Origin of the sequence: Propioniciclava sp., from assembly GCF_047602245.1 — a bacterium.
In the GTDB taxonomy this organism is placed as follows: Bacteria; Actinomycetota; Actinomycetes; order Propionibacteriales; family Propionibacteriaceae; genus Propioniciclava.
The window spans coordinates 3,368,182-3,425,852 of the sequence record NZ_JASGHT010000001.1 but is presented as its reverse complement, the minus strand read 5'-3'; the positions used below and the strand labels follow the sequence as shown (position 1 = coordinate 3,425,852).

Annotated in this window: 48 protein-coding genes and 2 tRNA genes (2 of these 50 only partly in view); 25 read left to right on the top strand and 25 right to left on the bottom strand. The window is 69.8% G+C overall.

Translation table 11 applies throughout. The features are described 5' to 3' along the window. The 7 genes from prfA to lysA all read right to left on the bottom strand — a co-directional run. Window positions 1–951, bottom strand: partial view of a peptide chain release factor 1 gene (gene prfA / locus QM708_RS16150; RefSeq protein ID WP_415110898.1) — the 5' portion only. Its footprint begins 126 nt before the window's first position; only the first 951 of its 1,077 coding nucleotides appear in the window; the start codon lies at window positions 949–951; its stop codon lies off the left edge, out of view. Window positions 952–1,041: 90 nt separating this feature from the next. Continuing rightward, a complete protein-coding gene (gene rpmE, locus QM708_RS16145) occupies window positions 1,042–1,254 on the bottom strand; it encodes a 50S ribosomal protein L31 (RefSeq protein ID WP_415110895.1) in 213 nt (70 codons plus the stop codon). A gap of 146 nt (window positions 1,255–1,400) precedes the next feature. Further along, window positions 1,401–3,200, bottom strand: coding sequence for a transcription termination factor Rho (gene rho, locus QM708_RS16140; RefSeq protein ID WP_415110892.1), 1,800 nt, complete (start codon window positions 3,198–3,200; stop codon window positions 1,401–1,403). A 169-nt stretch (window positions 3,201–3,369) separates the two neighbouring features. Beyond that, complete coding sequence (locus QM708_RS16135; RefSeq protein ID WP_415110889.1) at window positions 3,370–4,590, bottom strand: glycosyltransferase 87 family protein; 1,221 nt, start codon at window positions 4,588–4,590, stop codon at window positions 3,370–3,372. Beyond that, complete coding sequence (gene thrH / locus QM708_RS16130; RefSeq protein ID WP_415110886.1) at window positions 4,580–5,188, bottom strand: bifunctional phosphoserine phosphatase/homoserine phosphotransferase ThrH; 609 nt, start codon at window positions 5,186–5,188, stop codon at window positions 4,580–4,582. The genes QM708_RS16135 and thrH overlap by 11 nt, the downstream gene beginning before the upstream one ends. A gap of 1 nt (window position 5,189) precedes the next feature. After that, window positions 5,190–6,485 carry a homoserine dehydrogenase gene (locus QM708_RS16125; protein WP_415111500.1) on the bottom strand — a complete coding sequence of 432 codons (1,296 nt, stop codon included), beginning with the start codon at window positions 6,483–6,485 and terminating at the stop codon, window positions 5,190–5,192. A 23-nt stretch (window positions 6,486–6,508) separates the two neighbouring features. Further along, complete coding sequence (gene lysA / locus QM708_RS16120; protein ID WP_415110883.1) at window positions 6,509–7,918, bottom strand: diaminopimelate decarboxylase; 1,410 nt, start codon at window positions 7,916–7,918, stop codon at window positions 6,509–6,511. Between the two features lie 114 nt (window positions 7,919–8,032). On the opposite strand from lysA, the gene QM708_RS16115 reads away from it, so the two are divergent. Both QM708_RS16115 and QM708_RS16110 read left to right on the top strand, forming a co-directional pair. Further along, window positions 8,033–8,107, top strand: a tRNA-Arg gene (locus QM708_RS16115). A 127-nt stretch (window positions 8,108–8,234) separates the two neighbouring features. Beyond that, window positions 8,235–12,062, top strand: coding sequence for a multifunctional oxoglutarate decarboxylase/oxoglutarate dehydrogenase thiamine pyrophosphate-binding subunit/dihydrolipoyllysine-residue succinyltransferase subunit (locus tag QM708_RS16110; RefSeq protein WP_415111497.1), 3,828 nt, complete (start codon window positions 8,235–8,237; stop codon window positions 12,060–12,062). An 82-nt stretch (window positions 12,063–12,144) separates the two neighbouring features. On the opposite strand, the gene QM708_RS16105 is transcribed toward QM708_RS16110, so the two are convergent. Then, window positions 12,145–12,525 carry a hypothetical protein gene (locus QM708_RS16105; RefSeq protein ID WP_415110880.1) on the bottom strand — a complete coding sequence of 127 codons (381 nt, stop codon included), beginning with the start codon at window positions 12,523–12,525 and terminating at the stop codon, window positions 12,145–12,147. A gap of 156 nt (window positions 12,526–12,681) precedes the next feature. Here QM708_RS16105 and QM708_RS16100 point away from each other — a divergent pair, with 156 nt between their 5' ends. Beyond that, on the top strand, window positions 12,682–12,930 hold the full coding sequence (locus QM708_RS16100; protein ID WP_415110877.1) for a WhiB family transcriptional regulator: 249 nt from the start codon (window positions 12,682–12,684) through the stop codon (window positions 12,928–12,930). A 109-nt stretch (window positions 12,931–13,039) separates the two neighbouring features. Here the strand turns inward: QM708_RS16100 and QM708_RS16095 are convergent, their stop codons facing one another. After that, on the bottom strand, window positions 13,040–14,500 hold the full coding sequence (locus QM708_RS16095; RefSeq protein ID WP_415110874.1) for a sensor histidine kinase: 1,461 nt from the start codon (window positions 14,498–14,500) through the stop codon (window positions 13,040–13,042). A gap of 124 nt (window positions 14,501–14,624) precedes the next feature. Between QM708_RS16095 and QM708_RS16090 the strand changes: the two genes are divergently transcribed. After that, complete coding sequence (locus tag QM708_RS16090) at window positions 14,625–14,699, top strand: 50S ribosomal protein bL37 (protein WP_372727394.1); 75 nt, start codon at window positions 14,625–14,627, stop codon at window positions 14,697–14,699. A 79-nt stretch (window positions 14,700–14,778) separates the two neighbouring features. Here the strand turns inward: QM708_RS16090 and rsrA are convergent, their stop codons facing one another. Then, complete coding sequence (gene rsrA / locus QM708_RS16085; protein WP_415110871.1) at window positions 14,779–15,048, bottom strand: mycothiol system anti-sigma-R factor; 270 nt, start codon at window positions 15,046–15,048, stop codon at window positions 14,779–14,781. Next, complete coding sequence (locus QM708_RS16080) at window positions 15,041–15,667, bottom strand: sigma-70 family RNA polymerase sigma factor (RefSeq protein ID WP_415111494.1); 627 nt, start codon at window positions 15,665–15,667, stop codon at window positions 15,041–15,043. Before QM708_RS16080 ends, rsrA begins: the two co-directional genes overlap by 8 nt. A gap of 141 nt (window positions 15,668–15,808) precedes the next feature. Here QM708_RS16080 and QM708_RS16075 point away from each other — a divergent pair, with 141 nt between their 5' ends. From QM708_RS16075 to QM708_RS16060, 4 genes are all read left to right on the top strand, one after another. Continuing rightward, window positions 15,809–16,408 (top strand): DoxX family protein, encoded by a 600-nt coding sequence (locus tag QM708_RS16075; protein WP_415110869.1) that lies wholly within the window; start codon window positions 15,809–15,811, stop codon window positions 16,406–16,408. Beyond that, window positions 16,405–17,664, top strand: coding sequence for a 3-phosphoshikimate 1-carboxyvinyltransferase (gene aroA / locus QM708_RS16070; protein WP_415110866.1), 1,260 nt, complete (start codon window positions 16,405–16,407; stop codon window positions 17,662–17,664). Before QM708_RS16075 ends, aroA begins: the two co-directional genes overlap by 4 nt. Continuing rightward, the gene (gene rsgA / locus QM708_RS16065) at window positions 17,661–18,668 is read left to right on the top strand and encodes a ribosome small subunit-dependent GTPase A (RefSeq protein ID WP_415110863.1); all 1,008 of its coding nucleotides are present in this window, start codon (window positions 17,661–17,663) and stop codon (window positions 18,666–18,668) included. Before aroA ends, rsgA begins: the two co-directional genes overlap by 4 nt. A 69-nt stretch (window positions 18,669–18,737) precedes the next feature. Then, a complete protein-coding gene (locus QM708_RS16060; protein WP_415110860.1) occupies window positions 18,738–19,559 on the top strand; it encodes an inositol monophosphatase family protein in 822 nt (273 codons plus the stop codon). 14 nt (window positions 19,560–19,573) lie between these two features. On the opposite strand, the gene QM708_RS16055 is transcribed toward QM708_RS16060, so the two are convergent. Genes QM708_RS16055 through QM708_RS16035 form a run of 5 tightly spaced genes read right to left on the bottom strand, consistent with a single transcriptional unit; the run spans window position 19,574 to window position 24,410 of the window. After that, window positions 19,574–20,377, bottom strand: coding sequence for an ABC transporter ATP-binding protein (locus tag QM708_RS16055; protein ID WP_415110857.1), 804 nt, complete (start codon window positions 20,375–20,377; stop codon window positions 19,574–19,576). Beyond that, window positions 20,374–21,195: an ABC transporter ATP-binding protein gene (locus QM708_RS16050; protein WP_415110854.1), complete on the bottom strand. Its 822-nt coding sequence runs from the start codon at window positions 21,193–21,195 to the stop codon at window positions 20,374–20,376. Before QM708_RS16050 ends, QM708_RS16055 begins: the two co-directional genes overlap by 4 nt. Next, entirely contained in the window at window positions 21,195–22,007 is an 813-nt protein-coding gene (locus QM708_RS16045; RefSeq protein WP_415110851.1) for an ABC transporter permease, read from the bottom strand. Before QM708_RS16045 ends, QM708_RS16050 begins: the two co-directional genes overlap by 1 nt. Further along, window positions 22,004–22,957, bottom strand: coding sequence for an ABC transporter permease (locus QM708_RS16040; protein ID WP_415110848.1), 954 nt, complete (start codon window positions 22,955–22,957; stop codon window positions 22,004–22,006). The genes QM708_RS16045 and QM708_RS16040 overlap by 4 nt, the downstream gene beginning before the upstream one ends. Window positions 22,958–22,964: 7 nt before the next feature. Then, window positions 22,965–24,410, bottom strand: coding sequence for an ABC transporter substrate-binding protein (locus QM708_RS16035; RefSeq protein ID WP_415110845.1), 1,446 nt, complete (start codon window positions 24,408–24,410; stop codon window positions 22,965–22,967). A gap of 282 nt (window positions 24,411–24,692) precedes the next feature. Between QM708_RS16035 and QM708_RS16030 the strand changes: the two genes are divergently transcribed. The 3 genes from QM708_RS16030 to QM708_RS16020 all read left to right on the top strand — a co-directional run bounded on the left by QM708_RS16030 (window position 24,693) and on the right by QM708_RS16020 (window position 25,564). After that, window positions 24,693–24,769 (top strand) — tRNA-Met (locus QM708_RS16030). Between the two features lie 205 nt (window positions 24,770–24,974). Then, window positions 24,975–25,475, top strand: coding sequence for a hypothetical protein (locus tag QM708_RS16025; RefSeq protein ID WP_415111528.1), 501 nt, complete (start codon window positions 24,975–24,977; stop codon window positions 25,473–25,475). Beyond that, complete coding sequence (locus QM708_RS16020; protein WP_415111491.1) at window positions 25,409–25,564, top strand: hypothetical protein; 156 nt, start codon at window positions 25,409–25,411, stop codon at window positions 25,562–25,564. The genes QM708_RS16025 and QM708_RS16020 overlap by 67 nt, the downstream gene beginning before the upstream one ends. 209 nt (window positions 25,565–25,773) lie before the next feature. On the opposite strand, the gene QM708_RS16015 is transcribed toward QM708_RS16020, so the two are convergent. Both QM708_RS16015 and QM708_RS16010 read right to left on the bottom strand, forming a co-directional pair. Beyond that, window positions 25,774–26,070, bottom strand: coding sequence for a helix-turn-helix domain-containing protein (locus QM708_RS16015; protein WP_415110842.1), 297 nt, complete (start codon window positions 26,068–26,070; stop codon window positions 25,774–25,776). 274 nt (window positions 26,071–26,344) lie between these two features. Continuing rightward, the gene (locus QM708_RS16010) at window positions 26,345–26,857 is read right to left on the bottom strand and encodes a GNAT family N-acetyltransferase (RefSeq protein ID WP_415110839.1); all 513 of its coding nucleotides are present in this window, start codon (window positions 26,855–26,857) and stop codon (window positions 26,345–26,347) included. 150 nt (window positions 26,858–27,007) lie between these two features. On the opposite strand from QM708_RS16010, the gene murJ reads away from it, so the two are divergent. From murJ to QM708_RS15995, 3 genes are read left to right on the top strand one after another with little or no spacing between them, the layout of a single operon-like run. Then, window positions 27,008–28,678, top strand: coding sequence for a murein biosynthesis integral membrane protein MurJ (gene murJ / locus QM708_RS16005; RefSeq protein WP_415110836.1), 1,671 nt, complete (start codon window positions 27,008–27,010; stop codon window positions 28,676–28,678). A gap of 31 nt (window positions 28,679–28,709) precedes the next feature. Beyond that, a complete protein-coding gene (locus QM708_RS16000) occupies window positions 28,710–29,999 on the top strand; it encodes a M16 family metallopeptidase (RefSeq protein ID WP_415110833.1) in 1,290 nt (429 codons plus the stop codon). Window positions 30,000–30,002: 3 nt separating this feature from the next. Further along, window positions 30,003–31,352, top strand: coding sequence for a M16 family metallopeptidase (locus tag QM708_RS15995; protein ID WP_415110832.1), 1,350 nt, complete (start codon window positions 30,003–30,005; stop codon window positions 31,350–31,352). A 100-nt stretch (window positions 31,353–31,452) separates the two neighbouring features. On the opposite strand, the gene QM708_RS15990 is transcribed toward QM708_RS15995, so the two are convergent. Genes QM708_RS15990 through QM708_RS15980 form a run of 3 tightly spaced genes read right to left on the bottom strand, consistent with a single transcriptional unit; the run spans window position 31,453 to window position 35,900 of the window. Beyond that, window positions 31,453–34,314, bottom strand: a complete 2,862-nt coding sequence (locus QM708_RS15990; RefSeq protein WP_415110829.1) for a UPF0182 family protein — start codon at window positions 34,312–34,314, stop codon at window positions 31,453–31,455. 24 nt (window positions 34,315–34,338) lie between these two features. Continuing rightward, window positions 34,339–34,854 (bottom strand): PPA1309 family protein, encoded by a 516-nt coding sequence (locus QM708_RS15985; RefSeq protein WP_415110826.1) that lies wholly within the window; start codon window positions 34,852–34,854, stop codon window positions 34,339–34,341. Continuing rightward, complete coding sequence (locus tag QM708_RS15980) at window positions 34,851–35,900, bottom strand: PDZ domain-containing protein (protein WP_415110823.1); 1,050 nt, start codon at window positions 35,898–35,900, stop codon at window positions 34,851–34,853. Before QM708_RS15980 ends, QM708_RS15985 begins: the two co-directional genes overlap by 4 nt. 94 nt (window positions 35,901–35,994) lie before the next feature. On the opposite strand from QM708_RS15980, the gene QM708_RS15975 reads away from it, so the two are divergent. Next, on the top strand, window positions 35,995–37,365 hold the full coding sequence (locus tag QM708_RS15975; protein WP_415110820.1) for a zinc-dependent metalloprotease: 1,371 nt from the start codon (window positions 35,995–35,997) through the stop codon (window positions 37,363–37,365). Here QM708_RS15975 and QM708_RS15970 read toward each other — a convergent pair whose 3' ends face one another. After that, window positions 37,366–37,893: a M48 family metallopeptidase gene (locus QM708_RS15970; RefSeq protein WP_415110817.1), complete on the bottom strand. Its 528-nt coding sequence runs from the start codon at window positions 37,891–37,893 to the stop codon at window positions 37,366–37,368. It abuts the gene before it with no gap. A gap of 297 nt (window positions 37,894–38,190) precedes the next feature. Here QM708_RS15970 and QM708_RS15965 point away from each other — a divergent pair, with 297 nt between their 5' ends. The 3 genes from QM708_RS15965 to QM708_RS15955 all read left to right on the top strand — a co-directional run bounded on the left by QM708_RS15965 (window position 38,191) and on the right by QM708_RS15955 (window position 40,871). After that, window positions 38,191–38,352, top strand: a complete 162-nt coding sequence (locus QM708_RS15965; RefSeq protein ID WP_415110814.1) for a DUF5679 domain-containing protein — start codon at window positions 38,191–38,193, stop codon at window positions 38,350–38,352. Window positions 38,353–38,501: 149 nt separating this feature from the next. Next, window positions 38,502–39,311, top strand: coding sequence for a hypothetical protein (locus QM708_RS15960; RefSeq protein WP_415110811.1), 810 nt, complete (start codon window positions 38,502–38,504; stop codon window positions 39,309–39,311). 123 nt (window positions 39,312–39,434) lie between these two features. Continuing rightward, the gene (locus QM708_RS15955; protein ID WP_415110808.1) at window positions 39,435–40,871 is read left to right on the top strand and encodes a 6-phospho-beta-glucosidase; all 1,437 of its coding nucleotides are present in this window, start codon (window positions 39,435–39,437) and stop codon (window positions 40,869–40,871) included. Between the two features lie 68 nt (window positions 40,872–40,939). On the opposite strand, the gene QM708_RS15950 is transcribed toward QM708_RS15955, so the two are convergent. Further along, window positions 40,940–42,997: an ATP-dependent DNA helicase UvrD2 gene (locus QM708_RS15950; protein WP_415110805.1), complete on the bottom strand. Its 2,058-nt coding sequence runs from the start codon at window positions 42,995–42,997 to the stop codon at window positions 40,940–40,942. Between the two features lie 65 nt (window positions 42,998–43,062). On the opposite strand from QM708_RS15950, the gene QM708_RS15945 reads away from it, so the two are divergent. The 4 genes from QM708_RS15945 (at window position 43,063) to QM708_RS15930 (ending at window position 52,411) form a co-directional block, all read left to right on the top strand. Beyond that, window positions 43,063–46,263 (top strand): exodeoxyribonuclease V subunit gamma, encoded by a 3,201-nt coding sequence (locus QM708_RS15945; RefSeq protein ID WP_415110802.1) that lies wholly within the window; start codon window positions 43,063–43,065, stop codon window positions 46,261–46,263. Then, window positions 46,260–49,736: a UvrD-helicase domain-containing protein gene (locus tag QM708_RS15940; protein WP_415110800.1), complete on the top strand. Its 3,477-nt coding sequence runs from the start codon at window positions 46,260–46,262 to the stop codon at window positions 49,734–49,736. The genes QM708_RS15945 and QM708_RS15940 overlap by 4 nt, the downstream gene beginning before the upstream one ends. Then, window positions 49,733–51,502: an exodeoxyribonuclease V subunit alpha gene (gene recD, locus QM708_RS15935; protein WP_415110797.1), complete on the top strand. Its 1,770-nt coding sequence runs from the start codon at window positions 49,733–49,735 to the stop codon at window positions 51,500–51,502. The genes QM708_RS15940 and recD overlap by 4 nt, the downstream gene beginning before the upstream one ends. Before the next feature lie 111 nt (window positions 51,503–51,613). Next, window positions 51,614–52,411: a carbonic anhydrase gene (locus QM708_RS15930; RefSeq protein ID WP_415110794.1), complete on the top strand. Its 798-nt coding sequence runs from the start codon at window positions 51,614–51,616 to the stop codon at window positions 52,409–52,411. Here the strand turns inward: QM708_RS15930 and QM708_RS15925 are convergent. Then, window positions 52,398–52,928, bottom strand: coding sequence for a GNAT family N-acetyltransferase (locus tag QM708_RS15925; protein WP_415110791.1), 531 nt, complete (start codon window positions 52,926–52,928; stop codon window positions 52,398–52,400). The genes QM708_RS15930 and QM708_RS15925 overlap by 14 nt on opposite strands. Window positions 52,929–53,210: 282 nt before the next feature. Here QM708_RS15925 and QM708_RS15920 point away from each other — a divergent pair, with 282 nt between their 5' ends. Together QM708_RS15920 and QM708_RS15915 are read left to right on the top strand one after the other, a co-directional pair. Further along, window positions 53,211–53,900, top strand: a complete 690-nt coding sequence (locus QM708_RS15920) for a HEAT repeat domain-containing protein (protein WP_415110788.1) — start codon at window positions 53,211–53,213, stop codon at window positions 53,898–53,900. 111 nt (window positions 53,901–54,011) lie between these two features. Then, the gene (locus tag QM708_RS15915; RefSeq protein WP_415110785.1) at window positions 54,012–55,019 is read left to right on the top strand and encodes a MerR family DNA-binding transcriptional regulator; all 1,008 of its coding nucleotides are present in this window, start codon (window positions 54,012–54,014) and stop codon (window positions 55,017–55,019) included. Between the two features lie 106 nt (window positions 55,020–55,125). Here the strand turns inward: QM708_RS15915 and QM708_RS15910 are convergent, their stop codons facing one another. Then, entirely contained in the window at window positions 55,126–57,480 is a 2,355-nt protein-coding gene (locus QM708_RS15910) for an ATP-binding cassette domain-containing protein (protein WP_415110782.1), read from the bottom strand. A gap of 148 nt (window positions 57,481–57,628) precedes the next feature. Here QM708_RS15910 and QM708_RS15905 point away from each other — a divergent pair, with 148 nt between their 5' ends. Next, a protein-coding gene (locus QM708_RS15905; protein ID WP_415110779.1) for a TraY domain-containing protein crosses the window boundary here: on the top strand, window positions 57,629–57,671 show its 5' portion. The gene runs 230 nt beyond the window's last position; only the first 43 of its 273 coding nucleotides appear in the window; the start codon lies at window positions 57,629–57,631; its stop codon lies off the right edge, out of view.

Genomic DNA, 57,671 nt, shown 5'->3' with positions numbered 1-57,671 from the left:
GATCCGGTTCTCGGGAAAGTTGTAGGTGCGGATCCGCTCGGAGCGGTCGACGGTGCGCACCTGCGATTTGCGCGAAGCGGACGCCTGCACGGCGGCCTGCTCTTCGTTCAGCGCCACCAGGCGGGCGCGCAGGATGCGCAGCGCGGAAGCCTTGTTCTGCAACTGGCTGCGCTCGTTCTGGCAGGTGACCACCAGCCCGCTGGGCAGGTGGGTGATCCGGACGGCGGAGTCGGTGGTGTTGACGCCTTGGCCGCCCTTACCGGAGCTGCGGTAAACGTCGATACGCAGGTCGTCGGGGTCGATCTCGACCTCGGTCTCGTCCTCGACGTCGGGCATCACCAGCACGCCCGCTGCCGAGGTGTGGATGCGCCCCTGGGTCTCGGTGACGGGCACCCGCTGCACGCGGTGCACGCCGCCCTCGAACTTCAGTACGCCGTAGGGCATGTTCTCGGGCGCGGCCGTGCCGGACGCCTTGACCGCCATGGTGAGCGACTTCACCCCACCAAGATCGGTCTCGGCGGCGTCCAGCACCTCGACCTTCCAGCCGCGGGATTCGGCGTAGCGGGCGTACATCTTGAACAGGTCGCCGGCGAACAGCGCGGATTCTTCACCGCCCTCGCCGGATTTGATCTCGATCAGCGCGTCGGAGGAGTCGTGCGGGTCGCGCGGGGCGAGCAGTTCGGCCAGCTTCTCCGAGGCCGCCGCCAGCTGGATCTCCAGTTCGTCGGACTCGGGCCCGAAGGCCGGGTCGTCGACGGCGAGCTCGCGGGCGTCGGCCAGGTCGGCTGTGAGCCGCTCGTGTTCGGCGAGCGCCTTCACGATCGGGGTGAGTTCGGCGTACCGGCGGCCCACCTTGCGCGCGCGGGCGACGTCGGCGTGGGTGGCCGGATCGGCGAGCCGTTGCTCCAGCTCGGCGTATTCGGCGCGCAGTGAGGCGGCATTCGCGAACACGGCTCCCCTTCCTGTCTGGTCCGGTGCGTAGGTGAGTAACAAAGCAACGCCGGGTGCCAGCACACTGCTGGCACCCGGCGTCGGAAGGCGCTACTTGCTCTTGCTGCCGTACCGCTTCTGGAAGCGGGCGACCCGGCCGCCGGTGTCGAGGATCTTCTGCTTACCGGTGTAGAACGGGTGGCACGCCGCGCACACCTCGGCGCGCATCGAGCCCGACTTCGCGGTGGACCTCGTCGTGAACGTGTTGCCGCAGGTGCAGCTCACCTGGGTCTCCACGTAGTCGGGGTGAATACCCTGCTTCATGAAACGTCTCCTTGAGAAATGTGATGCGCCGGGTCGCCCGAGGATTCGGTGGGCCATGGGGCCCGATGCGTGAACCGGCACCGACGAACTATTGTGCCGCACCGCCCCCGCTTGACCCAAATGGACACGCCTGGGCGGCTGCCGGATCAGTCCTGCGACGGCGTCGTCCGGCTGATCACGTGCAGGAACTCCAGGTTCGTCTGGGTCTTCTTCAGCCGGTTGATCAGCATCTCCAGGGCCGCCTGGTCGTCGAGACCGGACAGCACCCGGCGCAGCTTCCAGATGATCGCGAGCTCCTCGCGGGTCATCAGTTGCTCCTCGCGGCGGGTGCCGGACGCGACCGCGTCGATCGCCGGGAAGATGCGCTTGTCGGCCATCTCGCGGCGCAGGCGCAGCTCCATATTGCCGGTGCCCTTGAACTCCTCGAAGATCACCTCGTCCATCTTCGAGCCGGTCTCGATCAGCGCGGTGGCCAGGATGGTCAGCGAGCCGCCGTTCTCGACGTTGCGGGCCGCACCGAAGAACTTCTTCGGCGGGTAGAGCGCCGCCGAGTCCACGCCACCGGACAGGATGCGGCCGGAGGCCGGCGCGGCCAGGTTGTAGGCGCGGGACAGGCGAGTGATGCCGTCGAGCAGCACGACCACGTCGTGGCCCAGTTCGACCAGGCGCTTGGCGCGCTCGATGGCCAACTCGGCGACCGTGGTGTGGTCGTCGGCGGGACGGTCGAAGGTGGACGCGATCACCTCGCCCTTGACCGAGCGCTGGAAGTCGGTGACCTCTTCGGGGCGCTCGTCGACGAGGACCACCATCAGGTGCACCTCGGGGTTGTTGTTGACGATGGAGTTCGCGATCGACTGCATCACCATCGTCTTGCCGGCCTTGGGCGGCGACACGATCAGGCCGCGCTGGCCCTTGCCGATCGGCGCGACCAGGTCGATGATGCGGCCGGTCATATTCGTCGGGGTGGTCTCCAGGCGGAACCGCTCCTGCGGGTAGAGCGGCGTCAGCTTGTTGAACTCGGGGCGTTCCTTCGCCTGGGCCGGGTCGGCGCCGTTGATGGTGTCGACGCGCACCAGCGGGCTGTACTTCTGCCGTTCGCCCTCGCGCTGGGCCCGCATGGTGCCGGTGACGATGTCACCCTTGCGCAGACCCCACTTCTTCACCATCGACAGCGACACGTAGGCATCGCCGGGGCCTGGCAGATAACCGGTCGTGCGGACGAAGGCGTAGTTGTCCAGGACGTCGAGGATGCCGCTGATCGGGGTGAGGACGTCGTCCTCGCTCACGGTGGGCTCGGCCTCCATCCGCGCGAGGTCGCCACCGCCGGCGCCACCGCGGTTGGTGCGGCGGTTGTTGCGGTCGCGGTTGCGCCGACGGCGATTGCGCCGGCCAGCGTTGGAGTCGTCATCGAAGGAGGGCACATCGTGGCGCGGGGCCGGTTCGGGGGCGGCCTCCGCCGCCGGCGCCGCGGCCCGCTCTCGGCCCTCGGCGGAGTCGCCGGAGCGGTTCCGGCCCCGGTTGCGGCGGGGCGCGTCGGCCTCCAGGGCGGCCAGGCGCGCTGCGACATCGTCGGCATTGTTCGACGGTGCGGCGTCCGCCTCGGCGCGTGCCGGACGGTCCTCGCGCGGGGCACGTTCGGCGCGCGGGCCGCGCTCCTCGCGTGCCGGGCGGTCGTCACGCGCCGGCCGCTCGTCGCGGACGGGCTGCTGCTCGCGAGCGGGCTGCTCCTCGCGGGGGGCACGCTGCTCGCCACGAGGCTCACGCGCCGGGCGCGTCGTGCGAGGGCGTTCCTCGCGCGCGCCGGACGCCGGCGCCTGCGGTCCGCCCGACTGGGCCGCGTTGATCGCGGCGATGAGATCGGCCTTGCGCAGGCCGGTGGACTTGACCCCGAGCGAACTGGCGACCTTCTTCAGGTCCGGCAGGAGCAACGAGTCGATGTTGGTCACGAGGATCCTCTCGGTCTCCCCACTGCGGCACGGTGCCGGGCGGGGCGGACTTGGCTGAACACACGCATGCGCGGCATGGCAAACAAGTCAAATGTGAAGGAGCAGACATTGCGCCGAGAACTCGGCCGCCTGGTCTACAACAGGCGTGGCACGTAGCTGCGTGCTTCCTTCAGCGTAGCACGCCGGTGGACAAGGCGGTCGAGTCACCGGCCCGGCGCGCTGCCAGCAGACCGCACCAGAGCACGAACGCGACCCCGAGCGCCACACCGCCGTTCGCGAGCAGGTGCTGCAGGGGCGTGTAGGTCAGCTCCTCGCCGTTGCCTCCGGGCAGCGAGCGGAACGGCGCCACCACCGTCCAGGCCACGTAGGCCAGGCCGAGGATGCGGGCCGATCGCGCCAGCTGGCGCTCGGTGAGCAGGACCATGGCCAGCGGCACCACCCACACGTAGTGGTGCGACCAGCTGATCGGCGAGGCCAGCAGACTGGTGTAGCCGGCCAGCACGATCGCCAGCCGCTCATGCCCGGCCCGGTGCACCAGCACCGCGCAGGCGATGCCCGCCACCGCCACCAGCACACTGGCGATCAGGCCGCCGCGGGACAGTTCGCCGAACAGGCGGGCCCACACGCCCATGACGGACTGGTTCGTCTTGAAGATGATCCCCGAGTTGATGCCCGAGTCACCCGAGATCAGGCCGCCCCAATAGTGCAGCGAGCCCTGCGGCAGTACCAGGAAGGCCAGGCCGGTCGCGCCCAGGAAGGTGAAGAAGGCCACCAGGCCGGGTTTGCGGCGTCCGGCGAAGAACTGGTAAGCGGCCACCGTCGCCGGGGTCAGTTTCACCGCGGTGGCCAGGCCGACCAGGGTGCCCTCGGGCAGCACGCGGCGCGGCAGCAGCCGGCGTCCGGGCATGGTGTCCAGCACGGCCAGCGAGACCAGCAGCACGCCGAGCTGGCCGAAGCCCATCGTCTCGCGCACCGGCTCGACCAGGCCGATGGTCGCGGCGGCGGCCAGGCTGAGCCGCCAGCCCGACAGGCCCAGCCGGTGCAGCATCGCCATCAGCAGCGCGACCGTGATCGCGATCCAGCACACCTGGGCCACCACCTGCGGCACCAGCGCCAACGGCACGGTGAACAGCGCGGCGAACGGCGGGTAGATCCAGGGCAGGCCCTCGGCGTCGTAGAAGTCACGGCCCTGCAGCAGCAGCGAACCGGTGCGCAGGTAGACGTCCAGATCGATCATGGCCGGACGCCACGGCAGCAGCGAACTGCCCGGGATCGTCACCCCGGCGATCACCAGGCCGGCCAGCATCGGCAGCCCGAACAGCAGCACGCCACCCAGCGCGCGCACCACCGGCCGGGGATCCCCCGCCCGCTGACGTGGGTCAGCCGACACGGGCGGCGGCCTCGGCGAACTCTGCGCGCAATTGGTCGTAGTCGCGCGCGACGGGGAACTGCGGGAACTCCGCGATCACGTTGGCGGGCGGGCTGAACAGGATGCCGGCCTCGGCCTGGGCGAGCATGCCGGTGTCGTTGTAGGAGTCACCGGTCGCCACCACCTTGAGGTTGAGCGACTGCAGCGCGGCGACGGCCTTCGTCTTCTGGTCGTGCTGGCGCAGGGTGTAGCCGACGATGCGGTCGTCGGCGATCTGCAGGGTGTGGCACAGCAGGGTCGGGTGCCCCAGGTGCGCCATCAGCGGCATGCCGAACTGGTAGAAGGTGTCGGACAGGATGATCACCTGGAACCGCTCGCGCAGCCAGTCGAGGAACTCCGCCGCGCCGGGCAGCGGGCCCATCGAGGCGATCACCTCCTGGATCTGCGACAGGGTGATGCCGTGGGCGTCCAGAACCCGCAGACGGTGCGCCATCAGCTCGTCGTAGTCGGCGATGTCGCGAGTGGTGAGGCGCAACTCGTCGATCCCGGTGCGCTCGGCGACATTGATCCAGATCTCGGGAACCAGGACGCCCTCGAGGTCGAGGCAGGCCACGAGCATGTCAGGCTCCTTCCACGCGCAGCACGCGCACCGGCCCGCACAGGTCGTCCCCGGCCCGCATCTGCTCCACGGCGGCGCGGACGCTGGCGTCCGCGGCCTCATGGGTGGTGATGCCGAGCTTGGCCGAGGTCTCGTCGGCGATCTGCTCCTGCAGGACGGCCGCGATGGACACGCCGCGGCCGGCCATCGCCTCGGCGATCCTGGCAAGCACGCCGGGCTCGTCGCGCACGGTGAGCGCCACGTAGTAGCGCGAGGTGACCTGCCCCGGATCGGTGATCCCGGGGCTGGTGTAGGCCGACTCGCCGTAGGAGGCGACGCCACGGACGCGGTTGCGCGCGGCCGTCACCACGTCGCCCAGCACCGCCGACGCGGTCGGGGAGCCGCCCGCGCCCGGGCCCATGAACATCAGCCGCCCGGCGTTCACCGACTCGATGAACACCGCGTTGTAGGCGCCGTGGATACCGCCGAGCGGGTGTTCGGCAGGCACCATCGTCGGGTGGACGCCGACCGCGACGGTCCCGTCCGGGGAGATCGAGCACTGGGCGAGCAGCTTCAGCACGCAGCCCATCCGCTCCGCGGCGCGGACGTCGTCCAGGGTCACCGCGCTGATGCCCTCGCAGTCGACGTCGGACAGGCTGACCCGGGTGTGGAAGGCCAGCGAGGCCAGGATCGCCGCCTTCGCCGCCGCGTCGTGGCCCTCGACGTCCGCCGTCGGATCAGCCTCCGCATAGCCGAGCTTCTGCGCCTCGGCGAGCGCCTCTTCGAAGCTCCAGCCCTGAGAGTGCATCTGGTCGAGGATGTAGTTGGTGGTGCCGTTGACGATGCCCTTGACCGCGGTCACCGCGTCGCCGACCAGCGACTCGCGCAGCGGTCGGATGATCGGGATCGCGCCGGCCACCGCGGCCTCGTAGTACACGTCGACGTCGGCCTCGCGGGCGGCGTCGAACACCTCCGAGCCATGCTGGGCCAGCAGCGCCTTGTTGGCGGTCACCACCGACTTACCCGTCTCGATCGCGGCCAGGATCAGCTCGCGAGCCGGGTGAATGCCGCCGATGACCTCGATCACCAGGTCGACGTCCGGACGCCGCACCAGCGCGTCCAGGTCGGTGGTGAACAGGGCCGGGTCGAAGCCCGGGCGTTCGATCGCCCGGCGGACGCCGATGCCGACCAGTTCCAGCCCCCGGCCCACCCGGGCCTGGAAGTCGTCGGCCTGCTCGAGCAGGATGCGGGCCACCTGAGAGCCCACCACACCGCAGCCCAGCAGGGCCACACGCACACGGGAATCCCCGACAGTCATCATGGGAGTAACTCGTCCTTTACTCAGCGATCCAGGCCGGCGTCGAGCGCCAGCAGGTCGTCCAGCGTCTCACGCCGGATCATCGGGGTCAGCCTACCGTCCCGCACCGACAGCACCGGAGGGCGCGGGGTGTGATTGTAGTTGCTGGCCATGGAACGGCTGTAGGCGCCCGAGGCGGGCACCGCGATGATGTCGCCGACCGCGACATCGGCGGGCAGGAACACGTCGCGCACCAGGATGTCGCCGCCCTCGCAGTGCAGGCCCACCACGCGCGACAGCGCCACGGGGGCGTCCGAAACGCGATTGGCCAGCACCGCCGAATACTCGGCCGCGTACAGCGCCGGGCGGATGTTGTCGCTCATCCCGCCGTCCACGCTCACGTAGCGGCGGGTCTGCCCGCCGCCCAGTTCCACGATCTTGGTGGTGCCGACGGTGTAGAGCGCCGTCCCCGGAGGCCCGGAGATTGCCCGGCCCGGCTCGATCGACAGCGTGGGGCGTTCCAGCCCGAAGCCGCGGCATTCGTGTTCGATGATCTCGTCCAGCCCGCGGGCCAGGTCGTAGGCGGTCGCCGGCGAGTCGTCCATCGTGTAGGCGATGCCGAAGCCGCCGCCCAGGTCCAGCTCCGGCAGCGCCACCCCGGTGGCCTCCTTGAACTGGGACATCAGCTTCAGGGTGCGGCGCGCGGCCACCTCGAAGCCGTTGGTGTCGAAGATCTGGCTGCCGATGTGGCTGTGGATGCCCATCAGGTCGATCCGCGCGCTGCCGTGGCAGCGGACCATCGCCACCAGCGCCTGCCCGCCGGCGATGGAGAAGCCGAACTTCTGGTCCTCGTGCGCGGTGGCGATGTATTCGTGGGTGTGCGCCTCCACGCCCGTGGTGACGCGGATCAGCACCTGGGCGCGGACGCCGAGTTCCTCGGTGATCCGTTCCAGCCGGGCGATCTCGTCGGAGGAGTCGACGATGATCCGCCCCACGCCGCGGGCCAGTGCGACCCGCAGCAGGTCGTCGGACTTGTTGTTGCCGTGCAGGCCGATGCGCTGCGGGTCGAAGCCGGCGCGCAAGGCGACGGTCAGCTCGCCGAGGCTGCACACGTCGAGGTTGAGGCCCTCCTCGTCGATCCAGCGCGCCACCGCGCCGCACAGGAAGCTCTTGCCGGCGTAGTACACCTTCCATCCCGCGAAGGCCTCACGCCAGGTGAGCGCCCGCGCGCGGAAGTCGACCTCGTCGATGATGTAGGCCGGCGTCCCGGTCTCGGCGACGATGTCGCCGACGCTCATCCCGCCCAGCTCGAGTTCACCCTCGCCCACGCGCGCCGCGGAGCCGCTCCACAGCCCGTCGGTCAGCGCGTTGGCGTCGGACGGCTTGACCAGCCACTGGGGCGCGGCGGACGTCACGTCCGCGTGGATCGATCCGGCCACATGCATACGAGTCACAGCGGACAACAGTGCCACAGCGGCGCGGTCACCGGCGAAGGCCGCCAGGGTACGGACCCCGCCGGTGTGCCACGGCACCCTCCCGAAGTGGTATCGTTTCCTTCGGCCCGACCGGCCCCCATAGCTCAGGGGATAGAGCACCGCCCTCCGGAGGCGGGTGCGCAGGTTCGAATCCTGCTGGGGGCGCCATGTCACGATCGTGTGACTCACCCGCCACGCCGCCTGTCGCAGTTCGTCCGCGGACGCATTCCCCGATACCATCATCAAGGCGATGATGTGAGTGAATCGCCCAAAAAACAGCGGACGGAAGAAGGCGATTGTGGCGACGGGGCCCAACAACAACCTCAACGACGATCTCTCCAGCTTTGGAGCCAATGACTGGCTCATCGACGAAATGCACGACGCCTACCACAAGGATCCCGCTTCGGTCGATCCGGCGTGGCGCGCATTCTTCGAGGCCCGGGAGGGCGCCCAGGCGCCCGAACCGGTAGCCGTTGCGGAGCCCACGGCCGTACCACCGGCCCCTGTGCCGGCGCCCGTTCCGCCGTCGCCGGCACCCGCCGCTGAGGCCGCGCCCGTCGCGCCGTCGACGCCGCCGCAACCGGTGAAGCCGGTCAAGGCGAAGAAGAGCAAGGGCGCCGATGCGGTCAGCGTGACCCGCCCCGAAGAGGCGTCCGCCGCCGTCACCGCGAAGGGACCACGCAACCCCGGCCAGTCCGGCGGCCTGTCGGCGAACCGCCCGGTGGCCTCGGCGCGCAAGATCACCCAGACCGAGCCGACCCGCACACCGATGCGTGGCGCTCCGATGCGCACGGCGAAGAATATGGACGCCTCGCTGAGCATGCCGACGGCCACATCGGTGCGCAGCGTGCCGATGAAGCTGGTCATCGACCAGCGCGAGGTGATCAACAATCATCTGGCGCGCACCACCGGCGGCAAGATCTCGTTCACCCACATCCTCGGCTACGCGATGGTCAAGGCGCTGAGCATGGTGCCGGACATGAACAACTCCTACGAGGAGGTCAACGGCAAGCCGACCCTCGTCGTGCCGCAGCAGGTCAACCTGGGCCTGGCGATCGACATGCCCAAGCCGGACGGCACCCGTCAACTGCTGGTGCCGAACATCAAGGGGGCCGACCAGCTCAACTTCCGCGAGTTCTGGCAAGCCTACGAAGAGATGGTCAAGCGGGCCCGCAACAACGAGCTGACCGTCGAGGACTTCGCCGGCACCACCGCCTCGCTGACCAACCCCGGCGGCATCGGCACCAACCATTCGGTGCCCCGCTTGATGCCCGGCCAGGGCCTCATCCTCGGTGTCGGCTCGATCGACTACCCGCCGGAGTTCCAGGCGGCGTCCGACCAGCGCATCCGCGAGTTGGGCGTCTCCAAGATCACCACGCTGACCTCCACCTACGACCACCGCGTCATCCAGGGCGCCACCTCGGGGCAGTTCCTGAAGGTGATGCACGAGCTGATCCTGGGCCAGCACGGCTTCTACGACGAGATCTACCTGTCGTTGCGCGTGCCCTACCTCCCGTTGCGCTGGACCGCCGACGACTCCGCGCACCGCGCCTACGAGCTCAGCAAGGGCACCCGGGTCATCCAGTTGATCAACGCCTACCGCAACTGGGGCCACCTGATGGCCGACATCGATCCGCTGGAGTACAAGCAGCGCAGCCATCCCGAGTTGGAGCTCGAGGCGCACGGCCTGTCCATCTGGGACTTGGAGCGCGAGTTCCCGGTCGGCCAGTTCGGCGGGCACGAGAAGGAGACGATGCCGCTCAAGGCGGTGCTCTCCCAGCTGCGGACGGCCTACTGCGGGCACGTCGGCGTCGAATATATGCACATTCCCGACACCACCCAGCGCCGGTGGCTGGAGGCGCATTTCGAGGGCGAGGTCAAGCGCTGGGATCGTGAGGAGCATCTGCGCATCCTCGACCGGCTGCACGAGTCGGAGATCTTCGAGACCTTCCTGCAGACCAAGTTCCTCGGCCAGAAGCGCTTCTCGCTGGAGGGCGCCGAATCGACCATCGTCCTGCTCGACGAGATCTGCGACATGGCCGCCAACGAGCACCTCGACGAGGTGACCATCGGCATGCCGCACCGCGGACGCCTCAACGTGCTCGCCAACATCGTCGGCAAGAGCTACGCCCAGATCTTCCGCGAGTTCGAGGGCTCGATCGACCCGACCCAGTCGATGGGCACCGGCGACGTCAAGTACCACCTCGGTGCCGAAGGCCAGTTCACCTCGCTGGCGGGCAACGTGATCAAGACCTCGGTCGCCGCCAACCCGAGCCATCTCGAAGCAGTGAACCCGGTCGTGGAGGGCATCGCGCGCGCCAAGATGGACGCCGCCGGCACGCTCGAGCAGGGCTCCGTGCTGCCTGTGCTGCTGCACGGCGACGCCTCTTTCTCGGGCCAGGGTGTGGTGTACGAGACGCTGCAGATGAGCCAGCTGCGCGGCTACGCCACCGGCGGCACCATCCACATCGTGGTGAACAACCAGGTCGGCTTCACCACCGCGCCGACCGAGTCACGCTCCTCGATCTACTGCACCGATGTCGCCAAGGCGATCCAGGCGCCCGTCTTCCACGTCAACGGTGACGACCCCGAGGCCGTCGCCCGGGTCGGACGCCTCGCCTTCGAGTACCGGCAGCGGTTCAACAGCGACGTCGTCATCGACCTGGTCGCCTACCGCCGCCGCGGGCACAACGAGGGTGACGACCCGAGCTTCACCCAGCCGAACATGTACGACCTGATCGAGCAGAAGCGTTCGGTGCGCCGGATCTACACCGAGGCTCTCATCGGCCGCGGCGACATTTCCGACGAGGACGCCGCGGCGATGGCGGACCGGTTCCGGTCCCGCCTGGAGGGCGTCTTCAAGGAGGTCAAGGCGGACGCCGCCGAGGACAACGGCTACACCCGGGTGCCGTTCTACCCGGTCAAGCTGGGCATCGACCAGGGCACGGCGATCACCCGCGAGGTGATGGAGACGATCGCCCGCGCGCAGGTGACCTACCCCGAGGGGTTCAGCGTCCACCCGAAGGTGGAGCCGCAGATGCAGCGCCGCGCCGATGCCATCCTCAACGGCCCGATCGACTGGGCGACCGGCGAGATGCTCGCCTTCGGCTCGCTGCTGCTGGAAGGGCGTACGGTGCGCCTCGCCGGCCAGGACAGCCGCCGCGGCACCTTCAGCCAGCGCTTCGCCGCCGTCGTCGACCGGGTGACCAACGAGGAGTTCGTGCCGCTGAAGCACCTGTCGGAGAATCAGGGCCAGTTCCACGTCTTCGACTCCCTGCTCAGCGAATACGCCGCGATGGGCTTCGAGTACGGCTACTCGGTGGCCGCACCGCAGGCGCTGGTCTGCTGGGAGGGCCAGTTCGGCGACTTCGCCAACGGCGCCCAGACCATCGCCGATGAGTTCATCAGCTCGGGCGCGGCCAAGTGGACCCAGAAGTCGGGCGTGGTGCTGCTGCTCCCGCACGGCTACGAGGGCCAAGGCCCCGACCACAGCTCGGCGCGCATCGAACGCTGGCTGTCGCTGTGCTCCGAGAACGCACTGGCGGTCTGCCAGCCGTCCACCGCGGCCTCGCATTTCCACCTGCTCCGCACACACACCTATGTGAACTGGCACCGCCCAGTGGTGGTGATGACGCCGAAGTCGATGCTGCGCTCCAAGGCGGCGGCGTCCGCTCCGGAGGAGTTCATCAACGGACGCTGGCGTCCGGCGATCGGCGACGAGTCGATCACCGATCCGTCAGCGGTGCGCACCGTGCTGCTCTGCTCGGGCAAGATCCGCTGGGAACTGGTCGCCCAACGCGCCAAGCGCGGTCTGGAGGGCCAGGTGGCGATCGTCAGCCTGGAGCGGCTCTACCCGCTGCCGACCGAGGATTTGGCGGCCGAGCTGGCCCGTTACCCGCACGTCAGCGATATCCGCTACGTGCAGGACGAGCCGCTCAACCAGGGCGCCTGGCCGTTCATGGCGTTGCACCTGCCCGCGGCCATCGCCAACACGATGCCCGGCTACGAGTTGCGGATGACCCCGGTGGCGCGCCCCGAGGCGTCCTCGCCGTCTGTCGGCACCGTCAAGGCGCACGCCGCACAGGAGGCCATCTTGATGGATCAGGCCTTCGGCGACCTCTGATCGCGGGTACGAAGTAACAACCGGGGGTGTCCTCACGGACGCCCCCGGTTTTGCGCGGCCGCCTCACCTGCGCCGTGTCGGCTCAGGTGCGCGGCGTCCGCGGCCGCGTCAGCCACGCGCGCGAACTGGGCAGCACCGCGCCCGCCACAGCGGCGGCACCCGCGAGCGCACCCGCCACCGCCAGCGGTGCCGAGACTGCCAGCTGGCCGAAGGCGAAGACGTGCAGCAGGCCCGCCGCGACCACCGGCCCTCGCGACCACGCAGCACCCTGCCAGAGCAGCACGGCGCTCACGCCCACCAAGAGACCCCACACCACCAGCGCGACGGCCACGCCCGCGCTGAGCGAGCCGTGCCCCGAGGAGAGCGACAGCACCGCCATCACCAAGAAGAACACCGCGAGAACCGCGGTCGTGGTCACCGAAACGACGATGCCGGCCGGACGCGGCGATGCTGGAGACGCCATGATCCCACCGTAGCGGGGCATTTCGGCGTCCATCCACCGACACCCTGGCCTCAAACCCTTGTAATACGGCCGTGAAATTGGCATGGTAGGAGACGGCCCCGCGCTCGTCGGGGCCGTTTCTCATGCTCGTTCCCCATCACAAGGAGTGGTTGCCGCATGGACTGGCGCCATCGATCCGCCTGCCTGACCGAGGATCCGGAGTTGTTCTTCCCTGTGGGGAACACCGGCCCGGCCATCATGCAGATCGCCGAAGCCAAGAAGGTGTGCGCGCGCTGCGACGTCCGCACCGAATGCCTGCAATGGGCCCTCGAGGCCGGGCAGGACCACGGGGTATGGGGAGGCCTGTCCGAGGATGAGCGGCGCGCGATGAAGCGCCGCACCGCGCGCGCCCGCCTGCGCAGCTGAGCCGAGCGCCCGTCGTCTCGCGGCGACGGGCCGTCCTCGTGCACCCGCTGTCTAGGAGTTCGTGCACCCGCTGTCTAGGACAGCGGACTGTGCTCATGCATCCCGCTGTCTACGACAGCGGGATGGTGATCCAGGCTTTCGTCCCGGTTCCGTCCTCGCGCGGCTTGATGGTGAATTCACCGTGCATCTCGGCGACCAGGGTGGCCACGATGGACAAGCCCAGCGAGGTGATCCGGTGCAGCGAGAAGTCCGCGTCGATGGGCTTGCCGTCGTTCTCGATGGCGACCACCAGCTTGCCGTCGCGCTGAACGGGCATCACCACCACCTCGCCCGGCCGTTCGCCGAGCCCGTGTTCGAGCGCGTTCTGCACCAGTTCGGTGAAGACCAGCGACAGGTTGGTGGCGACGTCGGCCGGGATCAGCCCGAAGCTGCCGACCCGGGTCATGGTGACCTTGCTGCGCGACGTCGCGACGTCGCGCACCATCGTCATCAGCCGGTCCGCGACCTCGTCGAAGCGCACCGAGGTGTCGAAGCCCTGGGACAGGATCTCGTGCACGACCGCGATCGCCGACACCCGCTTCTGGGCGTCCGAGAGCGCCTCGAGGGCGTCCGGGGACTCGGTGCGGCGCGCCTGCAGGCGCAACAGCGCGGCCACGGTCTGCAGGTTGTTCTTCACCCGGTGGTGGATCTCGCGGATGGTGGCGTCCTTGGTGACCAGTTCGCGCTCGCGGAGCCGCAGATCGGTGACGTCGCGGCAGGTGACGAACCAGCCGACGTGCTCGTCGTCGACCAACAGCGGCTGGGTGCGCAACCGCATCGCGCCTTGGCGGGTCTCCAGCTCCTGTTCCCGGACGTAGCGCGTGGCCAGCAGCGGCCCCGCGACCTGGTCGACCGGCTCGCGGCTCCCTTGGGCGATCCGTTCGGCGAGATCGGTGAGGTCGTCACCAACCAGGTCACCCACCCAGCCCAGGCGGCGGAAGGCGCTCATCGCGTTCGGGCTGGCGAAGGTGATCACCCCGTCCTTGCTCAGCCGCAGCGACCCGTCCCCCACCCGCGGGGTCTCCCACGGGACCGACTTGTCGCCGTCCATCGGGAACTGTGCGTCCTTGAGCATGCCCATCAGCACGCGCGCGGCGTCCATATAGGCGTCCTCGAGCGCGCCGGGGGCCCGCACCCCCATCCGGTTCGTATGCAGTTCGACGACGGCGATCACCCGGCCGCCACGGCGCACCGGCACGGCGTGCACCTCGACCGGGATTCCGGCGTGCAGCTTGTTGCCGCTGGTCGAGCAGATCTCCTGCGACAGGTAGGCCTCGGTGACCAGGCTCTCGGGGTCGTAGGCGACCTCCTCGCCGACGACATCGTCCTCCAGCGCGGTCGGCCCCGTGGTGGGCCGGCACTGCGCTCCCGCCCAGAACACGTTGTCGTCGACATCGGGCACCCACAGGATCAGGTCGCTGAACGACAAGTCCGCGAGCATGTCCCACTGCTCGACGAGTTCCCCCAGCCGGGCCGTATCATCCGGCGACAGATCGCTGTGCTGGACGATGACCTCAGTGAGCGTGAGCATGGCCCCATCGTAGGGCGCGCGCCGCGTCCGCCCCCATTCGCGGGGGACGATTTGGGCACCGGCCCGCGCGGTGGCAGAATGGTGGGCCGCGCCGCCCGGCGCCCCGACTTCGAGGAGATCCATCATGGGTAAGACCGGTCGCAAGCGCCGCGCCCGCAAGAAGAACAAGGCGAACCACGGCAAGCGCCCCAACGCCTGAGCCGACGCGCCGCAGAGCATTCGACGCCCCCGACGGAATGATCCGCCGGGGGCCTCGTCACGTGGTGGACCGCGGAGCGTCAGCCGATCTCGGTGATCTCGATCCGGGTGTAGCTCACGCGGTGGATCTGGGTGACGATCCGTGCGCGCAGCGTCTCGGGCGCCTGAGCACAGCCGCAGGCGCGGTTCACCAGGCGCTTGATGGCGTCCATCAAGTCGGTCTCGTCGAGGCAATGGGCGCACGCGTCGATGTGCAGGCGAAGCTCGTCGGCCTCGGCCTCGCTCAACTCGCCGTCCAGAAACCGGTTGATCCGGTCAGCCACGTAGCGGCAGTCGATCGGCTCACTCATCCGCGGCCCCCTGCCCAATACCGACCGACGCCGCATGTTCGGCCAGCAGCCCGCGCAACTGGGTGCGTGCCCGGTTCAGCCGCGACATCACGGTGCCGATCGGGGTGCCCATGATCTCGGCGATCTCCTTGTAGGAGAAGCCCTCGACATCGGCGAGGTAGACCGCCATCCGGAAGTCGGGGCTGAGTTGCGCCATGGCGTCGGTCACCGCCGAATCGGGCATCCGGTCGAGCGCGTCCATCTCGGCCGAACGCAGCCCGGTCGAGGTGTGCTGCTCGGCGCGGGCCAGCTGCCAGTCCTCGATGTCCTCGCCGAAGCCCTCCTGCGGCTGCCGTTGCTTCTTGCGGTAGCTGTTGATGTAGGTGTTGGTGAGAATCCGGTACAGCCAGGCCTTCAGGTTGGTGCCCGGCTTGAACTGGTGGAACGCCCCGAACGCCTTCGCGTAGGCCTCCTGCACCACATCCTCGGCGTCCGCGGCGTTGCGCGTCATCCTCAGCGCCGCGCCGTAGAGCTGATCGAGGAACGGCAGCGCGTCCCGCTCGAAGCGCGCCGAACGCTCGGCGTCGGACTCGGCGGCGACGTCGATCTGGTCGGGGGTATCGGTGGCTGGACGGTTCATCACATACGAGACTACCCCGCGAGCCTCGCGCGGGTGCGCGCCCGGGGTGGTGTTGGTCATGACAGCACTAGCCACGCGGTCTCAACGGGTGTGTCCATCCCGTTATTCCCGGGCCTGTGCGGCCCATGGTAGGAATGGTGCATGAATCTTCTGCGCGGAGTCGGGCGCCTCCTGCTGGGTGGCTACTTCATCATCAACGGCGCCAAGGCGATCAAGTCGCCGGGCGAGTTCGCGGCGTCCGCCGAGCCGATCCGGGAGCGTTTCGTGCCGCTGCTGCAGCGCGTGGTTCCGCCGGAGGCGTCCGCTTATGTTCCTGAGGACACCACCACGCTGGTGCGCGCCAACGGCGCCCTGGCGATCGTCGGCGGCCTGGGCATGGCCACCGGTATCGGACGCCGTGGCGGCGCCGCGCTGGCCGCGACCTCGGTGCTGCCGCAGGTGCTGGCCTTCCGCCCCAAGGGCAGCACCGCCGAGGACCGCGGCGTGCTGGTACGCAACCTCGCCCTGCTCGGCGCCGCGCTCGTGGTCAGCCAGGACACCGCCGGCCAGCCGAGCCTGGCCTGGAAGGCCGCCGACGCGCGCCGCCGGCTGTCGAGCGAGGCCGAGCGCAAGGCGTCCGCCGCGGCGAAGCAGGCCCAGCGCACCAAGGCGCAGATCAAGCGGGAGGCGCGGGCGCTCAAGCGCGAGGCGCAACTGCAGACCCGCCTGGCCCGCCAGAGCATCGAGGGCGCGCTGTCGTGACCCGGTGGGTCGCGCCCACCCCCGACGGCCCGGTCGTCGGCACCGTGGTCGTTCCCGGGTCGAAGTCGGCGACGGCGCGCGCCTACGTGCTCGCCGCGCTGGGGGACGGCCCCTCGCGGTTGACCGGCGTCCTGGACGCCCGCGACACCCGGCTGATGCGCGCCGCGCTGGCCTCGCTGGGCGTGTCTTTCACTGAGGAGGCCGACGGCAGCGTCACCGTGACCCCGCCCGCGGTGTTCACCCCCGGGCGCGTCGACTGTGGGCTGGCGGGCACGATCATGCGGTTCGTTCCGCCGATCGCCGCCCTCGCCGACGGACCGACCCTGTTCTTCGGCGATCCGGAGGCGTCCGCGCGCCCGATCGCTCCCCTGCTGGACGGGCTGGCGCAGGCCGGCGTCCGGATCGAACCGTTCGGCCGGCTGCCGTTCACGGTGCACGGCACCGGCGCGGTGCCCGGCGGTGCGGCCGCCATCGACGCCTCGGGCTCCAGCCAGTTCGTCTCGGGGCTGCTGCTGAGTGCGGCCCGCTTCGATGACGGATTGCGGCTCGGCCTGACCACGCCGGTGGTGCCGTCGCGTCCGCACATCGGTCTCACCCTGGCCATGCTGCGCGATCGCGGCGTGGACGCCGCCGAGTCGGGCCCGGACGCCTGGCGGGTCGCGCCGGGACCGATCGCGGCGCGGGACGAGACCATCGAGCCCGACCTGATCAACGCCGCGGTGTTCCTGGCCGCCGCGCTGCCCACCGCCGGCGAGGTGTCGATGGCCTGGCCGCGGCACACGCTGCAGGCCACCGAGGCGATCCTCGGCACGTTGGAGGCGCTCGGCGGCATCGTGGAACGGACCCCGGACCGGGTGAGCGTGCGCGGCACCGGCGTGATCCGCGGCGCCGATCTCGACCTCACCGATGCCAGCGAGCTGACCTGCATCGCGGCGTCCCTGCTCGCGCTGGCAGACCGGCCCGGGTCGATCCGGGGGGTGGGCCACATCCGCGGCCACGAGACCGACCGCCTGGCCGCCCTGGAGACCGAGCTGACCGCCTGCGGTGCGGGCATCGCGCAGACCTCCGACGGCCTGCGGATCACCCCGCGCCCGCTGGACGGCGGCGTCTGGGGCACCTATGCCGACCACCGGATGGCGCATGCGGGCGCCGTCCTCGGACTCGCGGTGCCGGGGGTGGAACTCGACGACGTCGGCGCCACCTCCAAGACCATGCCCGGCTTCGCGGACGCCTGGTCGGCGCTGGTGGCCCCGTGAGCCCGCGCTACGACCGCGACGAAGAGGACGGCTACGGGCGCCCGGCCCGGCGCACCCGGCCGCGCACCAAGGACCGCCCCGACTACTCCAAGGCCGAAGTGGGCCTGGTCATCACCGTCGACCGGGGCCGGTACACCGTCGACCTCGACAACGAGGCCGGGCACCGCCGGGTGCTGGCCGCCAAGGCCCGCCAGCTCGGCCGCAAGGGCGTCATCGTCGGTGACCGGGTGCGGGTGGTGGGCGACACCTCGGGTGCGCCCGGCACGCTGGGCCGGATCGTCGAGGTGCTGGAGCGCAGCACCGTGCTGCGCCGCACCGCCGATGACGACGACCCGTTCGAGCGGCCCATCGTCGCCAACGCCGATCAGCTGGCCATCGTGACCGCGCTGGCCGACCCTCCGCCGCGGATGGGGATGATCGACCGGATCCTGGTGGCCGGCTACGACGCCGGGCTCACCCCGCTGCTGGTGCTGACGAAGGCCGACCTGGCCTCGGCCGATGAGCTGCTGGCCGCCTACGACGGCCTCGACGTCGAGGTGGCCGTGGTGCGCCCGGGTGCCGACCTCAGCCGGCTGCGTGAGGTGCTCACCGGGCATCGCACCGTCTTCGTCGGGCATTCGGGGGTGGGCAAGTCGACCCTGGTCAACGCGCTGATCCCGGACGCCGACCGCGCCACCGGCCACGTCAACGAGGTGACCGGACGCGGCCGGCACACCTCCACCTCGGCGATCGCGCTGGAGTTGCCCGCCCCGGGCGGCTGGGTGATCGACACCCCCGGCGTCCGCAGCTTCGGGCTGTCGCACGTGACCACCGACACGGTGCTGGCCGCCTTCGACGACCTGGCGGAGCTGGTGGCCGACTGCCCGCGCGGCTGCCAGCACGACTCGGCCGCGCCCGAATGCGCGCTCGACGAGGCGGTGGCCGGCGGCGGGCTGCGCCCCGAGCGGCTGGAGTCGTTCCGCCGGATGGAAAAGGTGTGGACCAGCCCGGCGTCCTGGGAATGAACCCCGACACACCGGCGTCCGCGCGGGCGAGGGCGCACCAGTCCGGCTCGGGGCACTAGGGTGAACACCATGCCGGATGTTTCCTACGTGGACGACGTGCGCCTGGCTCATATGCTGGCCGACAACGCCGACGCCATCACGATGATGCGCTTCAAGGCCCAAGACCTTCAGGTGAACGCCAAACCCGACCTCAGCGAGGTCACCGATGCCGACCTCACCGTGGAGGACTCGATCCGGTCGACGCTCGGCAAGGCCCGTCCGCGCGACGCCGTGCACGGCGAGGAGCGCGCCGACAGCGGCTGGGGTCCGCGCCGCTGGGTGATCGACCCGATCGACGGCACCCGCAACTTCGTGCGCGGCGTCCCGGTCTGGGCCACCCTGATCGCGCTGATGGAGGGCGACGAGGTCGTCGTCGGCCTGGTGTCGGCGCCCGCGCTGCAGCGGCGCTGGTGGGCCAGCAAGGGCGGCGGCGCGTTCACCGGCAAGACCCTGCTCAACCCGACCCGGATCGGCGTCTCGTCGGTCGAGTCGGTCACCGACGCCTCGCTGTCGTACAGCTCGATCGGCGGTTGGGTGGATTCCGGACGCGGCCAGCAGTTCGTCGACCTGCTCCGCGAGGCCTGGCGCACCCGCGCCTACGGCGATTTCTGGAGCTACATGTTGGTCGCCGAGGGCGCGGTCGACATCGCCTGCGAACCCGAACTGGCGCTCTACGACATGGCGGCGCTCGACGTGATCGTCCGCGAGGCGGGCGGCCGGTTCACCAACCTGGACGGGACGCCCGGCCCGGTCGGCCCGGGCGCGCTGGCCACCAACGGACGCCTGCACGACCTGGTCGTGCAGCGGCTCACGCCGAGCGAGCCCACCGAGTTCCTGGCCGAGGGCGAATAGCCGCTACCCGGCGCTCAGGACTCCCGGGCGCGGAAGGTGGGGATCGCCGCCACCAGCCGGGCGGTGTAGGCGTGCTGCGGGTCGGAGAACATCGCCTGGGTGGGGCCCTGCTCGACGATCCGGCCGCCCTGCAGCACCACCGCGTCCGGGCAGACGTGCCGCACCACGGCGAGATCGTGGGAGACGAAGACCAGGGTCAGGCCGAGATGGTCGACCAGGTCCATCAGCAGGTTGAGCACTTGGGCGCGCACCGACACGTCGAGGGCTGAGACCGCCTCGTCGGCGATCAACACCTCCGGGCGCGGGGCCAGCGCGCGGGCGATCGCGATCCGCTGCCGCTGCCCGCCGGAGAACTCGTGCGGGTAGCGGCGGACCGAATCGGCGGGGAGGCCCACGGCGTCCAGCACCTCGCGGACGCGGGCGGCGCGATCGACCTCACCGCGCTCGCGGCGGATCGCGGGGCTGCGCAGCGGCTCGGCGACGATGTCGTCGACGCGCATCCGCGGGTTGAGCGAACTGCGCGGATCCTGCAGCACGAGTTGCACGCCGGCGCGCAGGAAGCCGAGTTCGCGCTCGCGCACCCCCGAAACCGGGCGCCCGGCATAGCTGACGGTTCCCGCGGTGGGCTGGTCGAGGCCGGCGAGCAGACGGACCAGCGTCGACTTGCCCGACCCGGACTCCCCCACGATGCCGAGCCGCTGCCCGCGGTGGACGCCGAGGCTGACGTCGTCGAGGGCCGGGACGCGGCGGCGTCCGGTTTGGTAGATGCGGCTGAGGTGCTCGGCGTGCAGGAGCGTCTCGGATGCGGGGTGCGTCATCGGGTCCGTCCCAGGAAGTCGGCGACGGTGGGCAGCCGGGTGCCCGGTACCAGCACATCGAGGCGCGCGGTGGCGACCAGCCCGGCGGCATACGGATGCACCGGCCGGTGGAACACCTGGTCGGTGGTGCCGGCCTCGACGATCTCACCGTCCAGCATCACCACCAGCTGTGAGCACAGCTGCGACACCACGGCCAGGTCGTGGCTGATGAACAGGCAGGACGCGCCGACGGCGTCCAGCACCTCGTCGAGGACGCGCAGCACGGTGGCCTGCACGGTGACGTCGAGCGCGGTGGTCGGCTCGTCGCAGATCACCAGTCCGGGCCGGTTGATCAGCGCCATCGCGGTGACAACCCGCTGCCGCTGCCCGCCGGAGAGTTGATGCGGGAAGCTGTCGGCGATCCGCTCCGGATCGTCGAACCCGACCGCGGCGAGCATCTGGGTGACCGCGGTGCGGGCCCGGCCGGCGTCCCGGTCACGGTGCAGCCGGAAGGCCTCGGCGACCTGGCGCCCGGCGGTCATGGTCGGGTCGAGGGCGGTCATCGGCTCCTGGAAGACCATGCTGAGCCGGTCCCCGCGCAGCCGGGACAGTTCGCGATCGGAGCGGCCGACGAGTTCGGTGCCGTCGAGCCGGATCGAGCCGGTGACGCGGGCGTAGTCGGGCAGCAGGCCCATGATGGCGAGCGCGGTGACGGTCTTGCCCGAGCCGGATTCGCCGATGATGCCGAGCCGCTGGCCGTCCGCCAGATCGAGGTTGAGGCCGCGGACAACCGGCGCGCGGCGTCCGAACGCGATGGTGAGGTCACGGATGGTGAGCATCAGGCGACCTCCCGCAGCTTCGGGTCGAGGAAGTCGCGCAGGCCGTCACCGACCATGTTGAAGCCGAGCACCGCCATCGCGATGGCCAGCCCCGGCCAGATGGCCTGCAGCGGATGGCTGAACAGGTAGGTCTGCGCGTCGCCGAGCATCCGGCCCCAGGACGGCACCGTCGGCGGGGTGCCCAGGCCCAGATAGCTGAGCGCGGCCTCGGCGAGGATCGCCATCGCGAAGCTGACCGAGGCCTGCACCCCGATCAGGTGGGCGACGTTGGGCAGCACGTGGCGGGCGGCGATGGTGGGCGTGGGCGTCCCCGAGGCACGGGCGGCGAGCACGAAGTCGGCCGACAGCACCGACAGCGCGCCGGCCCGGGTGACCCGGATGAACGCCGGGATCGTCGCGATGCCGATGGCGACCATCGCGGTCTCGGTGGAGCCGCCGAACACGCCCGCGAGCAGGATCGCCAACAGCAGCGCCGGGAACGCGTAGGCCACGTCGATGGCGCGCATCACGATCTCGGCGGCCCAGCGGGGCAGCCAAGCGGACGCCAGCCCGAGCGGGACGCCGACCGCCGCCGCGATGCCGACGGCGATGATGCCGACGTACAGCGCCGAGCGGGCCCCGGCCAGGATCCGGCTGAACGTGTCGATGCCCATATGGTCGGTGCCGAGCAGGTGCGGCGCGCCGGGCGGCGCCAGCCGCGGGCCGGAGCCGACCGCGGTCGGGTCGAACGGCGTCCACACGAACGACAGCGCCGCCATCGCGACCACCGCGGCCACCAAGACGAGCCCCAGCCTCAACTCCAGACGCTTCACGAGCGGTCCCCCGTCCGCAACCGGGGATCGATCAGCGCATAGCTGATATCAACGAGCGCGTTGATCACCAGCACCACGAAGACCAGCAGCAACACCACGCCACGCACGGCCACCAGGTCGTGCCGGGTGACCACGTCGAGCAGCAGCGAGCCGAGGCCCGGCAGTTGAAACACGCGCTCCACGACGATGGCGCCCACGATCACCGTCGCGAGTTGCAGACCGAGCACGGTGACCAGCGAAAGCGCGGCATTGCGGACGCCGTGACGCGCCAGCGCCCGCCACCGCGTCCAGCCGATCGATCGGGCGGTGCGGTAGTAGTCCTCGCCGAGCACCTCGACGAACGCCGAGCGAACGTAGCGGGTCAGCACCGCGCCCTGGACCGCGCCCAGCGCGATGACGGGCAGTACCAGGTGCGATGCCCATGCACCGCCCCCGTCCCTGAGCGGCGCGTAGCCGTTGGCGGGAAACCAGCGCAGGGTGACCGCGAACACGTAGACGAGCAGAATGCCCGCCCAGAACGCCGGGATGGCCATACCGACCTGCGCGGCCGCCGAGGTGACCACGCCCTGCCATTGCCGGCGCTTGAGCGCGGCGACCGCACCTAGCGGCAGCGCGATCAGCAGGGCCAAGCCGAGCCCGCCGGTCACCAGCGAGGCGGTCACTTCGAGGCGCGGGCCGATCATGGCGGCCACGGGCGTCCCGGAAAACCAGGAGCGCCCGAAGTCACCGCGCAGCACGCCCCCGGCCCAGTCGGCGTACTGGACCAGGAACGGCCGGTCGGTGCCCAGTTCAGCACGTTTGGCCGCCAACTGCTCCGGTGTCGCGCCGAAGCCCAGGATGGAGGCAGCGACATCACCGGGCAGCGCCTGGGTGATGACGAAGATGACGAACGACGCGGCGATCAGGCTCGCCGCGAAGACGCCGAGCCGGGCCAGAACGGACCGGAGCACGCTTCCCTCAGGCGCGGGCGATCGTGGTGACGTCGAACGACTGCGAGCCGTTGGCGTTGGCGGGGATTCCGGTGATGCCACGCTTGGCGACCACCAGGTTCGGCATGGCGAACAGCCAGACGGCGGCGGCGTCCTCGGCGACGATACGAGCAGCCTGCTTGAGGTCGGCGACGTATTCCTCCTGGGTGCCCGCGTCCGCGCTGGCGGCCAGCGCGATCACCGTGTCGTTCTTGTAGCGCCAGTAGTAGTCGGGGTTGGCGAACGTGAAAATGTCGCGCGGCTCGGAGTGGAACACGATTGACAGGTCGTAGTCGGCCTTGTTGAGCACCGTGTCCACCCAGGTCGCCGGGAAGTTGAGTTCGTCCACCGTGACGTCGATGCCGACCGCCTTCAACTGCGACGCCACGAACTGGGCCGACCTGGTGGCGTACGGCCGGGCGGCCGGGCGCAGGCGCAGCGTGAGGTTCGGGTGACCGGATTCGGCGAGCAGACGGCGTGCCTCCTCAGGGTTGTACGGTGTCACGCCGGTGAGGTCTTCGTAGTACGGGTCGGTGGGTACCGCCATCGAACCGATCAGGGTGCCCTTGCCGCTCCACACCGCATCCAGCAGCGCCTGGCGATCGATCGCCATCGTGATCGCCTTACGGACGCGCACATCCTTCAAGGCCGGGTTGCCCGAGTTCGGCGGAACGGCCTGCTTCGGGTCCGGATCGTTGACGTGGCTGTGCTCGCCGCCGTTGTTGATCGCGAGGGTCACCTCGGCGTTCGTGCTTCCCTGCAGAACGGTGTAGCGCTTCTCGTCCGCCGTGAACCGGTCGAGCATCTCGGGGGCCTCAAGATTGGCGATGATGTCGAGCTGGCCCGACTCCATCGAGGCGGTCATCGCCCCCGCATCTTTGAAGTAGCGGAAGACCACGTCGCCAAAGCGTGACGGGGTACCCCAGTAGGCCGTGTTCTTCTTCAGGTTCAGCGAGTCGCCCTGCAGCCAGGTGTCGAGCGTGTACGGGCCTGAGCCGGCCGTCTGGGTGCCGGCAGTCTCGAAGCCGGCCGGGTTCATCACGATGCCGGCGGCGCCAGCCATCTCGTAGAGCCAGCGGACGCTGGGGCTGCGCAGCGTGATCGCGATCGTCGAATCGTCGATCACCTTCGTCGACTCGACCAGTTCCATCACCCGCTTCAGCTTCGGAGCGGCAGCCTGGGTGCGCACCCGCTCGACGTTGTCGGCGACCGCTTGGGCAGTCACCTTCGTGCCGTCGGAGAAGGTTGCCGCCGGGTTGAGCTGGAAGGTGTAGGTCAGACCGTCCGGCGAGGCGTCCCATGCCTGCGCCAGCAGCGGACGCAGGTGCCCCTCGGAGTCAAGCTTCACCAACGTCTCGTACACGTTGTAGACCAGTGCCTGCGAAACCGGCACCGCGTCGGTAGCGGTCGGATCGAGCGTCGTGGGCTCAGCCATCGCGCCAATCACGAGCGCACTGGACGCCGGATCCGGCGTCGTACTGCTCACACTCGGGGTCGGAGCGCTGCTCGGTGTACAGGCCGTGAGGGCCAATGCGAGCGCGGACATCGCCGCCACCCCCGCCCGGAGCCAGCCGCGCCGGCGCCGTGATGTTGCCTCTGACTTGGCCATTCGTTCCTCCCGAAAGCTACCGCCTCTGACCGCGCCACAGCTTACTGCACGCTCCTGAGAGACCTGATTTGGTTCTCGCCCCGATGGTGTGTAAAGTATTCCAAGCAACGCGGGGTGGAGCAGCTCGGTAGCTCGCTAGGCTCATAACCTAGAGGTCAGGGGTTCAAATCCCCTCCCCGCTACCAAGAATGAAACGTTAGAACCAGTGACCTCACCCGGTCGCTGGTTCTTTGTTTGCCAGACGGGGGTTGCCCCGGGATCGTCCGTGAAGGTGCGCTCTAGGTAGCGGACCAGTCGGGACTGCTCGCCACCTTCGGCACCCTCATTCTCAGCAGCCAACGCCGTGCGCGCCTCACGCTCAAGCATCGGTCGGAAGACTTGCTGGAGATCATGACCGACCACCTCGTCATCTTGGATGTAGATCGCCTCAAAGACTGCTTGGTTGAGGTCGCGACGGGCGAGATCTGTCGCGGCGAGGTACTGGCCCTGCGCCCCATCCAGATGAGCGCAGACACGATCAAGCGCTGCATGGACTACCGCCGCGTCAATCTCCTCATGGTGAAGCTGCTCGTTGACGGCCGCACGCTTGCGAGAGATGCGACGCTGCTCGGACTTGAGAGTCTCTACCGGCAACGCATCGATGTAGTAAGCGGCCATGAAACCGATCCACACGGCCGTGAACGAGGACGCCTTTTCGTTGCCGCATCGTCCTGGGATCAGGGACGACCTTGCCACCGAGATCGTTGCGGTCACGTCACGACCGACGCTCCCCCTCCCTCTCCACCCAGGCAGCGGCGAGTGCTCGCGTCTCCCGATCGACTGTCCTGCGCCGCATCGCAAGCGGCGACATCCACGCCATCAAGGTCGGCATCCACCACCGCATCCCGTTGAAGGAGTTCGACAGAGTCCGCGATGAGCGCGCAGCCAAACTGACCCGCGCTGCGAGCGCGGAGATCGAAGCCGACCTGTATGGCGCCTAGCCCTAGGCCTTGGCGCTGCTTTCGTCATATGTTTGGTCGATGAGCCGCAGGATGGGAGGACGAGAGGTCTCCGAAGCCCAGGTCGATGAGTGGGTCGCAGAAGCCGAAGCCGGTTACGATGTTGAGGATCCGCGTCAGCATGTCACCAGGCCCTCGGCGCGCGTCGGGTCGCTCAACAGTCGCCGTCAAGTCCTCCCGCCGAAGTCCAGTCAACAAGCACCGTAAACGTCATCAGCCTCGACATGATGCGTGACCAGCGCACCGACGGCGTGCGCATAGCGCCGGATGGTGGCCAAAGTCGGGTTGCTGTCGTGAGCCTCGAACTGTGAGACCGAAGCCTGACTCACGCCCATGATCTCGCCGACCTCTTGCTGCGACAGACCGCGCTTCTTGCGCACCGCCACCAACGCCCGCAACAACGCGCAGTCGCTGTCGGCGAGAGCCTCTGCTCGCTGTACCTCGCGCGAGCGCGGTTCGATACCGAGCAACCCCTCCAGCGTATTCATAAGATTAAGCTTATATTTTCAGTCAATAGGACCGCCTGGAACGATCAGCGGACTGACGTCATGGCCCCACAAGACGCCGCAGGGGTGCCCGACGCGGGACGTGAGAAGTTTCGGGTCGGTACTCCAACCCAAAACTTCTTGTCTCTCTCGTCCCGGACCGGGTTCTCACGCCGACACGCCACAAACTCGCCGGCGGGAGGTGGCAGGTGAGTCGATCCCACCCCTTCAAGGGCACTCTCGCACGATGATCCTGCGTCAGCTCGCACGTATCGACTCAACGATCACGCTGGTCCGCGACGGCGTCCCCGAGGCTCTGCTCCAACAACAAGCGCATCTCGGCGTTCGGGACCACGACGCCCCGGACGGTGTTGTTCGGCCGGTCCTCCACCAGCACGAAACCGAGTCGCTCGAACACCGGACGTGCGCGCCGGCTCGCGTGCGTCGTCAGCGAACCCATTCCACGTTGCCGGGCCTCGGCGATGATCGCCTCGAGAAGGTGCCGCGCGGCGCCGCGTCCGCCCAGTCTCGGGTGTACGAAGAGCATGTCGATGAGGCCGTCGGGTAGCAGGTCGGCGAATCCGGCGACGCCGTCGGCGTCCTCGCCCACCAGGGTGAAGGCGGACGCACGCTTCGCGTCCCAGGCGGTGAGGTCGTCCAGGTCGGGGCCGGCCCAGGCGTCGATCTGGTCGGGGTCGTAGCACTCGGCGGCGGAGATCCGCACCGCGGCGTGGAAGACCGCATAGGTCGCGGAGGCGTCCTCGGGGCTCCGATAGCGGCGCAACCTCACGACTCTTCCCTTCGTTCGGAATCAAGGGGCCGGGCATGAGGCCCCCTACGACTCACGCGCCTGATCAGCCGCCTTCCTGCCGACGGTTCGCCCGAGGAGGAAGACGATCATAGTGAAGGGGATGGATGGCGGATCGGTACGCTGACCCCCGTGCCAGCAGACGACAGCGCTCGAGACGAGCAGGACGCAGCATCGCTGGGGCGGGCCAGCCGCCTGATGGCGTCCGGATCGTTGGTGTCGCGCATCCTGGGCATCGTGCGGAACATGCTGCTCATCTATTGCATCGGCGGCACCATCGGCACGGCGTCCGCTTTTCAAACCGCCAACACGCTGCCCAATGCCCTGTTCATCCTGCTCAGCTCGGGCGTGCTCACCGCCGTCCTGATCCCCCAGATCACCCGTGCGCTCAGCGCGAAGGGCGGCGGATCGGGCACGGTGAACGCCCTGCTCACCCTCTGCTTCGGCCTGATCACGGTGGTGACCGTGCTCGCCACCGCGCTCGGCGCTCCGCTGGTCGCGCTGTTCGGGCTGCGCGATGACGTGCTGGTGCTCGGGGTCGCGTTCGCCTACCTGTGCATGCCGCAGATCTTCTTCTATGCCGCCTATGCGGTGTGGTCTCAGGTGCTGAACGTGCACGGCAAGTTCGGGCTGGTGATGTGGACGCCGGCGCTCGCGAACGTCGTCCAGATCGCCGGCATGATCGTCTTCCTGGCCGTATTCCCCGCGCAGGCGCCCGCCGAGCAGTGGACGCCGGGGATGATCTGGCTGCTGGCCGGCACCTCTACGCTCGGCATCGTCGTGCAGGCCGTCGCGCTGCTGCCAGCGCTGCGGCGCACCGGCGTCCGGTTCCGGCCGAACTTCCGCTTCCGCGGGCACGGATTCCGCCGGGCGGGGCAGGTGGCCGGCCTGATCATGGTGGCGGTGATCATCGCCCAACTGTCCGGGCTGGTCAGCCAGGCGGCGATCACGCATGCCAGTGAGACGGCGCGCACGGACGCCGGACAGCTCGTGCCCAACGTCAACCTCTACTTTCTGGCGTTCACCATCTTCATGGTGCCGCACGGCATCGTGACCGTCTCGATCCTGACCGCGCTGCTGCCGCGGATGACCCGATCCTCCCAGGCCGGCGATACCGCGGCCGTCCGGCGCGACGTCACCCAGGGCATCACCTTGCCGTTGCTGGCGATGCTGCCGCTGACCGCCGCAGCGGTCGCGCTCGCCCTTCCCGGATCGCGGCTGCTCAACCCCGGCCTGGACGACGCCTCCGTGCAGGCCGTCGCCTGGTCGTTCTCGCTGATGGCGCTCGGACTGGTGCCGTTCGCGATCGTCGGCCTACAGCAGCGTTATGCGACCGCGCGTGAGGACGGCGGCACCTACCTGCGCTTCCAGCTGATCGTGTCCGGGCTGCAACTGGTCTTCGCCGGGCTCGTGGTCGTGCTGCCGCCCGCGGTCGCCGTGTTCACCGTCAGCCTCGGCCAGAGCGTCAGCAACACGGTGGCGGCGGCCGGGTTCCTGTGGCTGGTGCAGCGGCGGCTGGGCGGCCTGCCGCTGCGCAGGCTGGCGGGCATCACCCTGCGGCTCGGGGCGGCGTCCGCGCTGGCGGGGCTGGTCACCTACCTGGTGCTGCGGACGGCCGGCGCCCACCTGGGCAGCGGGCTGGCCGCCTCGGTGCTCACGCTCGGGATCGGCACCGTCACGTTCGGCGTCGTGCTGTGGGCGGGCGTCCACCTCTTCCGGGTGTGGGAGCTCAGCTGGCTGCTGGGCTCGCGCGCCCAGCGCGTGCTGCCCGCCGCCCCCGCGGGAGCCACGTCCCTTTTCTAGCGGCGCGCCGTGGGTGTGCTTGGATGGCCGGGTGAGCATCGTCGCGCCGCTGGCCTACCCGCTGCACGAGACCACGCTGCCCAACGGGCTGCGGGTCATCGTCAGCCCCGATCATGCCGTCCCGTTCGTCGCCGTCAACCTCTGGTACGACGTGGGTTCTCGTGACGAAACACCGGGGCGAACCGGACTGGCGCACCTGTTCGAGCACGTCATGTTCCAAGGATCGAAGCATGTGGCCAGCGGTGAACACTTCGACCGGCTGCAGGCGGCCGGTGCCACCGGCAACGCGACGACTTGGTTCGATCGCACCAACTATTTCGAGTCGGTGCCCACCGGCGTCCTCGACCTGGCACTGTGGCTGGAGGCCGACCGGATGGGCCACCTGCTGCCCGCGCTCACCCAGACCAACCTCGACACCCAGCGCGAGGTGGTCAAGGAAGAGAAGCGGCAGCGCTACGACAACGCCCCTTACGGTGACCTGATCGAGCACCTGATCGGTCAGGCGTTCCCACCGGAGCATCCCTACGGCCACACGGTGATCGGGTCGATGGCCGACTTGGACGCCGCCTCGCTCGCCGACGCGCACGCGTTCTTCACCACCTGGTATTCGCCCAGCAACGCGGTGCTCACCCTGGTCGGCGACGTCGAGCCAGCGGACGCCTTCGCGCGCGCCGCACGCTACTTCGGTCACCTGCCCCGCCGAGCGGTGCCTGACCGGACGCCGCCCAGCTCGCTGCCGCCGCACGCCGGCGTCCCGCGCCAGATCACCTCGGCCGATGTTCCCGAGTCGGCGCTGTACGCGCAATGGCGGACGCCGGCGCGCGGCACACCTGATCAGGACGCAATCGACATCGCGCTCACCGTGCTGGGCGGCAGCGAGACCTCGCGGCTGCACCGCAGCCTCGTCCGCGATCAGGCGATCAGCTCGGGCGCGGGCGCGTCGGCGATCCCGCTCGCCTGGGGAACCTCGCTCGGCTTCGCGTTCGCGCGCGTTCGCGACGGGGCCGACCTGTCGGCGGTCGAGGACGCCCTCGTCGACGAGGTCACCCGGTTGTGCGACGAAGGGCCCACACCCGAAGAAGTGCGCCGCGCCCACGTCCAGTTCGAGCGCGAATGGCTCAGCCAGTGCGCCCGGATCGAAGCCCGCGCCGACCTGTTCAGCGCACACGCCACCCTCCACGGCGACCCGGGCCGGGTCAACCGCCGCATCCTCGACTACACCAGCATCGCCCCGGACGCCGTCACCGCCGCCGCCCGCACCTGGCTGCGCCCCGAACAGCGCGCCATCGTCGAATACCACCGGTCCCCGAAGGGAGCCTGAAACGTGAGCACTCCCCCGCGCCCGGCCGTCGTCCCGCCGCAGCCCTGGGATTTCCCCGCCGCCCGCACGACCTGCCTGCCCAACGGGCTCACGGTGCGCCTGCAGCATCTGCCCGGCCAGCACGTCATCTCGATCGGGTTGCTGCTCGACGTGCCGCTGACCAGCGAACCCGCCGGCCGGGACGGCCTCGCCCAGGTGTGGGCGGCGTCCTTCACCGAAGGCACCCAGGCGCACCCGGGCACGAGCTTCGCCGACGCCGTCGAGGACTGCGGCGCCGTGATGGAGGCCGGCATCGGCTACTCGCACGTGCAGGCGCTGGTGGACGTTCCGGCCAGCGGGTTGGCCGCCGCGCTGACCCTGCTCGCCGAGGCGGTGATCACCCCCACCCTGACCGACGCCGATATCGAGCGGCACGGACGGCTGGAGGCGGCCCACCTCACCCAGCAGCTCGCCACCGGCTCCGGCCTGGCGAACGCCGCGCTGCGCCGGGCCGTGGTGGATCCTTCGTTCCGGGCTTCGCGGGGCCGCGCCGGGTGGCCTGATGATCTCGTCGGGGTCGCCGGTCCGGATGTCCGTGCTTGGCGTGCCGCGACCCACGGCCCTCGCGGTGCGGTGCTGGTCATCTCTGGTGAGTTCGGCGAGGACGCCCTCGCGCTCGCGGACGCCGCCTTCGGCTCATGGACCAACCCGGAACAGGCGTCGGTCCATCACGAGACGCCGGCGGGGCGTCCGCGGGCGGCCTACCTGATCGACCGCCCCGGCTCGGTGCAGGCCGACATCCGCTGGGGCTGGTTCACCATCGACCGCACCGACCCCCGCTGGGCGGGCCTGCAACTCGCCACCAATGCCCTCGGCGGCGCCTACCTGAGCCGGCTCAACAAGGTGCTCCGCGAGGAGCGCGGCTTCAGCTACGGGGTCAGCCTGACCAGCGCCCCGCTGCGCTCCGGCGGTATCTCCTACGCCTACGGATCGTTCCGCACCGAAGTCGTCGGCGAGGCGCTCGCCCTGATGCCCGCGCTGATCGACGTCCGGCAGGCCCCGATCACCGAGGCTGAACTCACCCGTGCTCGCGACTACCTGATTGGCACCACGCCCTTGCGCTACGCCACCGCCGGCGGGGTGACCTCCGGCGTCCTCGGCCTGCTCGCCGCGGGACTCGACACCGACCACATCGGCACCCAGCTGGCCGCCTACCGCGCCACCAGCGCCGACCAGGCCAGCGCCGCGGCGTCCGCGCTGCTCGATGTCGACGCCGGATCACTGGTCGTGGTCGGCGATGCGTCCGCGCTCGAGCAGCCCCTCCGCGACGCCGGCTGGGACCCGCAGGTGCGCACCGCCGATCGTCCCTGGTGAGTAGCGTCAGGCCTCCTCACCCGCGATTCCGCGGCATCAATGCAAAGTTGTGGTGCGTCTAGTCACCACATCTCTACATTGATGCCGCGCAGGCACGAACTCAGCGCCCCATCGCCTTCAAGGCCTCGGTCAGCGCAGTCTTCGCCTCGTTGGTCTTGGCCTGGTAGGTGGCCAGGTCTCCCGCACGCAGGGCGGCCTCGGCGGCGGTGAACGCCTCTTCGGCACGCTGCATCGCGGCGACCGCAGCCGCCTCGCCGACCTCGGGTGTGTTCGGCGTATTCGACGGCACCTCCGGTGTTGGGCCGGGCGTGCCGTCGACCGGCGCCTCGCCAGTACTACCCCCCGCATCGCCCTTGAACACCAGGTCCAGGGCCTCCTGCAGCGTGTTGCCGATGCCGATGTGCTCACCGAAGCGGACCACGACGAACGTCAGTGCCGGATAGGCGCCCGCGTTGCCGGAGCGTTCGGTGTAGATCGGCTCGACGTACAGCAGGCCGTTGCCCATCGGCAGGGTGAGCAGGTTGCCGTATTTGATGGACGCCGACCCTCGGGTCTGCGTGTACGGCAGCAGCTTCGCCGCGACTTCGGGGTTCTGCGTGATCGCATTCTGGGTCTGACCAGGGCCGTCGATCTGCTGGGTGCCCGACATGCGCAGGATGCGGAGCTTGCCGTAGTCGGGGTGGGCGGCGTCCGCATTCACCGCCAGGTACGCCGTGAGGTTCTGGCGGTCCTTCGGCACGAAAACGGCCGTCTGGCTGAAAATCGTCTCGTCATCGCCGGGCCACTTGATCGACAGGTAGTAGCTGGCCTCCTTGAGCCGCTCATTGGACTGCACCGGATCGATCGGCACCTCCCACTGGTCGGGGCCGTTGTACCAGGTGTGCGGGTCGGTCACGTGGTAACGGCCCAGCAGTTCGCGCTGCACCTTGAACAAGTCCTCGGGGTAGCGCAGGTGCTCCAGCAGATCGGGGCTGATCTCGGCGCGCGGCTTCACCGTGCCCGGGAACACCTTCGCATAGGTCGCCAGCAGCGGATCGGTCTCGTCCCACGCGTACAGATCGACCGTGCCGTCATAGGCGTCCACCACGGCCTTGACCGAGTTGCGCATGTAGTTGATCGGCTGATCGAGTTGCTGGCCCAGCGCCACGTTCTGCGTGTCCGAGGTCGCCTGCGACAGCACGACGCGCTGGCTGTTCGGGTAGGTCGCCGACGTCGTGTAGGCGTCCACGATCCACACCAGCCGGCCATCGACGATCGCCGGGTACAGGTTGCGGTCGACGGTCAGCCACGGCGCAACCTTCTCGACCCGCTGCTTCGGCGTCCGGTCGTAGAGGATCTTCGAATTCTCGTTCACCCGGTCCGACAGCAGCAGGTTCACGTCCGCGAACCGCGCCGCGTACAGCAGGCGTCCGAGAATGTTGCCCATCGGGACGCCGCCGGCGCCGTCGTACTGGTTGTACTGTTCGCCGCCGCCCTCGGCGCCGCCCGGGGTGTCGAGCTCGATCGGCGGCTGGCCCTCGAGGCGTCCGACGATCGCGAAGTTCGTCGACCGCTCACCGAAGTAGATCCGCGATTGCGACTCCTCGATCTTGCCGACCGGGGGGATGTCGCGGGTGATCCAGACCGGCTCGCCGTTGCCCTGGCGGCGGTTGCCATAGGCGGACGCGAAACCGTGGCCGTGGGTGTAGACGGTGTGCAGGTTGTTCCAGTTGCGGTCCGGGATGCGATCCAGGTTCAGCTCGCGGGCGGCGACCACGACGTCGGTCTCCTGACCGTCGATCAGGTACCGGTCGATGTCGAGAGCCTCGGGGAACGAGTAGTAGCCACGCACCTGCTGCAGCTGCTCATAGGTCGCGCCGATGACCTGCGGGTCCATCAGGCGAATGCCGGGCAGGGCCGCGGCGTCCTCCTTGAGCTGACCGGGCGAAACGTGCGTGACCGCCGCGTATTCCTTGATCTCGGCCTCGGCGATGCCATAGGCCCGCTTGGTGGCCTCCATGTGGGCGGCGATGTAGTCCTTCTCGCGATCGGGTTCGTTCGGGTGCACCTGGATCGCCTGGATGATCATCGGGTAGATCATGCCCAGGATCAGGCTGGACACCAGCATGAGCGCCACCCCCGCACCGGGTACCGCGGGCCTGCGCCAAGCGATGTTCACCAGGAACAAGGCGGCCACGATGAATGAGATCACCGCGATCACCAGCCGGGCATTCATCCGGGCGGCGTCGTCAGTGAAGTGCAGGCCGGTGAACAGGGTGCCCTGGTCGAGCACCAGGTTGTACCGGTCGAGCAAGCTCTGGGCGCCGTACAGCACCAGGATCGCCGCGCCCATCACCGACAGATGGACGGTGGCCGCGCGCGTGGCAAATCCGCCCGACTCGCGAGTGGAGGCCAAGTTGCCGACGATGAAGTGGACGGCCGCGGCCGCGACGAACCCGAAGGCCAGGCCGCTCATCAGCAGCGACACGGCCATGCGCCACACGGGCAGTTCCAGCATGAAGAAGGTGACGTCGAGCCCGAAGGTGGGCTCGGTCACGCCGGAGGTCGTCCGGTTCAGCCACGCCAGCACCGGCATCGCCTGGGAGGCCGTCGACAAGCCGGCCATCACCCCGAGCAGGACCGCCGGCACGAGGAAGGCGGCCTGCGCATTGTGCTCGAGCGCGTCACGGTAGCGATCCAGCAGAGCGGACGCCCCCCGGCGCCGGTGCGGGGGCCGCGACCGGAACGCGATCGTCATGCTCACCACCACCAGGCCACCCACGGCAAGGGCCCCGACCACGAACAGCGCCACCCGGGTGAACAACTGCGTGGCGAACACGCTGGTGAACCCGGTGGAGTCGAACCACAGCTTCTCGGTCCACAGGCCCGCGGCGAGCAGGAAGATGCCCAGTGCGATGCCGAGGATGACGGCCGTGATCAGCAGCGGACTGCGGCGGGGAGGTGCGGTTGCGGGTGCGGGCACGACGGCGGGCTCCTTCGAGAGTCGTCAGGATGTCAGGGTTCGGGTCAGGGCGGCGCCCAGGCCGGGCACCAGATCCTCGGAGGCCAGCAGTTCGTCCGGCTCGGTCTTCAGCCGGGCCAGGCCGTAACGCTCGCCGCCGCGGGTCACGCCGACCACGACGCGCACGTCGCGCCGTTCGGGGTGACGGGCCACGAAGTCGGCCGCGGCGTCCGGATCTTCGGGGATGTCGGGCTCGACGTGGGTCGGGACGAACAGGCGTTCCACCGCCAGCGCACAGCCGTGCACGGTCTCAGGCCACGCGATGTGCTCCAAGGCGTCGATCAGGTCGTCGCCAGTACGGAATCCGTCCTGTTCGATCGAACTCAACGCGTCCTGCGGCACACCATCGGGACGATCGAGCTGCCCCACCAGGGACGGCTCGGCGGCCATCAGATCAGCGGTGGGCACCAGCGCGAACAACCGGGCCGGCTGATCCCACCCCCCGTGCGCCACATGGCGCTCGATCTCCATCAAGGCCGCCACCAGGGCGTCCGTACTCATGAGCATCCCTCCACCTGAGATTCGGTCGCCGGGTTACCCAGCGCGATCAGCGCGTTGATCGCATCCTGCAGCGTGCGCACGCTCACGACACGCACCGAGGTGGTCGCCGTGGCGAGGTCGACGCAGTTTTCTGCGGGCACGAAGAAGATCTCGGCGCCGGCATTCTGTGCCCCGGCGAGCTTCTGCCGGACGCCGCCCACCTCGTGCACAGTGCCGCCGCCGTCGATGGCGCCGGTACCGGCCACGACGCGCGCGCCGACGATGCCTCCCGGGGTGATCAGATCGTAGACGGCGAGTGCCATCATCAGGCCGGCGCTCGAGCCGGCCACGCCTTGGTCGACGTTGATCGTGACGCGAGGATCGTAGCTGTAGCCCATCCCGAGGGTTCCCCCCCACACGGGAACGCGCGCCTGGGTCTTCGATCCGGTCGTCTCCACGGTGACGGCGGACACGATCCGGTCACGCAAGATCGTGAAGGTCACCGGTGCGCCCACGGCCCGGTCTTCCACGGCCGCACGCACGCTCTCCGTGGTCGGGGTGTCCACACCGTCCACGGCGAGCACGAAATCGCCCGGAATGAGCTTGTTCGCGGCGGGCCCCGAGGCGTTCACCGACTGCACCATCGGGATCTGGGTGACCTCGATCTTCGCGGCCCGCAACGCGGCGGCGGAGGCGTCCGCGCGGGAGGTGGTGAGTTCCTGGGACTCGCGTGCCTGGATCTCACCGGCCGTCGAGCGCCCCGGGTACACGAACTCGCGTGGAAACACCTCGCGGTCGGGGACGCCGTGCGCATAGAGCAGTTCGGGAAGGCCCACGGGAACGTCGGGCCGGGTGATGTTGACGGTGGTCAGCAGAATGCCGCCCGGATCGCGGTAGACGTCCAGGCCGTCCACCTCGACGATCGGGCGACCATTGGCGGACCCCAGCAGGTCGTAGGTCTGCCCCGGTGCGTAGGTCACATAAGGAACGGGGGTCATCGCCACCACCGCGGCGGCAAGCACGAACAGGAGCGCGGACACGGCAGCTGTCCACGTCTGTCTCGTCATGAAGGCGATCCTACCCGGGACTCGTCCGCCCTCCGACTCCGGTCCTTGCGCCGCATGGGACACAATGGGTGTCGGTCGACAAGAGGAGCCGAATATGCCAGAGGATCAGCCCGAGCCCAGGGAGCCCAACCCGATGGAGGAGTTCCTGCGGCAGTTCGGCATCACGCCGGGGGCCGACGGCACCTTCGACATGAACCAGCTTCTGGGGCCACTCCAGCAGGCCATGGCCCAGTTCAGCCGCCAGATGGCCGCCGCGGGTGCCGGTGGCGACGGGCTCAACTGGACGTTCATCAAGGACATCGCCCGCAAAGCCGTCGCGGCCGCAGGCCCCGACCCGAGCCCTGCGGCGTCCGAAACCGTGGCGATCCGTGACATCGTCGGTCTCGCCGACCTGTGGCTGGACCAGCAGATGGCCTTCGGCCGGACGACCGCCCCCGCGGCGACCTGGAGCCGCGCCGAATGGGTCGAGCACACCATGGGCACCTGGGAACAGCTGGCCGGCAGCGTGTCATCCTCGCTGGCCGCGGCGATCGGCGCCCTGATGCACCGCGGCGCCGAGCAGGCACCCGAGGCCGCCGGCATGACCGCCATGTTCGAGCCGATGATGCGGATGGCGGCCACCGGCATGCTGTCCGCCCAGGTCGGCCAGGGCATCGCTCAACTGGCCACCGACGTGCTCAGCGGCTCCGACCTCGGATTCCCGCTCACCGACAAGCCGGTCACCGCACTGCTGCCCACCAACATCGCCCGGTTCGCCGACGGGCTCGACGTGCCGATGGCGGATGTCCGCCTCTACCTCGCGTTGCGCGAAGCGGCCCGGCAGCGCCTGTTCGCGCACGTGCCGTGGCTCGGGCCGCAGATGCTCGCGCTCATCGAGCACTACGCGCGCGACCTCACCATCGACGGCGACGCATTCGAGGACGCGATGGAGGCGCAGCTCTCCGGCGGGCTGACCCCCGAGCGTCTGGAGGAGTTCGGTCAGCAGATGGCCGGGCGTCTGTTCCGGCCCGCGCTCACCGCCGAACAGCAGGAGGTGCTCGGACGCCTGGAGACGCTGGTCGCGATCGTCGAGGGATGGGTGGACGACGTGGTCGCGCAGACCACCGCGAACTTGCTGCCCAGCGCCGACGCGCTCCTGGAAACGGTACGCCGCCGGCGAGCCTCCGCCGGCCCCTCCGAGGTCGCATTGAAGACGCTGCTCAACCTGGAATTGCGGCCCCGCCGCGTCCGGGACGCCGCCAACCTGTGGGCCGCCGTCCGCTCGGCGAAGGGAATCGAGGAGCGGGACGCCGTCTGGGCGCACCCCGACCTGGTGCCGACCGGTGCCGATCTGGACGATCCGCTGGGGTTCGCCGAGCACGGGCATGTGGCGCACACCGAGATCGACGACCTGGACGCCCAACTGGCCCAGCTCATCGCCGAGGAACGCGGCCGCGAGGAGGGTCAGCCCGGCACGGACGGCTGATCAGTTCTGAGGGTGGCGGCGAACGAAGTCGATCCCGTCGAGGAAGCCTCGCGCGCGCGGCGATTCGGTGTGGCTGTTGACGATCTGCCAGAACCGGTCGCTGTGCTCGCGCTCGACGAAATGGGTCACCTCGTGCAACAGCACGTAGTCGACCACCCATTCCGGCATGCTCTTCAGGCGGTCGCTGATCCGGATCTCGCCGCTGCCGACGGTGCAGGACCCCCACCGCTGGCTCATATTGCTCACCCAGCGGACGCCCATCGCCGGCTCGGGCTGGTCGGTGTGCCGGGCGACATAGGCGCGGTAGAGCTCCTGCGCGCGGGCGGTCAGTTCGGTGTCGGCGCGCGGCGCCTTCTGGCGCGACTCCTTGTCGAGGAAGCGCCGGACCAGGCCCGGGATCAGTTCGCGGCGCTGCCGGTCGGTCATGTGCGCGGGAACCACGACGATCAGCTTGCCGTTCTCGCGGAAGGCGGTCATCGTGCGGGTGCGGCGCTGTGACGAACGCACCTCGTAGTCCTCGACGCTCATGGGCGCCCATCGTAGGAGATACCTCCGCCACTCGCGCGATCGGCGAACGCCCGATCCGTCGCCAGAGTTTGACCGCGGCGAGATTGGCCCACTAGCTTGAGGCGCACGGGCCCTCGGTGGCGCCGGACGCTCGCAGGGGAAGGCCAGCGTCAGGCGTAGCCGGGGGCCCTTTCCCTCGGCGCTCGCGGCGCGCGCGGCGTCCTGTTCCCCGGCGCGGCTCACGCTCTGCCCTATGCTGAATGTGACCATCACCCCGGCGGGCTCACCCGATGGGGACGAAACAGCCAGGAGGAACCCGTGTCCAACGACACCTACAGCGGCAAGTTCTACTGCGTGAAGTGCAAGGACCACCGCGAAGCCGAAGGGGCGGTCTCGGTCAACGAGAAGGGCACCCGCATCGCGAAGGCCAAGTGCCCCGAGTGCAGCACCAACCTCACCCGCTTCCTGCCGAAGGCCTGACCTCACCGTCACGGGGCGCCGGATCATCCGGCGCCCTTCGGCCTTTTTCTGAGGCCCCCACACCCGCCGGTGTTGTCCGTGTCCGGTGAGGTGTTGTCGGTCGGCGTCCGGGCCTGGATCCCCGGTCGACGCCGCGGCACAGTGAGGCCGTGGATACCGACCGCTATCGCCTGAGTTCACCGGTCAGCCTGTTGTGGCGCCCGCACGGGGCGCTCCAGGTCGGCCTCGACACCTCGCTCGCGGTCCTGCTGCCCGGCGCGCCGGACGGGGCCGATGTCGCATTGCGCGCGCTGCGCACCTCCCGCACCGTCACCGAGGTGGCCCACCTCGCGCCCGCCGTCCCGCTCCCCTGGATCCGTGAGGCGCTGGCCACGCTCGCCGCGCTCGGGATCGTCACCACCGCGACGGACCCGCCCGCTTCGCTCCCCACGATCATGGTCGTCGGCGACGGAGCTCTCGCCCACGCGGTCGCCGGACTGCTGCGCGACGAACAACGCGCCGTCACCGTGGCCAGCATGACGCCGCATCACCCCCGGCCGGACGAACTGATCGTGCTGTGTACCGATACCGCCGAGCCCGACCGCGTCGACGTGCGCGACCTGACGGCGTCCGGGACGACCCATCTGATCGTTCGCGCCGAACCCGAGCGGGCCGTGGTCGGCCCTTTCGTCTCGGCCGGCAGCGGCCACGCCTGCCTGACCTGCACCGACCTCGTCCGGCGAGATCTGGACCGCGCCTGGCCGCACCTACTCGCCCAGCTGTGCCGCACCCGGCACACCGCGACCCCGCAACAGTGCGCCTGGGCGGCCGCACTCGCCTCCGCACAGGTCGCGGCATGGGTCGGCGGGCGGACGCCCGAGGCGTCCGGCACGACCTGGGAGATGGACGCCCGCACCGGCCAGATCGGCGTCCGGCGCTGGCCGCGTCACCCCGACTGCGGATGCGCGCTCACCCGATGACCGGCTCCCTCCGCTGTGGACCGGTGTCCTGATGGCGCGGCCTACGGCCCGCTCCGCCTGCGGTCACCGTGACAGAATCGACCCGAACGCCCCTACCGGCCGAGACGAAGGAGAGTCCCTTTCATGAGCACGTTTCCTGACGGTTTCCTCTGGGGAGGAGCGGTGGCGGCCCATCAGTTCGAAGGCGGCTGGAACGCGGGCGGCAAAGGCCCCAGCGTCGTCGACGTCCTGACCGCCGGCGCGCACGGTGTCGCCCGCCGGATCACCGCCGACGTCGACCCGGACGAGTACTACCCCAACCATGAGGCGATCGACTTCTACCACCGCTTCCGCGAAGACATCGCGCTGTTCGCCGAGATGGGGCTGAAGTGCTTCCGCACCTCCATCCAGTGGACGCGGATCTTCCCGCGCGGCGACGAGACCGAACCCAACGAAGAGGGCCTGCGCTTCTACGACGAGGTCTTCGACGAGCTGCTGGCGCACGGCATCGAGCCGGTGATCACGCTGTCCCACTTCGAGGTGCCGCTGCACCTGGCCCGCGAGTACGGCGGCTTCCGCGACCGCCGCGTGGTCGACTTCTTCGCCCGCTTCGCGCAGGTCTGCTTCGAGCGCTACCGCGACAAGGTCAAGTACTGGATGACCTTCAACGAGATCAACAACCAGATGAACACCGGAAACCCGCTGTTCCTGTGGACCAACTCCGGTGTCCTGCTCACCGAGGACGACAACCCCACCGAGGTGATGTACCGGGCCGGGCACCACGAACTGCTGGCCAGCGCCAAGGCGGTCGCGATCGGCAAGAAGATCAACCCCGACTTCCAGATCGGCTGCATGATCGCCGCCGTCACCATCTACCCGTACTCGTGCAACCCCGACGACGTGATGGCCGCCGAGATCGCCAACCGCGAACGGTTCTTCTTCGCCGACGTGCACGCGCGCGGCCACTACCCCTCCTACGCGCTGCGCATGTTCGAGCGCGAAGGCATCGACGTCGGCTTCCAGCCGGGTGATGAGGAGATCCTGGCCGCCGGCAAGGTCGACTACATCGGCTTCAGCTACTACATGTCGAACGTGGTCAAGGCGGGCGCCGAGGCCGACCCGGGTGCCGACATGGCCGGCGGTACGTCGAATTCGGTGCCGAACCCGTACCTGAAGGCCAGCGACTGGGGCTGGCCGATCGACCCGGTCGGGCTGCGCTACACGCTCAACCTGTACTACAACCGCTACGAGTTGCCGCTGTTCATCGTCGAGAACGGCTTCGGCATGATCGACGAGATCGCCGCCGACGGCTCCATTCACGACGAACCGCGCATCGGCTACCTGCGCGACCACATCGCCGAGATGGGCAAGGCGGTCGCCGAGGACGGCGTCGAGCTGATGGGCTACACCCCCTGGGGCATCATCGACCTGGTCTCGTTCGGCACCGGTGAGATGAAGAAGCGCTACGGCATGATCTACGTCGATCGCGACAACACCGGGAACGGCACCCTGGAGCGCTCCAAGAAGGACTCCTTCGACTGGTACCGCACGGTCATCGAATCCAACGGCGACCAGCTCTGATTCCTTCGCTTCCTTTCGCCTGATTCCGGGGTCGTGCGCGTCAGCGTGCGGCCCCGGACGCCGTTGGGTCAGCGCCGGGAGTCGAGGACGGCCAGCACTCCCTTTCCGTAGCGATGGAGCTTGGTCGCACCGAAACCGGCGATCTCGGAAAGCTCCTTCAAGGTGCCCGGCATTCGCTCGGCGACAGCCATCAGCGTGGCGTCGGTGCAGATCACGAACGCGGGCAGACTGGCGGCGTCCGCCTCGGCCTTGCGCCAGGCACGCAACGCCTCCCAGGTCGCCTCGTCGTAGCTGGCCTCGCAGGTGGTATGGCGGCCGAGTTTGCGCTCGGAACCGTTGGTCAGGCCGCGTCCGCACACCCGGCAGACCGCCGACATCGCCGAACCGCGGCGGGGACGTCCGCGGGCGGGTCTGCTGGCCGGTTGCGCGGGGGCCGCGGTGGCCACGCCGTCGAGGAACCTGCTCGCGCCGCGTCTGGGTCCGCCGCCGTTGCGGCTGGTCGACCAGGAGATGTGCAGGTGCTCGCGGGCGCGCGTGACGCCGACGTAGAAGAGCCGGCGCTCCTCGGCGACTTCTTCGGGCGTGGTGGCCAGGATGAACGGCAGGCTGCCCTCGTGCGCACCGGTGATCGCGACGGCGTCCCATTCGAGGCCCTTGGCGGCGTGCAGGCTCGACAGGGTCACGCCCTGGCCGGCGGGCGCATGCTGCGCGCGGGCACGGGCGTCGAGTTCGGCGAGCAGGTCTTCGACGCGGGCTTCGGGGTGACTTCGGGTGAAGTCGTCGCCCAACCCGGCGAGCGCCGACCAGGATTCCCAGCGTTCGCGGGCACCACCCTGGCCCGAGGGAGGCTCGGTGGTGAAGCCGAGGCCGGCGAGCGCGGCGCGCAGGGCGGCGTCCGGGCTTTCGTCGGGCGTGGCCTTCACTGCGGCGGCCAGCGCGCGGATCGCCGCGCGCACCTCGGCCCGCTCGAAAAAACCCTCGCTGCCGCGGGTGGTGAAGGGGACGCCGGCGTCGCCGAGAGCCGCCTCGAAGGCGGGCGACTGCGCGTGGATCCGGTACAGGACCGCCATCTCGCTCCAGGGCACTCCGGCGGCGTGCTTCGCGGTTAGCCACGCCGCCACCGTGGCCGCCTCGTCGGCCTCGCTCGCCGTGCTCGCGAAGATCGGCGCCGGACCGTCCGGGCGTTGAGCGCGCAACCCGACCGACGGCCCGTGGCCCACCATCAGCGCATTGGCCAGGGTCACCACCTGAAGAGTGGAGCGGTAGTCACGGACGAGTTCGATGCGGGTCGCGTGGGGGTGCCGGCCGGTGAACCCGGTCAGGAAGGACGCCTGCGCTCCCGCGAACGAGTGGATGGTCTGAGCCGGATCACCCACCACGCACAGTTCGTCGGAGTCGCCGCGCCACAGATCGAGCAGGGCCTGCTGCAGCGGGCTGACGTCCTGGTACTCGTCGACAACGAAGTGGCGGTAGGTGCGGCGCACCTGCGCGGCCACATCGGGGTTGTCGGCGAGCATGCCGGCGGTGCACAGCAGGATGTCGTCGAAGTCGATCACCCCACGCGCCGCCTTGACCGCCTCGTAGTGCGCCATCACCCGGCCCACCTGGTCGGGCGCGACGCCGTTCACCTCGCGGTGTCGGGTCGGCGCGATCGCGGCATACTCCCCCGGCGCGACATTGCTCACCTTGGCCCAGCTGATCTCCGCCGCCATATCGCGCAGCAAGGTGGTGTCGGGGGTGAGCCGGTCGCGGCGCAAGGCGTCCGCCACCAGGCCGATGCGATGGTCGGCGACCGGCGGCAACTCGTTGCCGTAGGCCTGCGGCCAGAAGTACTGCGCCTGCCGTAGCGCCGCCGAGTGGAACGTGCGCGCTTGCACCCGAGCGACGCCCAGGCCGCGCAGCCGTTCGCGCAGTTCGCCTGCCGCGCGGGTGGTGAAGGTGAGCGCCAGCACCGCCGTCGGCTCGAAGGCCCCGGTCGCAACGCCGTAGGCGATCCGGTGCGTCATCGCGCGCGTCTTGCCCGTGCCCGCACCGGCGAGCACGACGACAGGACCTTCAAGCGCCAGCGCCACCTGGCGCTGCTCAGGATCCAGTCCGTCGAGGATGCGTTGCGAATCGGCGTTCACGGTGAGTCACTCTAGGTGCTCGCTCCGACAGCTAATGTCAGCCGGTCCCTCTAGGGTGGTTTCCGATGAACGAGATCCACCTCCACACCTCCGCGGGTCTGGACGCCTTGGCCGCCGCGTTCACCGCGCATGTCGCGGTGGCGGGCGACCCGTTCGCGCGGCCGCTGGTGCTGGTGCCCGGGGCAGGCGTGCAGCGCTGGTTGAGCCAGCAGGCGGCGCGCGGTTCGGCGTCCGACGGCGAGGGGATCACGGCAGGGTGGGACGTGCAGCGCCTCACCGCGCTGGAGCATCTGCTCGGCGGCCGGTCCGCTGACGATCCGTGGCAGCCGCAACGACTGGTCTGGTCGATCCTCGCGGCGGTGGACGCCCACGCCGCCGGGCTGGAGCCGTTGGCATCACACCTGGCCGCCAACGATCAGCGCTACGCCAACGCACTGCGGATCGCGCGGTTGTTCGGCCGGTACGCCGACCACCGTCCCGCGATGCTGGCCGGCTGGCTCGCCGATCCGGACGCCGCGGCGTCCGCCCTCGGATTCGAGGGCTGGCAGGTGCGGCTGTGGGTCGCGCTGCACACCCTGATCGCCGCGCCCGACCCGACGCAGGCCCGGCCCGCGCTCGCGCAGGCGCTGGCCTCAGGCGAGCGCACCGTGCCGTGGCCCGAGGTGCACGTGTTCGCGCCACGTCACTCCACTCCCGCTCAGCGCGGGCTGCTCGCCGCGCTGGCCGCGCGTGTGCCGGTGCACGTGTGGCTGCCGACCTGCGGTCCTGATGACACGCGCAATGCACTCGCCGTCGCCCTCGGACGCCGCGCGCGCACCTGGCACCGGGAATGGAGCCAGCTCGCCACGTATCTGACCGAGCACGAGACCGGATTCCCCGCTACCTCGTCCTCGGTGGCGGGCGGCTCGACTTCCGGCTCCGGCGGCACCGCGCTCAGCCGGTTGCAGGCCTCGATCCATACCGGTGAACCGGCGCCGGACGTCCTCGCCGACGGCTCGCTCACGATCCACTCCAGCCACGGCGACGCCCGGCAGGTCGAAGTGCTGCGCGAGGTGCTGACCGGGCTGTTCGCCGACGACGAGGCACTCGAACCACGCGAAGTCGTCATCGCCTGCCCCGACCCGGCCGCGCTCGCCCCGCATCTCGCGGCCGCCTTCGCCGCGCCGATGAGCGGCGTCCGCTACCGTGCCCCGCACCCGGCGACCCAGCTGCGCGTCCAACTCGTCGAGGCGGACGCCTCCGGCGCCAACCAGGTGTTCGTCCTCGTCCGCGACCTGATGAGCTTGGGCACCGGGCGCGCGACCGTGGCCGATCTGCTCGCCCTCGCCTCGCACCCGTTCGTCGCCCGCCAGTTCGGCTTCGACGCCGACGACCTCGCTCGCCTGGAAGACCTGATCACGGCCGCCGGCGTCCGCTGGGGCATCGGACGCGAGCACCGGTCCTGGTTCGGGCTCGGCGACATCGCGCAGAACACCTGGCAGATCGGCGTGCAGCGGCTGGTGATGGGCGAGGCGTTCAGCGCCGACGAACTGGTGTCCGCGGGAGTGGTGAGCACCGTCGACGACGTGTCATCGACCGACACCGTGCTCGTGGGCGCCCTCGCCGAACTGGTCAGCCGCACCTCCCGGCTCGTGCACGCCCTCGGCCAGCCCGCGACGGTGACCGACTGGGTGGCGCGGCTGCGCCAGGTCGCCGAGCAGCTCGCGGACGTGCCGTTCGACCAGAATTGGCAGCTCAGCCAGTTCTGGTCGGTGCTGGCCGGCATCGAGACCCGCGCGGGCACCTCGTCGGCCACCTTGGCGCCCGCGGATGCGTTGGCCCTGCTCAGCGACCATTTCGCCGACCGGGGCACCCGGCCCGCCTACGGCAACGGGTCGCTCGTGGTGTGCTCGCTGGACGCCCTCGCCCAGGTCCCGCACCGGGTGGTGTGCCTGGTCGGGCTGGACGACCGGACCTTCCCTCGCCGGGGTTTGGGCGACGGCGACGACCTGCTGGTCCGGTTCCCCGAGCCGGGCGATCCCGATCCGGGCGCCGACGACCGTCAGATGCTGCTGGACGCCGTGCTCGCGGCGTCCGAGCGTCTGGTGGTGGTCTATCAGGGGCAGTCGACTCTGTCGCCGGGGCCGCACTTTCCGCCCGCCGGTCTGCAGGACCTCATCGAGGCCGCCGGCCCGGACGCCCACCACAAGGCGACGCTGCAACCGTTCGACCCGGCCAACTTCCTGCCTGCCGGCGGCCACGGCACGGTCCGTTCGGCTCCCGGCGACGCGACGCAGCCGAGTTCGTTCGACGCCGCCGCGCTCGCCGGAGCCCGTGCGCTGCTGGCGCCGCGGCGTCCGGCGCCCGACCGGTACGCGGTCGGCCACCTGCACCGGTCCGCGCCTGTGGAGGTGCTCGACGTCGAGCGACTGGTGGCGTTCCTGCAGCATCCGGGCAAGTTCCTGCTCAAGGAACGCGCCGATCTGACCATCGGCGATGACGAGCCCCTTGAGGAGTCGTTGCCGCTCGAATTGAACTCCCTCGACTCGTGGAAGATCGGCGACGCCATGCTCGCCGCGTTGCGGGCCGGGCACCCGATCGACGCCGTACAAACCGATCAATGGCTGAGCGGCAACCTGCCGCCGCGCCGGCTGGGAGCGGCGGCGCTCGCCCCGCTCGCGGCGCGCGCGCAGACCGTGCACGCCGCGTTCACCCGGGCCGCCGGCGACGCCTCACCCGAGGTGACGGTGATCGACCTCGACATCGACGGCGTCCGGCTCACCGGCCGGCTGCTCACCCGGGCCGGGCAGGTGGCCGAGTCGCACTACGGGCGGGTGCAGGCCCGGCATCTGGCGGCGGCCTGGGTGCGGCAACTCGCCCTCACCGTGCAACGCGGACGCCGCACGGACGCCGTCCTGGTCGGCGACAAGGGCACTCGCCGGCTGAGCGCTCCGCCTGAGGAGTTGGCTCGGCAGTTCCTGGCCGACCTGATCACGCTGGCCTCGCACGGCACCGAACAGGTGCTGCCGCTACCGCCACGGGTGGCCCAGTATTGGGCCGAGCAGCGACATCGTGGTGCCGATCCCCGGGCGGACGCCGCCTGGCTGGGCAAACTGTGGCGATGGGAGCGGGACGCCGTGTGGAAGCTCTGGTATTCGGATGGACGCAACCCCCCGTGGACCGCAGGGCGAAAGGGCGATGATCCGTGGGGGATGCCGCAGGAGGACACCGTGTTGGGCGCGCTCGCGATGCGCGTGTGGGAGCCGATCCGGAGGGCAGCACAATGACCGGAATCTCCCCCCCGCCGTTCGACCTGACCGCGCCATTGCCCACGGGCACGACCGTGCTGGAGGCGTCCGCGGGCACCGGCAAGACGTACGCGATCGCAGCCCTGGCGGCCCGCGCGATCGCCGACGGCACTGCCGGTATCGAGGACATCCTGCTGATCACGTTCTCGCGGGCGGCGACCACCGAGTTGCGCACCCGAGTGCGGGCCCGGCTCCGCGGCACCGCCTCCGCTCTGGCGGATGCCGCCCGTGGAGAGACCCCGGATGATCCGGTGTCCGCGGCGCTTGCGGACACCTCGCCCGACGAACTCGCGCTGCGCACGGCCCGCCTGGAGGGCGCACTCGCAGACTTCGACCGTGCCGCGATCATGACCACGCACGAGTTCTGCCACGGCATGCTCGCCGGCCTGGGCATCCTCGCGACGCAGACACCGCAAGCCACGCTGATCGAAGACCTGACTCCGCTCGGCATCGAGGCGGCTGAGGACGTCTTCATCCAGCTGTTCTCCGGCGAACCGCACGGGGCTCCGTTCCGGTTCGGCAAGCAGTGGGACGCCGACCCGGGCGCGGTCGATATCGCTCGGGCGGTCGCCAACGAGATCGCCAAGATTCATGGGGAAGGGACGCCCGGTGCCGCAGGCACCCGCGCCAGGTTTGCGCACGCGCTACGCGAGGAGGTCAAGCGGCGTAAGAATGCACGCCGGCTGTTCTCGTTCGACGACCAGCTGACCAGGCTCGACACGGCGCTCCGCGACTCGCGCACGGGCGCGCAGGCACGCGCGCGGCTGGCCGAGCGGTTCCCGCTCGTACTCGTCGACGAGTTCCAGGACACCGATCCCACCCAGTGGAGCGTGCTGCGCCATGCCTTCGCGGGGGCGTCCACGCTGGTGCTGATCGGCGACCCCAAGCAAGCCATCTACGGGTTCCGCGGCGGCGACGTGCACACCTACCGGCTCGCCGTCCGCCAAGCCGACCAGGTGACCACGCTCGCGGTGAACCATCGTTCCGATCCCGAGGTGGTCGCCGGAGTCGGCGAACTCTTCGCCGGGGTCGCGCTGGGTGACGAGATCGTCGCCGCGCCGGTCGCCGCCGCTCGCACTTCGGCACTGACCGCAACCCCGGGGACCCCGTGGGAGCGCGGCGTCCAGGTGCGCGCACTGGACTACCCCAACGCCGTGCACCCGTCCACGGCCGCCTCCGCCATCACCCGCGACCTGATCGCGGTCGTGGCCGAGCTAACCGGCCCGGACGCACCGGTGCTTCGCGACGGCCGTCCGCTGCACCGCCGTGAGATCGCTGTGCTGGTGCGCTCGAACCGGCGCGGGCAGGACGTCACCGCGGCCCTGACCGGGGCGGGCATCCCGGCGACCTTCGCCGGATCGGATTCGGTGTTCACCTCGCACGCCGCCGCCGACTGGCTCGCGCTGCTGCGCGCGCTCGACCAACCGCGGCGTCCGTACCTGCGCCGGGCCTTCCTGACCGACTTCGTCGGCGCGACGGTGACCACCCTGGCCCTATCGGATGATGAGCAACGCGCGCACTGGTCGCTTCAGGTGCACACCTGGGCGCGGTTGCTCGCCCGCTCCGGCGTGCCCGCGCTGTGGGCGGCGATCGAGGCCGACAGCGACATCACGGCCCGGCTGCTCACCCGGCCCGGCGGCGAACGCCGGCTCACCGACCACCGGCATCTGGCCGAGTTGCTGCACGCGCGCCGCCGCGCCGGTCAGGCCGGACGTGCCCGCGACCTGGCCGCCTGGCTGGCCTCCGCGCGCGACGGTGCGACCGAGGCGGGCGGCGTCCGCCGGCGTGACACGGACGCCGACGCCGTGCAAGTGATGACGATCCACCGCTCGAAGGGCCTGCAATGGCCGGTCGTGCTGCTGCCCGAATCGGGCCAGCAACGCCCCGTCGACAAGGACTCCGGGCGTGTGCTGGTGCTGCCCAGCGGCAACGAACGCATCCTCGACGTGGGCGGCACCCGCAGCCCGGCGCGTGCCGATCGCTGGGACCGCTGGCTCGCCGAGGAGGCCGATGAGTCGCTGCGCGCGCTGTACGTCGGCCTCACCCGCGCGCAATCGCGGGTGGTCGCCTGGTGGGCGCACCACTGGGAGGCGGAATGCTCGCCCCTGCACCGGCTGCTGCACGCCCCCCACGACCCGGCGCATCCCGCGCGGCCGGAACGTTGCTACCCGGCCAAGGGACTGCCCGCGGGTGGCTCCCCCACGCAACTGCCCTGGTTGCGGGGGTCAGCGGTGGCGTGCGTTCCTGTGGTGCCGGCCGCCGCCGGTTCCGTTCCGGCTTCCGCGGGCGCCCCCGGCTTGCCTGCCCTCGGGGCACCCGACGCATCCCAGCACCTCGTGAGCAAGCCCGATCCGGCGGCGTCCGCCGCAGGCATGGCTCGCGTGACCGGAGCCGGGGGCGGGCCCGAAGCCGCGGTCCCGGCCCCGGGCGATCTCGCCGCGACGGCGTCCGGAACGTCGGCCGTGAGCCTGCGCGTCCGGCCCTGGACCCGGACGATCGACACCACCTGGCGGCGCACCTCCTACTCCGGCCTGACCGCGCTCGCCCACGAGCAGGCCGCGCCCGAGTCGGCGTTCATCGACGATGAGGCCACCAGCGGCGATGCCGAGACCGCGGTGAACGCCCCCGAGCCGACGGCCGCGTGGTCGCAACCGTCCCCGCTCGCCGGGCTGCCGGCCGGGGCCGCGTTCGGCACCCTGGTGCACGCGATCTACGAGCACACCGACGCCACCGGTGACGATTGGCAGGGCGACCTGGCGCGAGCGAGCGCTGAGGCACTGCGGCAGTGGCCGCTGCGCGACGTGGACGCCACCCAGTTGGCCTCGGCGCTCGAACCGAGCTTCACCACACCGTTGGGTCCGCTGGCCGGCGACCGGACGCTGCGCAGCTTCGCGGCGTCCGACAAGCTCTCCGAACTCGACTTCGAGTTCGCCCTCGACGCTCCCACCTCGACGCTCGCCGATGTCGCGCGACTGCTCGCCGAGCACCTGCCCGCCGATGATCCGCTGCGCAGCTACGCCGGACGCCTGAACGTGCCCGGGCTCGCCGAGCAGGCTCTGCACGGATTCCTGACCGGCTCCATCGACTCGGTGTTGCGTCTGGAGGAGGGATTCCTGGTGGTCGACTACAAGACCAACCGGCTCGCACCGCCCGAGACCGAGTTGACGCTCGGGCATTACACGCCCGCCGCGATGGCCGAGGCCATGATGGCCAGTCATTATCCCTTGCAGGCGCTGTTGTACTGCATGGCGCTGCATCGTTTCCTGCGGCTGCGCCTGGCCGGGTACGACCCGGATCGCCACCTCGGCGGGGTCCTCTACCTGTTCGTGCGCGGCATGGCCGGTCCTGAGACGCCGGTGGTCGACCGGACGCCGCTGGGCGTGTTCAGCTGGCGCCCGCCGACCGCGCTGGTCCTCGCGCTGTCGCGCCTGCTCGCCGGAGGTGCCCGATGACCGACCCGAAGACCGCCACCACCGGCGACCGGCTGCTGGCCGACTTCAACGCCGCCGGCGCGCTCACCTGGGCGGACGTGCACCCGGCCCAGCACTTGGCGCACCTGTTCGGCGAACAGGACTCCTCGGTCAAACTCGCCATCGCCCTCACCGTGCGCGCGCTGCGCGCCGGCTCACTGTGCCTACCGTTGAACCGGATGCGCGAGCTCGACCTGGGCGAGGACGCGGTGGAGATTCCCGAGGACTGGTGGCCCGAATCCGCTGCCTGGGAGCGGGCCTTGCGGGCCAGTCCCGCGGTCACCGTCGGCGACGCCGGGCCGGGCAGTCGTCCGCTGCGCCTGGTCGATGGTGCTCTCTACCTGGAGCGGCACTTCGCCGACCAGGAGTCGGTCCGGCGCAGCCTGCTCGCCCGCCTGGCCGCGGCGCCGGCGTCCGGCTCGCCCGAAGGGCAACAGGCGGCGATCGCGCTGGCGCTGAGCAGTCCGGTGACCGTGATCGCGGGCGGTCCAGGGGTGGGCAAGACCTACACGATCCGGAAGATCATCCAGCGGTTGCGCGCTGATGATCCCGGAGCCCTCGTCGGGCTGGCCGCCCCCACCGGCAAGGCGGCCGCGCGGATGACCGAGTCCCTCGGCGATTCCGGGCTGACCGCGCTCACCCTGCACGCGCTGCTGGGCAGCCGCGCCGGCTCGCGCACCCGGTTCCTGCACGACGCCGAACGCCCACTGCCGCACGACGTCGTGATCGTCGACGAGATGTCGATGGTCTCGATGGTGATGATGAGCCGCCTGCTGGACGCGCTGAAGCCGTCGGCGCGGCTGATCCTGGTCGGCGACCCCGATCAGCTCAGCTCCGTCGACGCAGGCAGCGTGCTCGCCGACATCACCCGGGCGCCGGCCAGCACCGGCATCGTCGCGCGCCTCACCCACAATCACCGCTTCGGCGGCGACATCGCCACCCTCGCCCACGCGATTCGCGACGGTGACGCGGACGCCGCCCTCGCCGTGCTCGAACGCGCCTCGGCCGATCCGTGGCCCACCGAAACCGGTGTGCGCTACGGCTTCTCTGATGCCCCGGTGCCCACCGACCTGACCGCCGATCCCGCCGTCGCCGGCGACGTGACCAGCGGTGGAACGCACGTGGCCCTCGTCGACCTGGAATCCGGGGCTGCGCTACTGCGCGACCGCGCGGTGTCAGCGGGACGCGCCGTGTTCGCGGCGGCGTCCGCTCATGATCCCGAGGCCGCGTTGCGGGCGCTGGATGCGCACCGGCTGCTGTGCGGCCACCGCGGCGGACAGTACGGGGTCGCGCGGTGGGCGCGCGAGGTGCAGGCCTGGCTCGCCCACGATGTCGACGGCTACTCCACCGAGGGCGAGTTCCACCTGGGGCGTCCGGTGATGGTGACCGCCAACCGCCCCGAGTTCGGGCTGTTCAACGGTGACACGGGCGTGATCCTGCTTGATGACGGACGCCCGCAGGCCTGGTTCCGCTCCGGCGGGCGGCTGCAGCGCCTGTCGCCGTTCCTGCTCGAAGGACTTGCCAGCGTGCACGCGATGACGGTGCACAAGGCCCAGGGCAGCCAGTTCGCGCACGTGAGCGTCGTCCTGCCGCCCCCGGGTTCACCGTTGCTCACCCGCGAGTTGCTGTACACGGCCGTATCCCGGGCCCAATCTTCGGTGCTGCTGCTGGGCGACCGGGACGCCGTCGCTGAGGCGATCTCCCGTCCGGCCCGCCGGATGAGCGGCCTGGCCGAGCGCCTGCGATGATGCCTCCGCGCGAGTTACGGCTTTCGTGCGAATTCTTCCAACGCTGACCGGCAACGGGCGTAGTGTGAGCACGAATCTCGTCGCTCCTCCGCTCCACAGAGAGAACCGCGCATGCCTGTTCGCCCTCGCGTCCTCGCGCCCATTGCCCTGGCTTGTTTGATCGCCCTGAGCGGTTGCGTGTCGGCACCACCGACGACGCGCGCGCAGGCGTCCGCACCACCGGCGCACTGGACGTATGAGGGCGTCGACGGCCCTGGCAACTGGGGAAAGCTGTCGGCGGCCTACCAGGAATGCGGCGTCGGCGAGGAGCAGTCGCCGATCGACCTGCCCGCGGCCGTTCCGGCGTCCACCCAAGAGACCGCCATCACGCTCGCGCAGCCGACCTCCGACGGGCACGCCGACGACACCGGCCACACCGGACAGTTCTGGCCCGCTCACCCCGCCACCACGCTCTCGCACGGCGGGCGCTCCTTCGAGCTGAAGCAACTGCACTACCACACGCCGTCGGAGCACACGATCGCGGGCAAGCCGGCCGCCGCCGAGTTCCACTTCGTGCACGAGGACGCCGCCGGTCACCACCTGGTGTTGGCCGTCCTTGGTCAGAAGGGGAAGCCGACCCCCGGCATGGACGCCTTCGTGAACGCCGCCACCGCCGGCGAGGACGTCGGGGCCACGCTCAACTTCGAGTCCATCCTGCCCGCCGCCAGCGCCTACTACACCTACGAAGGCAGCCTGACCACGCCGCCCTGCTCTCAAAGCGTCCCCTGGATCGTGCTCAGCACCCCGATCACCTTGTCGGAGGCCCAACTCACCAAGCTGGAGAAACTGCACGGCGAGATCGCGCGTCCGGTCAACCCGATCGGCGAGCGCAGCATCTCGGGAGGATCGGCAACCGTCAAGCGCGGCTGAGGGGCATGGCGAGCCAAGTCACCGGGATCACCCTGCCCGTCAGGCTGGGCTTGTCGGTGTGGCCGGTGATGCTCATGCCGAAGTGGGAGTACATGCCGATCAGGTCCGCCTCCTCGGCGCGCACGCAGCAGCTGATCCCCGCGGCGTCCTCGTCCTGGGCGCGCGCCGTCAGCCAGTCGATGACCGCACGCGTGATGCCCGTGTTGCGCTGCTCCGGCAGCACGGCGAGGCGCGAGAAGTAGAAGGTGTCGTCCTCGGCGCGGACGAACTTCACCATCGCCACGGCGACCTCGTCGCGCCAGGCCATCGCGAGACGGACGCCGTCCTTCAGTTCGTCACGCAACGTTGCGGGAGTCTCGAGCATCGCGCCGGACGGTTTCCCGGTCGCGCCGTACTCGGCGAAGGCGGCGTGCATGATCGCGCAGGCGTGCTCAGCCCACGCAGCATCCACCTCGCGCACCTGAATCCCGGATGCGTTGGCGTCCGTCACATCGTCGGCCCTGGTCACCTCACTCACGAACGGAAGGCTACGCCCCCATCAGGAGCGTTCCGCCGAGATAGCAGAGTCGCTGCTTCGGTCGCCGCCCTTCGGGAGCACGAGCGCTGCCGACCTCACAGCCGCCCTCCGACGGGCAGGCGACAGCCCCGGTTGGTCGTTTTCTATGTCCAGATCTGCGAGGCCGGTCCGCGACAAGGGGTAACGCAGGCGGGCATGGATCTGGACATAGAAAATGACCACGCGTTGCGCTTGACCCTCGCACCGTGTCAAGGCTTTGGCTGGAGTCAGGAGGTGGTCACGGTGACCCTGAACGACGAAACAAGGACCGACCGGCTGCGGAGCGCGCTGCAGGCGTCCGACGCTTCGGCGCGACTCAACGCGGCATTGGCGGCCGGCATGCAACCCGCTCCGGGTGATGTCGAGGTGCTGGTCGAGCGATGTGCGGTCGAGGACGACTTCTACGTCCGCGACATGCTCACCTGGGCACTCACCCAGCACGACAAGGCGAACACGACCGACCGGCTGGTGCGTGAACTGGATTCGGAGATTCCGCAGGCGCGCAGCCAGGCGTTGCACACCTTGTCGAAGACCGGCGACGAGCGGGCCTGGCCCGCGCTCACGCCTGCGCTCCTGGCCGACGGCGATGACGAGGTGGCGCGTGCCGCCTGGCGTGCGGCGGTGACGCTCGTCCCCGACGGCGAGCAGGCGCGCCTGGCCGAGATGCTGGCGACCCAGCTCGGACGCGGAGATCGCGCGACGCAATCGAGCCTCAGCCGTGCGTTCGCGGCGCTGGGTGAGGCATCCTTGCCCGTGATCGCGCGCGCGAAGAACGCGGACGCCGACGGCGTCCGGATGCACGCGCTCGCCACCGAACGACTGATGCTGCACCCCGAGGAGGGATTCGATGCCGCCATCGCCGAAGCCCGCCGCGTCGTCGCCTTGCGCGGCGCGCCTGGGATCGAAGACAGCGACCAAGCGCTCCTCACATGACCGGCCTGTCGTATGGTCCGGCACACCGAGAATGGGAAGCGGACTCCGTCACGGTGCTCGCCTGCGATCGGTCGTCGTGTCGCGCGGCGCCACGAGAATCGGAGCGGGACCATGCTGATCGGTGAGGTGTCGCAGCGGTCCGGGATCAGCGCGCGGATGCTGCGCCACTACGACCAACTCGGCTTGGTGTCGCCCAGCGAGCGCGCGCTGAACGGATACCGGCAGTACTCCGAGGACGATCTGAAGCGCCTGTTCCAGGTCGAGGGGTTGCGCCTGCTCGGGCTCAGTTTGCAGGAGATCGCGACGACGCTGGACGAGTTGTCGTTCAGCCCGTCCGCGATGGTCGAGCAGTTGATCACCCGCACGCGTGAGCGCTTGGCGCGCGAGCAAGAACTGCTCCGCACCTTGGAGCAGGTCGCCGCCGGCGACCCGGATTCCTGGTCGGACGTGCTCCGGACCACCGCTTTGATGCGAGGCCTGACCGCGCCCGAACCGTCCCAGCGGCAACGCCTGGTGTTGTCGGTGGCCCCGGACGCCGCCGACGCCGCAGTGCTCGTCGAGGCGGCCTTGTCCGAGTACGACACGAACGTCGCGGGTGCCCTCTACTGGGCTCTGACCATGGCCGGAGACGAGGCGATTCCCCTTCTGGCGCGGGCATTGGCGTCAGAGTCCGTTGAGCGAGCACGGCGCGCCGTCGAGGCACTGACCAAGATCGGAACCCCGAACGCCGACGCGGCCCTGGCTACCGCGGTCTCCCACCACGACGCCTTGGTCTGCGCCCGCGCTTGGCTCGCGTGCGGACGCCTCGGCGAGGCCCGCGCCATTCCGGCGCTGGTCGCCATGGTGACCGACGGCCCCGACGACGTCGAGGCGTCCGATGCGCTCGCGACCCTCGCAACCGAGCAGGGTTTCGAGACCGAGGTGACGCACGCCCTCACCGAGGCGCTGCCGCTCGCTTCGAGCGCCGGACGCCAGCGTCTCGCCGGAGCGTTGGCAGCGATCCCAGGAGCATCGCCGCGCGGGGCACTCGAGTCACTGCGCAACGATCCGGACCACGACGTCGCACTCACCGCGTCCTTCTTGCTCCGCACACGCGAGGAACGCGATCCCCCGGCCTGATATCGCGAGAATCAGCCACTCGACGGCCTACGACCCCACCCCAGCACTCGCTGAGTGGCCGATTTGTGCGAACGAGCAGGTCGGATAGGGACGCGTGATCGCCCGATCAGGCGTCCACGTAGGACGCCAAGTGCTCGCCGGTCAGGGTGGACGCTTCCGCGACGAGTTGGGCGGGCGTGCCCTCGAAGACGACGCGGCCGCCGTCGTGGCCGGCGCCGGGACCGAGATCGATGATCCAGTCGGCGTGAGCCATCACGGCCTGATGATGTTCGATGACGATGACGTTCTTGCCTGACTCGACCAGGCGGTCCAGCAGGCCGAGCAGTTGCTCGACGTCGGCCAGGTGCAGGCCGGAGGTGGGCTCGTCGAGGATGTAGGTTCCGCCGGTCTCGCCCATGTGGGTGGCCAGCTTCAGGCGCTGCCGTTCGCCGCCTGACAAGGTGGTGAGCGGCTGGCCGATGTGCACGTAGCCGAGGCCGACGTCGGCCATCCGCGCCAGGATCCTTTGCGCCGCCAGCAGCTTCGCCTCCCCTGCGGAGAAGAACGCCAATGCCTCGTCGACCGGCATCGTCATCACCTGGCTGATGTCGCGCCCGCCGAGCTTGTATTCCAGCACCGCGGGCTGAAACCCCTTGCCTTCGCATTCTTCGCAGGTGCTGGCCACGGTCTCCATGAAGCCGAGTTCGGTGAAGATCTGCCCGGCGCCGTTGCAGGTCGGGCAGGCTCCCTCGGAGTTGGCGCTGAACAGGGCCGGCTTCACCCCGTTGGCTTTCGCGAACGCTTTGCGGATCGGCTCCAACAACCCGGTGTAGGTGGCCGGGTTCGAGCGGCGCGAGCCCTTGATCGCGGCCTGGTCGATGGTGACCACGCCTTCGCGCTTGCCGAGCGCGCCGTGGATCAGCGAACTCTTACCCGATCCGGCCACGCCGGTGACGACGACGAGGACGCCGGTGGGCACGTCCACATCGACGTTCTGCAGATTATTGGTGGACGCCCCGCGGATCTCAAGGGCGCCGGTCGGCGTCCGTACTTCGGGTTTGAGGGACGCGCGGTCGTCCAGGTGGCGTCCGGTGAGCGTGCCGGAGGACCGCAGCCCGGCCAGGTCGCCGGTGTAGACGATCTCGCCGCCGTGCGATCCGGCGCGCGGGCCGATGTCGATGACGTGGTCGGCGATCGCCATCACCTCGGGTTTGTGCTCGACCACCAGCACGGTGTTGCCCTTGTCGCGCAGACGCAGCAGCAGATCGTTCATCCGCTGGATGTCGTGCGGGTGCAGGCCGACGGTGGGCTCGTCGAAGACGTAGCTGATGTCGGTGAGCGCCGAGCCGAGGTGCCGGATCATCTTCAGCCGCTGCGCTTCGCCACCCGACAGCGAACCGGACGGACGCGCCAGACTCAGATAGCCCAGACCGATGCCGACGAAGGAGTCCAGCAGATCGGAAAGGCCCTCAAGCAGCGGCCCGACCGACGGCTCGTCCAGGCCGTGCACCCATTCGGCCAGGTCGCTGACCTGCATGGCGCAGGCGTCCGCGATGCTGATGCCCTTGATGGTGGCGCGGCGGGCCGCTTCCGCCAGCCGGGTGCCTTCGCATTCGGGGCAGGTGCCGAACTTGACGGCGCGCTCGACGAAGGCGCGGACGTGCGGCTGCATCGCGTCCGGGTCCTTCGACAGCATCGACTTGGTGATCTTCGGGATCAGTCCCTCATAGGTGACGTTGATGCCCTCGGCCTTGATTTTGGTGGGCTCCTGGTAGAGCAGATGGTGCAGTTCGTTCTTGGTGTACTGGCCGATCGGCTTGTCGGGGTCGAAGAATCCCGAGCCGATGAAGACGCGCCCGTACCAGCCGTCCATGCTGTAGCCGGGGATCTTGAACGGGTTCTCGTTGAGTGATTTGCCGGCGTCGTACAACTCGTCGAGGTCGATGTCGGAGACCGATCCGGTGCCCTCGCAGCGCGGGCACATGCCCCCGACCAGGGTGTAGGTCTTCTTCTCCATCCTGGCGCCCACGCCGCGGTCGACCTTGACCGCGCCCGCGCCGGTCACCGAGGGAACGTTGAACGAGAACGCCTGCGGCGACCCCACATGCGGGGTGGCGATCTTGCTGAACAGGATGCGGAGCAGCGCGTTGGCGTCCGTCACCGTGCCGACGGTGGAGCGAATGTTGGGGGTGATCCGCTCCTGGCCGACGACGATCGCCGTGGTCAGCCCGTCGAGCAGGTCGACATCGGGACGGTCGAGGGTCGGCATGAAGCCCTGCACGAACGCCGAATAGGTCTCATTGATCAGCCGCTGACTCTCGGCGGCGATCGTGTCGAACACCAGCGAACTCTTGCCCGACCCGGACACGCCGGTGAACACGGTCAGCCGCCGCTTCGGGATGTCGACCGACACATCCTTGAGGTTGTTCACCCGGGCGCCCTGCACCCGGATCGTGTCGTGGTTGTCGGCTGCGTGCGCCATGCGTTTCCCCTGCCCCTTGGAAGTGCGACGGACAAGCATCGCACGTCCGCGCGTGCGCGTCGAGAGGATCATTGCTCTCACGCGCGTCGCGGAACGCAACCGGTCACCCTGCTTGCCGTAGCCGGCGACGTCACGCAGAATGTATTACATGTCTCACACGCTGACGCTTCGACTGCCGGAGGAGTTGAACG

Bases quoted from the DNA above. Each gene is read 5' to 3' on its own strand.
- rpmE (WP_415110895.1), bottom strand. From the start codon at position 1,254: ATGAAGCAGGGTATTCACCCCGACTACGTGGAGACCCAGGTGAGCTGC.
- thrH (WP_415110886.1), bottom strand. From the start codon at position 5,188: ATGCTCGTGGCCTGCCTCGACCTCGAGGGCGTCCTGGTTCCCGAGATC.
- QM708_RS16125 (WP_415111500.1), bottom strand. From the start codon at position 6,485: ATGACTGTCGGGGATTCCCGTGTGCGTGTGGCCCTGCTGGGCTGCGGT.
- QM708_RS16105 (WP_415110880.1), bottom strand. From the start codon at position 12,525: ATGGCGTCTCCAGCATCGCCGCGTCCGGCCGGCATCGTCGTTTCGGTG.
- QM708_RS16100 (WP_415110877.1), top strand. From the start codon at position 12,682: ATGGACTGGCGCCATCGATCCGCCTGCCTGACCGAGGATCCGGAGTTG.
- QM708_RS16095 (WP_415110874.1), bottom strand. From the start codon at position 14,500: ATGCTCACGCTCACTGAGGTCATCGTCCAGCACAGCGATCTGTCGCCG.
- rsrA (WP_415110871.1), bottom strand. From the start codon at position 15,048: ATGAGTGAGCCGATCGACTGCCGCTACGTGGCTGACCGGATCAACCGG.
- QM708_RS16080 (WP_415111494.1), bottom strand. From the start codon at position 15,667: ATGAACCGTCCAGCCACCGATACCCCCGACCAGATCGACGTCGCCGCC.
- QM708_RS16075 (WP_415110869.1), top strand. From the start codon at position 15,809: ATGAATCTTCTGCGCGGAGTCGGGCGCCTCCTGCTGGGTGGCTACTTC.
- QM708_RS16060 (WP_415110860.1), top strand. From the start codon at position 18,738: ATGCCGGATGTTTCCTACGTGGACGACGTGCGCCTGGCTCATATGCTG.
- QM708_RS16055 (WP_415110857.1), bottom strand. From the start codon at position 20,377: ATGACGCACCCCGCATCCGAGACGCTCCTGCACGCCGAGCACCTCAGC.
- QM708_RS16050 (WP_415110854.1), bottom strand. From the start codon at position 21,195: ATGCTCACCATCCGTGACCTCACCATCGCGTTCGGACGCCGCGCGCCG.
- QM708_RS16035 (WP_415110845.1), bottom strand. From the start codon at position 24,410: ATGGCTGAGCCCACGACGCTCGATCCGACCGCTACCGACGCGGTGCCG.
- QM708_RS16025 (WP_415111528.1), top strand. From the start codon at position 24,975: ATGACCGACCACCTCGTCATCTTGGATGTAGATCGCCTCAAAGACTGC.
- QM708_RS16015 (WP_415110842.1), bottom strand. From the start codon at position 26,070: ATGAATACGCTGGAGGGGTTGCTCGGTATCGAACCGCGCTCGCGCGAG.
- QM708_RS15985 (WP_415110826.1), bottom strand. From the start codon at position 34,854: ATGAGTACGGACGCCCTGGTGGCGGCCTTGATGGAGATCGAGCGCCAT.
- QM708_RS15980 (WP_415110823.1), bottom strand. From the start codon at position 35,900: ATGACGAGACAGACGTGGACAGCTGCCGTGTCCGCGCTCCTGTTCGTG.
- QM708_RS15975 (WP_415110820.1), top strand. From the start codon at position 35,995: ATGCCAGAGGATCAGCCCGAGCCCAGGGAGCCCAACCCGATGGAGGAG.
- QM708_RS15970 (WP_415110817.1), bottom strand. From the start codon at position 37,893: ATGAGCGTCGAGGACTACGAGGTGCGTTCGTCACAGCGCCGCACCCGC.
- QM708_RS15955 (WP_415110808.1), top strand. From the start codon at position 39,435: ATGAGCACGTTTCCTGACGGTTTCCTCTGGGGAGGAGCGGTGGCGGCC.
- QM708_RS15945 (WP_415110802.1), top strand. From the start codon at position 43,063: ATGAACGAGATCCACCTCCACACCTCCGCGGGTCTGGACGCCTTGGCC.
- QM708_RS15940 (WP_415110800.1), top strand. From the start codon at position 46,260: ATGACCGGAATCTCCCCCCCGCCGTTCGACCTGACCGCGCCATTGCCC.
- recD (WP_415110797.1), top strand. From the start codon at position 49,733: ATGACCGACCCGAAGACCGCCACCACCGGCGACCGGCTGCTGGCCGAC.
- QM708_RS15930 (WP_415110794.1), top strand. From the start codon at position 51,614: ATGCCTGTTCGCCCTCGCGTCCTCGCGCCCATTGCCCTGGCTTGTTTG.
- QM708_RS15915 (WP_415110785.1), top strand. From the start codon at position 54,012: ATGCTGATCGGTGAGGTGTCGCAGCGGTCCGGGATCAGCGCGCGGATG.
- QM708_RS15910 (WP_415110782.1), bottom strand. From the start codon at position 57,480: ATGGCGCACGCAGCCGACAACCACGACACGATCCGGGTGCAGGGCGCC.